We start from the raw sequence: 56302 nt of genomic DNA, 5'->3' as shown, positions 1-56302 counted from the left end.
GGCTCTACCTGTCCGGCGGTACGGTCCGCAACTACCTGTCCGCCGTCATCACCAAGACCGGCGCCCGCAACCGCCTGGACGCCATCCGGATCGCGCGCAAGGACGGCTGGTTGCGCTGAGGCCGCGGCGGCCGGGCCCGTACCGTTGACCGGGATGCCATTCCATCAGCTCGACGTGCCGGCGCTGCCCATCCTGCTGCCACTGGGCGGCGTGCTCATGATCGTCTCCTGGGTGCTGCTGCACCGGCGCGGCCGGCTCAGCGCGCGCCGCCTGACCACGGCCTGGGTCGCCGGCTGGTACGCGGTGGCCGTGGTCGGCGCGACCATGCTGCCGCTGCACCTGGCCTGGGGCCCCGGCGCCGGTCCGCCCGAGCTCTACCGCATCATCCTGGTCCCGCTGACCACCATGCGGGTCGACGACTTCCTGCTCAACATCGTGATGACGCTGCCGCTCGCCGCCCTGCTGTTCCTGGTCACCGGCCTGCGCGAGCGCCGCCGGGTGGTGCTGACCGGTTTCCTGGTCAGCCTGGCCATCGAGATCACCCAGGCGGTCATCTGCCTCGCCTGGCACGGCAACCGCTGGGCCGACGTGAACGACCTGACCTCCAACACCCTGGGGGCCTGGCTCGGCTTTTTGATCTTCTGGCGGGCCATGCGCTCGGCGCGGGTCCGCGAGTTGGTGCGCGGCTGGTCGCTGGTGGAGGCCGAGCCCGCGGTGCCGCCGGTTCACCGTCCCGCGACCCGGTCGTAGAGCCGGGCGACCGAGGCGGCCACGGCGGCGGCGCTGTAGCGGTCACCGGCCGAGCGGGCGGGCAGCCGGGCGCCATGGCGTTCCCGGTGGCAGAGGACTTCGGTGCGCAGCGCCCGGACCAGCGACTGCGGATCGCGCGGGGAGAGCCGGTGGGCGCCGTCGAGGACGGTCCGCGTCGCGGCGAGTTCGTCCAGGGGCGGGCAGGTCGCGTACAGGGCGGGCAGGCCGGCGGCGAGGGCCTCGAGCACCACCAGCCCGGCGGTGTCCGGGCCGGGCGGTGACGCGAAGACGTCCATGGCGCAGAGCATCTCCCGGGCGTGGCCCACGGTGCCGGCGAACCGGACCCGGTCGGCCAGGCCCTCGATGACGGCGAGCCGCTGCAACGCGACCCGGGCCGGGCCGTCGCCGACCAGCAGCAGGGTCACCCCGGGCAGCTCGCCGACCGCCCGGATCAGCCGGTCGAATCCTTCGCCGTGCTCCAGCCGGCCCACTCCGCCGACGACCGGTACGCCGTCCGCGATCTCCAGCCGGGCCCGGGCCGCCGCGCGCAGGGCCGGGTCGAAGCGGAACTCGGCCGCGTCGACCGCCTTGGGGATGACGGTGATCCGGGCGTCCGGCACACCCCAGGCGCGCAGCCGCGCGGCGACCGCCGGCGTCACCGCGATCGTGGCCCGGCCGGCGCGTTCGCCGGCGAGGTAGAGCGCGCGGACACCGCCGGACGCCGGGCGGTCCTCGACGAACCGTTCGCTCAAGTGGTGCGCGGTGGCGACGACGGGCCGGACGCCGGCCAGCCGGGCGGCGAACCGGCCCTGGACGCAGGCGCGGTACAGGTGGGTGTGCACGACGTCGAAGCGGCCGAGCCGGATGAGCCGCCGCAGCCGCACGATCGTGGCCGGGCCGCTGTCGGTGCCGAGCTCGTGCACCGCCGTACCGGTGGCCCGCAGGCCCGTCGCGAGCGGCCCCGGCCGGGCCAGGGTGACCACTTCGCAGTCGTGCGGGAGCCGGGGCACCAGCAGGCGCAGTTGTTGCTCGGCCCCGCCGGCCGCCAAAGTGCTGATGACGTGCAGCACCCTCATTTTCCCCTCTTTCCTCGGTGCGGCGCACTCGCGACGCTGCCAGAGTCGGGGCGGACAATGAAAGTCGCAGATGTCATGCCCAACATGAATGCCACCGAACGCGCAAATCGATTTCCTGGTCCGGCCGAACGGATGTATCAGCGCACCGAAAGTGCCTGCGCAGCAGGCGATCGAGGGCACGCGATCACCTCGGGGGCCAAACATGAACCAGGCTCATGTAGGCCGTGACAATTGCTACTGTGATCGATCTGGCGCGACTGGCACGCTTTATTCGCAAGCGCTGAAAAGCGATCAGCGACGAGCGGCACGCGCAATTGACGTCACCATTTGATGCGGCGCGCGCACGCTCCCTTTCCTTGCCAGTTCTCACCGCGGCCGTCCACCGCCGGTATCCGTCCAGGGAGGAAATCCATGCAGGTACGGCGAGCAGCGCCCGACGCCACCGCGGGCGACCGGCGGGCCGGGAGGCCCGCCGGGGCGCCCTGGTTACGCATGGTGGCACCCGGGCGGGCGGCCCGGGCCGGCGTCGACGCCGCCGCGCTGGGCCTGGCCCTGCTGATCGCCACCCTGCTGCGCCACGACGGCCACCTCAGCCACGTCCACCTGCTCCCGCTGCTGGTGCTGGCCTGCTTCGCCGCGGTCGTGCACACCGTGGCCGGGCTGCGCTTCGGCCTCTACACCGGGCGCTGGTCGTACGGCTGCTTCGAGGAGATCGCCGCGCTGGCCAAGACCGCGGTGGTCGCCACCCCGGTCATCTTCGTGCTGGACACGCTGCTCGGCCGGCTCGTGCCGCGCTCGGCCATCATCGCGGCCGGCCTGATCGCCCTGGTGCTCACCGCCGGCGTGCGCTACGCCGTCCGCCTGCTCAACGACCAGCGGCTGCGCCCCTCGCCGGAGCCGGGCACCCGGGTCGTCGTGATGGGCGCAGGCGAGGGCGCCACCCAGGTCATCCGGGCGATGCTGCGCAGCCCGTTCAGCCCGTACGTGCCGGTCGCGCTGCTCGACGACGACCCCGCCAAGCGCACCCTGCGGGTGATGGGGGTGCCGGTGGCCGGCAACCGGCAGGCGATGGCCGAGGTGGTCCGCCGGTACAGCGCCGACGCGGTGCTTATCGCCATCCCCAGCGCGAGCGCCGACCTGGTGCGCGAGCTGACCGAGCTGGCCGAGCCGCTCAACGTCGACCTGAAGGTGGTCCCGCCGGTCGTGGAGCTGTTCGGCCGTACGGTCAGCGTCGAGGACATCCGGTCGGTCAGCCACGCCGACCTGCTCGGGCGCCGCGAGATCGGCATCGACCTGGCCGCCGTGGCCGGCTACCTGGCCGGCCGCCGGGTGCTGGTCACCGGGGCCGGCGGCTCGATCGGCTCGGAGCTGTGCCGCCAGGTCGCCCGCTTCCACCCCGCCCAGCTGGTGATGCTGGATCGCGACGAGTCCGGCCTGCACGCGGTGCAGCTCTCCCTGGACGGCCGCGGCATGCTCGACGACCGCAACCTGGTCGTCGCCGACATCCGCGACCAGCAGCGCCTCGACGAGGTCTTCGCCGAGCACCGGCCCCAGGTGGTGTTCCACGCGGCCGCTCTCAAACACCTGCCGCTGCTGGAGATGCACCCCTCCGAGGCGCTCAAGACCAACATCATCGGCACCTACCAGATCCTGCAGACGGCCCTGCGCCACGGCGTCGACCGGCTGGTGAACATCTCCACCGACAAGGCCGCCGAACCGGTCAGCGTGCTCGGCTACTCCAAGCGGATCACCGAACGGCTCACCGCGGCGGCCGACGAGGCCGCCCACGGCACCTATTGCAGCGTGCGCTTCGGCAACGTGCTGGGCAGCCGCGGCTCGGTGCTGACCGCCTTCGCCGCGCAGGTCGAGGCGGGCGGGCCGATCACCGTCACCCACCCCGAGATGACGCGCTACTTCATGACCGTGCAGGAGGCCGTCCGCCTGGTCATCCAGGCCGGCGCGCTCGACAGCGCCGGCGAGGTGCTGGTGCTCGACATGGGCGAGCCGGTGCGCATCCATGACGTCGCCCGCCGGATCGCCGACGCGGCGGAACGGCACATCCAGATCGTCTACACCGGTCTGCGTCCCGGCGAGAAGCTCGCCGAGGTCCTGCTCGGCCCGGACGAGCCCGACCACCGCCCGCACCACCCGCTGATCTCGCAGGCGCCGGTGCCCCCGCTGGACGGGGCCGTGCTGTCGCTGCTGGACCCCACGGCGCCGCGCAAGGACCTGATCGCCGTGCTGCGCTGGCTGGCCGAGAGCCCGGCGCTGTCCCCGGCCCGCGAAACCCCGCCGCCGATGCCGGTGACCCGCAACGGGCGCCGGCCCGGCGCCCGCACCAAGACCACCGCGCCGCGGCAGCCCGAATACACCGTACGCCCGGGACGGCAGCCGTGAGCCGCCCCGCGCAGGAAGGGAACACGCCCATGCGGGTCGTCATCGCCGGTCAGGGTTACGTGGGGCTGCCGCTGGCGGTCCGCGCCGCCCAGGTGGGTCATTCGGTCGTCGGCTTCGACGTCGACGAGGAACGCATCAAGCGCCTCGCCGCTGGGGAGTCCTACGTGGACGACGTGTCGTCGGCGGAGCTGCAGGAGATCATCGACGCCGGCACGTTCCACCCGTCGGCCGATCCGCGCTCCTGCGCCGGCTTCGACGTCGCGGTCATCGCGGTGCCGACCCCGCTGCGCGAGGGCACCCCCGACCTGAACTACATCGAGCAGTCGGCCCGGACCCTGGCGCGCTACCTGCGCCCGGGCGCCACCGTGGCGCTGGAGTCGACCACCTATCCGGGCACCACCACCGACCTGGTCGCGCCGCTGCTGGAGGAGGGCTCCGGCCTGATCGCCGGGGTCGACTTCCACCTCGGTTACAGCCCCGAGCGCATCGACCCGGGCAACCGCACCTGGAACCTGGTCACCACCCCCAAGGTCGTCTCCGGCATCAACGCCGAGTCGCTGGAGCGGGTGCGTGCCTTCTACGCCTCGGTTGTCGAGCACACCGTGCCGGTCTCCGATCCCAAGGTCGCCGAGCTGGCCAAGCTCATGGAGAACACGTTCCGGCACGTCAACATCGCGCTGATCAACGAGCTGGCGGTGTTCGCCCACGACCTCGGCATCGACGTCTGGGAGGCGATCGAGGCGGCGTCGAGCAAGCCGTTCGGCTACATGCCGTTCGTGCCCGGTCCCGGGGTCGGCGGGCACTGCCTGCCGATCGACCCGTCGTACCTGTCCTGGCGGGTGCAGCGGACGCTGGGCCAGAGCTTCCGGTTCGTCGAGCTGGCCAACGACATCAACAACCACATGCCCGACTACGTCGTCCGGCGCCTGGTCGGCGCGCTCAACCAGCGGCGCAAGCCGGTCAACGGCTCGACCGTGCTGCTGCTCGGGCTCGCGTACAAGAAGAACAGCGGCGACGCCCGCGAGTCGCCGGCCCGGCGGGTCGCCTCGCTGCTGCTGGACATGGGGGCCGAGGTACGCGCGGCCGACCCGCACGTGGTCGAGGACGCCCACGTGGACCGCCGCGTCGTCCGGGTCGCCGCCACCGCCGAGCAGATCGCCGCGGCCGACGCCGTCATCGTGCTGGCCGACCACGACGCCTTCGACCTGGACCTGGTCGTCGAGCACGCCGCTTACGTCCTGGACACCCGGCACCGCCTCACCGGACCGAATGTGGAGACGCTATGACGTTCTGGGATGGTCTCAACCGGCTGGCCGCCGCCGTCGCACTGCTGCTGTTGTCCCCGGTGATCCTGGTGGTGGCCGCCTGGATCCGGATCGCCGACGGCCCGGGGATCCTGTTCGTGCAGGACCGCGCCGGGCTCGGCGGCGTGCCGTTCCGGATGCTCAAGTTCCGCACGATGGTCCACGACTCGGTCGCGCTGAGCGCGCAGCTGGGTATCAGCGACCCGTTCGGGCTGGTCGAGAACGACCCGCGGATCACCCGGTGCGGCCGGTTCCTGCGCCGCACCAGCCTGGACGAGCTGCCCCAGCTGGTGAACGTGGTCCGCGGGCAGATGCTGCTGGTCGGTCCGCGCCCGGACGTGCTGCCGCAGGTCGCCAACTACTCGGCCGAGGACGCCCGGCGCCTGGAGGTCAAGCCCGGCATCACCGGCTGGGCCCAGGTCAACGGCCGCGACGACATCGACTGGCCGCAGCGCTTCGCCCTGGACCGCTGGTACGTCGACCACCGCTCGGTGCGGCTGGACCTGCGCATCCTCTGGCGCACGGTGGCCACCCTGCACCGCGAGGAGGCCCCGGTGCACGTCGACGAGCTCAACATCCAGCGGGCCCGGGACCTCGGCCGTGCGGCCTGAGGTCGGCTCGGAGTTCCACTGGGACCCGGCCGCCATCGCCACCACACCGCAATCCCTGCTGCCGCAACGGTTCGAGCTGTTCGCCACCGGCTGCGGGGCGCTGAGCACCCTGCTGCGGCAGCTGGCGCCGGCGGGCCGGCTGCACGTGCCGTCGTTCTTCTGCATGGGAGTCGCCGAAACCCTGTCCGCCGACGTGCCGATCACCTGGTACCGGCACCTGCCCGACGGCGACGGACCCCGCCTGGAAACCCTGCGCGCGCTGCCCGGCGACGTCGTCCTGACCCAGAACCTGTTCGGCCGCGACCGCCCGGAGCCGTGGGCCGCGTGGATGCGAGCGCACCCCGGCGTCACCGTGGTGGAGGACCACTCACACGACCCGTTCAGCGACTGGGCCCGCGCCAGCCCGGCCCCGTACGCGATGGCCTCCCTGCGCAAGACCCTGCCGCTGCCGGACGGCGGCCTGCTCTGGTCCCCGCACGGGCTGGCCCTGCCCGGGCCGGTCGGGGCGGAAAGCCCCGGCGCGCAGCTGAAACTGGTGGCGATGCTGCTCAAAGGCGCGTGGCTGGACGGCCGGGAAGTGCCCAAGGACGACTTCCGGGCCCTGCAACAGCGCGGTGAGCACGCCCTGCTCGGCAGCGAAGGACCGGCGAGCGCGCTGACGGCGACGGTGCTGCCGCTGCTGGATCTGGCCGGTCTGCGCGCTGCGAACGCCCGGAACGCGCACGCCCTGATCGACGCTCTGGCGGCTCGTGACGGGGCGTGGCGGGTGCTGAGCGGTGGGCCGGCCGGTGCGGTGCCGTTCCGGGTGCAGCTGCTGTGCGAATCGGAGCCGGTCCGCGACGGCCTGCTGGCGCATCTGGCACGGCACGGGATCTACGCGCCGGTGCACTGGCGGCAGGACCGGGGCGGGGTGTGGAGCGGGGATGAGGAGGCGGCTGATCTGGCGGCCCGGATTTTGACGGTGCCGGTGGATCATCGGTGCGGGCCCGGGGATGTGCGGCGGGTCGCGGAGGTGCTCGGCGCGTTCGCCGCCGCGCCGGCCGCGGCCTGAGCGCCGGCCGCCGAAATCTCGTTGCCCGCCGCCGAGCAGGATTGCAGACTGCCCGCATGCCTCCGCATGTCGCTCTGGTCACCGGCGCCAACCACGGAATCGGCGCCGCCACAGCCCGGGCCCTGGCCGCCGGCGGCGCCGCCGTCGTGTGCGCCTACCGGCAGGTCGACGACCCGGTGGATCCGGCAGTCCCCGAGGCCTACCGGACCAGCCGCGCAGCGACCGCCGACGCGGTGGTGGTGGAGATCCGCGAGCGCGGCGGCGCAGCCATCGCCGCCGACGAGGACCTCACCGATCCACTGGCCCCGCAGCGCCTGTTCGACCTGGCCGAGGCCACCTTCGGTCCGGTCGACATCCTGATCAACAACGCCACCGGCTGGGTGCAGGACACCTTCAGCCCGCGGACCGTCGACCAGCACGGGCGGCAGCTGCAGCCCGTCACCGTCGCCACCTGGTCGCAGCAGTTCGCCGTGGACGCGATGGCGCCGGCGCTGCTCATCGCCGAGTTCGCCCGGCGGCACGCCGCCCGCGGCGCGACCTGGGGCCGGATCGTGGGCCTGACCTCCGGCGCCGAGCTCGGCTTCCCGCAGGAGGTCTCGTACGGCGCCGCGAAAGCCGCCCAGACCAACTACACGATGTCCGCCGCCGCCGAGCTGGCCCCGCTCGGCATCACCGCCAATGTCGTGCACCCGCCGGTGACCGACACCGGATGGGTGACCGACGCCGTCCGCGACTTCGTGGCGCGGAGCACGGCGCTGGTGAACGTGGCCACCCCGGCGCAGGTGGCCGAGGTCATCGCCTACCTCGCCTCGGACGCGTCCGCGCTGGTCACCGGCAATGTGATCACCTTGCGCTGACGGTAGATCCGGTCCCGGCAGGGTATCTGCCCCCGGTGACCGACCATGGCATCGACGTCGACCAGCCGCTCGCCCCGGACGTGCCGGCGGCTCCGCACAGCGCCAGCGGCGAGGCGGTGCGCACATTCGACCTCAGCGCCGTCGCGCCGCCCGCGCGGCCCGCCCGCCGTTGGACGCCGCGGCGGGTGGTGGCCACCCCGGCGGCCTACGACCATCCGCACGGGCGGCGGATCATGGCGCTGGTCGAGGCCCAGGGGATCGAGGTCGAGCGGCTGCGGGCCAACCGGCTGACCGGGGTACGCGGTGAGACCGACCGGGAGACGTACGCCCGCGCCAAAGCCACCATGGCCATCGTGGTGAGCCCGCCCGCCCGGCGCACCCTGCAGCCGATCGCCCCCAGCGCCGACTGGCGGTTCGACCTGGCCGAGGGCTGCCCGGCGCACTGCCAGTACTGCTACCTGGCCGGCTCGCTGTCCGGACCGCCGGTGACCCGGGTGTACGCCGACCTGGACGACATCCTCGCCGGCCTGGCCGCGTACGAGGGGCGCGGGACGATCACCAGCCGCCGGGCCGCCCGCCGCGACGAGGGCACCACCTTCGAGGCCTCCTGCTACACCGACCCGCTGGCCCTGGAACATCTGACCGGCAGCTGGCGCCGGGCGGTCGAGCACTTCGGGGCCTGGGACGCGCCGGTGCAGTTGCGCTGGACGACCAAGTTCGACGACGTCGCCACGTTCGTGGGGCTGCCGCACGCCGGGCGTACCCGCGTCCGGCTCAGCGTCAACTGCGCGCCGGTCAGCGACCGGATGGAGGGCGGCACGAGCCGGGTGGCGGACCGGCTGGCGGCGCTGCGCAGGCTGGCCCTCGACGGCTATCCGGTCGGCCTGACCATCGCGCCGATCATGCCGGTCGAGGACTGGCGCACCCACTACGGCCTGCTGCTGGACCAGGTGGCGGCCGCGGTCGAGGGCGTACCGGGGCTCGATCTGACCGCGGAGCTGATCACCCACCGCTTCACCCCGGGCAGCAAGGAGGTGCTGCTGGGCTGGTATCCCCGCACGAAGCTGGAGATGGACGAGGAATCCCGCAGCCGCAAGCACGGCAAGTTCGGCGCGGTCAAGTACGTCTACCCGGCCGGGACGATGGCCGAGCTGCGCGGCTGGTTCGAGGCAGAGATCGCAGCGCGGCTGCCGTCCTGCCGCATCCTCTACTGGACCTGACCGTCGGCGGGCCCGACTCTCCCCGGCCGGCGACGAGATCCTCGACGAGGGGTGCGCCATCGCGCGGTCCCAGGGGGCGTCCGCCGTTCTGCGGCAGATGGAGCAGGCCAGGGCGGATTTTGCCGACGCGACCTGATTCAATCGACGGTCATGGGGAATCTGTCGTTTTCTCGCCGCCGGCTGCTGTTCACGGCCGGGGCCGGTGCGCTGGGTGTGGCTGTGCTCGGCTCCTGCTCGTCGGAGTCGTCCGGGCCGGCGGCGCCGGCCGCGTCGTCGGAGCAGCCCGTCCCGGCGGTCAGCGGCGCGGTGGCCGGCGACTGGCGGCGGGTGAGCATGTCCTACGTGGCCGCGTACATCCTGGTCCGCAACGGTGAGGCGGCGATCGTCGACCTGGGCACCGCCGGTTCCGAGTCGGCGATCGGGGAGGGACTGAAGGCGGCGGGCGCCGGGTGGGACGCGGTGAAGCACATCGTGCTCACCCACCTGCACGACGACCACGTCGGCGGCCTCGCCGAGATCGCCCCGCTGGTCAAAGCCTCCATCTATGCCGGGTCCGGCGACCTCTCGTCGATCATCTCGGACAAGCCGCTGAAGCCGCTGGCCGAGGGCGACGAGGTCTTCGGGATGCGCGTCGTCGAGACCCCGGGCCACACCCTCGGCCACATCTCCGTCTTCGAGCCGGCCACCGGCATCCTGGTGGCCGGCGACGCACTGCGTACGACCAACGGCCTGGAACGCTCCGATCCCCAGTACACCGCCGACGAGGCCAAGGCCAACGACTCGGTCCGCAAGCTGGCCGCGATGGACGTCAAAGCGATCCTGCCCGGCCACGGCGAGCCGCTGACCGCCGGCGCGGCCCAGGCCCTGCGGAAACTGGCGGCCGGCCTGCCCGCGTGAGCAGGCCGCTCCGGCGCACCGCCTACCATCTCGGCATGCGGCTTCACGTGGGATGCGCGATGTGGTCACTGAAGTCCTGGCAGGGACGCTTCGTGGCGCATCCGCTGCCGTCGCGCGAGCGGCTGCGGGCGTACAGCGGCTGGTGCAACGCGGTCGAGGGCAACACCACCTTCTACGCGACGCCGGCCCGCGAGACCGTGCAGACCTGGGCGCAGCAGACCGATCCGGACTTCCGGTTCGTGCTCAAGCTGCCCAAGGTCATCACCCACGAACGCCGGCTGGTGGCGGCCGAGGACCCGCTGCGGATCTTCCTGGACGCGATCGAGCCGCTGGGCCCACGGGCCCACGCCCTGTGGATCCAGCTGCCGGGATCCTTCGGCCCGGCCGACCTCCCGGCCCTGGAGACCTTCCTGCGGCAGGTGCCGGCCTCTTACCGGTACGCCGTGGAGGTCCGCCACCCGGCCTTCTTCGACGACCCCCACGCGACAGCGGAGCTCGAACGCGCCCTCGCTGCTGTGAACGCCGAATGGGTGCCGTTCGACACGACGGTTTTCTTCGCGAAGCTCCCGACCAGTGCGGCGGAACGCGACGCGTGGACCAAGAAGCCCCGCCTGCCGCGCCGCTCGCAGGCCCTGACCGACCGGCCGATCATCCGCTACCTGGGCCGCGACGCGGTCCGGGAGACAGTAGAGGGCTGGCAGCACTGGGTGGACGTGACCGTGGGCTGGCTGCGCGAGGGCCGCGCACCGACGGTGTTCGTGCACACGCCGGACAACGCCGACGCGCCGCAGCTGGCCCGCCGCTTCCACGACGCGATCCGGGCCCGGGTGCCGGAGCTGGAGCCCCTGCGCGAGCCGGACCCGATCGAGCCGCTCACCCTCTTCTGACCGAGCGGATGGCCGACCCCGGTGGGTGGCAGTCGCCTATGGTGGGGAACGTGGACGTGCGCCTGCTGGTGTTCGAGGTCGGGGACCGTGTCACAGGCTCGGGGGAGCTGGTGGCGGACGCCGATGGTGTCTGGCTCGACCTGGCCCGGTTCTTCCCGTTGGGACCGCCAGGAGGCAGCCGGCCGCGATCCCGCCAATCAGTACGCTTGATCGGTGCGGACGCCGCACTGGCCGCGACTTCGGATATCGACCCGGCGTGGCCGGTCACCGTCAGCGGTGTCTGGCTGGGCGATGCCCTTGAGGTTGAGTCGCTGTCACAAGCAGCGCCGCTGCCGGATCGGGCAGACCGCTGGTCGACACCGCCCTGTCCACCGCCGGCCGGTGGCTGGCCCCGCGGCGAGAATCTCGATTTCGACCGGGATGCCCTGGAGAACAGTGGAGCAGCGGTCGCTGTCGCGACCTTTCGGCCGGGCCTATACCAGGCCGTGCTGGTCGTGGTCGCCGAGGACATCGATGCTGTCGAGGAAATGCTCCGGCCGCAGCTGCCCGATCGGCTGTGCGTCGTGACCAGCAGATGGACCCGGGGCCAACTCGACAACGTACGAGCCCATCTGATGCGGCATTGGCAGGACTGGACCCTGGAGTCTGTCGGCGAGGACATCGACGAGCAAGCGCAGGCCCGCGTCGAGGTGGAACTGCTGCGAGTCACCAGCGATCTCGCGCAGTGGGCGGCGACGCTCCCTGACGACTTGCTGCTCTTGGTGCCGTCCCTGGTTCCACTCACGTCGTCGTGATCTGCCGGGCCGGCTTCGCCTATGAAGGCACTGACCGACAGCTAGGCCGGCAAACCTGACGGCGACTCAGGCGCCGGCGTAATGCTCCGCCACCGGCGGCCGACTTCAGTCCCCACCATGGGGCGAAACTGCTCGCCAGGCGCACGCTCGAGAAGAGTGCATCAGCCAACTGCGAACCACCATCACCCGCCGGCGAATCGTTGATGACGCAATAAGGGTTTCATGCCGGCGGAGCCCGCGCGGCCCGGTGTCCGCCGGACGGCCGGCTGGGGGAACTCCGGAAGGATTAAGCCTCCCGTCCGGAACGGCCGCTCACTGACCACGGTTTCGAACCGCCCGTGCAGGTTGTTGGGGTCGTGCACCTGATACCCGCAAACCTGCGCCCGGTGAATGATTTCTCCAGCACGTCCCGATAAGTGAGGAATCTCCACGGTGCGTTCCGTGAACATGGGGTGCCGCTCATCGGCATCATGCTCGCCTTCTCCGCAGGCGGCCCGGCAATGGCGGATCCACCGGCTTCCCGAACGGGCGCGAGTCCAGCCGGAGTTGTCGTAGCCCGATCCGGCGCGGGGCATGGCCCGCCCGCACGGGGCAGCTCGGTACGTGGACACCGACCATGTCATCACCGTTTCAAGGACGGTTCCTCGTGATACCCGGTTCTTCCCCACCGACCTCCGGCGACGCCACACGCAAGGGCGCGCGCACCGTCGTGTCGACCCTCGCCGCCGGCCTGGTTCCCGTCGTGTCCGGCGTGATCGTGAATGGGCTCTCCGAGGACAAGGGCAGCGGCCCGTTCGCATTGATCATGCGGTTCCCACTGTTTTTCCTGATTCTCTTCATCGGCGGCACGTGCGTTCCCTTGGTCCTTCGCCGCGATGCCCGCCCGGCCGCCAAGGCCGAGCTGCCCCCTACGGGGACCGGTATGCCGGACATGAAAGAACTGGGCCGGATCCGGGATCACCTAATCGGGGCGATGCGCCGCCAGCTGGGCGACCGCGCGCCGGCGGCGCACTCGTCGATTCCCTGGATCGACGTACGACTGAGCTTGCTGACCGATGCCGGCAGACCCAGGACGATCGACGGCTTGCAACGCCTGCTCAGGGATGCCGGGCGGCGGGTCCTGCTGACCGGCGCGCCGGGCGCCGGCAAATCCGAGCAGCTACGGCTGCTGGCAGAGCTGCTGCTGCGCCGGTACGGGACGAAGGGCCTGCGCCGCCGGCGCAAGGTGCCGGCCGACCCGCCGGCCTACCTGCCCCTACTATTGGCCTTGCCCTCCTGGACCGAAGGCGACACGTCGTTCGCCTCGTGGGCCGCCGGTACGGTCGCCCAGCGGTACGACCTGTCCCTGGACGAAGCGCGTTGCTGGCTCGACAACGGCACCTATTGCCTGCTTCTCGACGGCCTGGACGAGGTGACCGCCACCGCGCGACCGGCTCTGATCAGGGCGCTCGCCACATTCAGGCCCGAACGGGCCCGGCTCGGGATCGTCGTCGCGCACCGGGCGGTGCCGCATCAGCGGGAGGAGCTCCACCCGCCGTCGGGATGGCAGACGGTGCGCATCGAACCGCTGACGCCCGAGCAGGTAGGCCGATACGCCGAGGCACACGCTGACCGGCTCGGCGAGCTGTGGCACGCGCTGCGGTCGAACTCGGACCTCGTGCAGTTGGTCGACAGTCCGTTGTTCATGGTCCTGGCAGCCGAGGGGCCCCCGGTCCGTCCCGGCGAGAAAGCCGGGCACCGCGGCCTCATCGACGCGTTCGTCGGCGCAGCTCTGAACGGCCGCAGCGACCCGGCCGAGGCACTGACAGCGCGCCGGAGGCTGGAGGGCCTGCGCAGAATCGCGCTGTTCATGCAGCAGACCAGAGCCGTCGGCTTCTGTCCCGATCGGCTCAACGCGGACGGCGTCCTTCGACGATGGCAACGGCTCCTCTGCCTCTGGGTACTGCCGGTCGTGCTCGCGGCCGTGGTGTGCCTCATCGCCGTCATGCTGGTTCGATCGGCCATCGCCGTCGGGCGTGGCATGTCGTTCGGGCTTGATGTCGGTCAGAGCGCCGCGGCCGCCATCGGCACGGACGTCGGCGTGGTGCTGGCACTCGCGGTGCTGGTCAGGCTCATGGGTGTTACGCCGCCGGCAGGCGACCTGGTCTGGCGGATAGCGATGCTGCGCAAACGGCTCCTTCTGATCGGAAGCTGTGCGGTGCTCGTGTCGGTCGCGGTCGGGGTGGCTGGCGCCGCACTTTCGACGGGGTCGTCCGGCGCTGCTGCGGGATGGCAGGCGGGCCTGGTCCAGGGTGCCGTCACTCTCGGCATCACCATCATCGCGTTCACCCTGCTCGGTGGCCTGGAGACCCAGGCCGGCGAATCGGTCCGTGCCCCGTTCGGCGGTCTGCATCAGTCGATCGCCACGGCCTCGATAGCGAGCGGCGTTCTGGGAATCGCGGCGATGCTGTTCGGTGCACTGGCGTTCGGGCCCGCCAGCGGTGTGCTGATCGGCGTCGCGACGCGGCCCGGGCTGGTCGCGCTGAGCGCGGATGCCTTCGGAATGCCGTACGCGATGAGCATCGGACTCGGCTCGTTCGTCACCGAGATCGTCCTGTTCGGAGTGCTGGCGAGCCTGATCGCCCTGCGTCCGGCCGACCGGACCAGCCTTCTCAAGACCAGCACAGCAGTGCTCCTCTTCGGTACCGGCGGATTGGTGCTGGCGCAGCTGTCCGACGTACGACCCGGGCACCAGTCGTTCGCCCTGCCGCTCGGCCCGGCGGGTGGCCTTTTGGAGCCGATGGCGTTCGGTCCGCCTGGCGGGCTGGTCGGCGCGCTGCTGGGCGCACTCGCGGTCGGCCTCGCGGGGGGAGCGGCGGGCTGGATGACCAACGGGGGTGCCTACCTGCTACAGAACCGGGTGACACTCCTGCTGTTGCAGGTGGAGGGCAAGGTGCCGGTAGGCCTGGCTGCGTTCCTGGACGACGTCGAGCAGACCGGCTTGCTGGTGCGCGCCGGTGACTGCTACCAATTTCGGCACCAGGTCTTCCTGGAGCACTTCGCCGATGGGGCGCGCCGATGAGAAGGATCGGCTACCTGCTCGTCGCATTTGTCAGTACCGCCGTTCTGGTAGCCGCGTCAGCCTTCGGCGCCAACCACGGACACAACACGGCGCAGGGGCAAATCGTGGACGCGCGCTCGTGGCGGTTCGAGCGGAGCTTCCTGGTCGGCAGCTGCCGCAACGGCTACCTGCCACCGCAGCGGTGTGCCGTCGTCGGGCGCATCGACTTCGTCCTTACTGCCACCTTGAGCGGCGACAGGCTGTCGCTCACCCAACGCTTCTCCAGCCGGGACGGCATCCGGTTCAGGATCGAACCGGCGGTGGTATGCCGCATCGAACGCATATTCGACACCGACTGCGCCGGGGCCACCGACCCGGAATACATGGAAGGATTCGGCGCGGAGGCCGATCTGCGGGCATCGTTCCAGGACGCGGAGGCCGGCGTTCGGAAGTTCGTCAACCTCATCTACCAGGTCGAGGTCGAGGATGTCGGCACTCTCAGAGGGAGCGCGAAAACAAACGAAAGTGTATTCCTGGGGACCACGCAACGATGGACGTGCCGCCGGAACAGGTCGGCAACAGCCGAATGCCGGTTCGGATGAGGCTCAAGCTCACTCGCTTGCACCGGCGCGCGACGCGCGATTGGATGGGCCGGCCGCCCGGCTGCCGAATTTCGTCTTGGCAACCCGTTCAGGGGAAGCCGGAAGGCCACTCTGTCACAGCTACCATTCTCTGTGCTCGGGCCGGACGTGGGGCTCCGGAAGCCGCGGAAAGCCGTAGCCTTCAGACAACCTTTTCTCGGGAGGATCTGTGACGCTTTCTCGTTTGTTATCCCGATCTCTCCTCAGTGTTCTGCTGGCCTCGGCTTTCGCCGTTCCACAAACGGCGCACGCGCGCGCGGCTGCAGACGTCACCGAGATGGTGGTCATGGGTGACTCGTTCTCAGCCGGTAACGGCGCCGCAAACTATTACGGCCCGCACGGCTGTTGGCGCAGCCATGCCAACTGGGCAGAGCTATATGCCGGCTGGATGCGCCAGAACGGTTATCCGGTCAATCTCACCAACGTCGCATGCAACGGCGCGACGACCAAAGAGATCACCCAACGCAACCGTCGACCAGACGACGACGTCATCGTCCAGGGGCGGTGCTACTCGACGCCTCGATCGCCCGACGAATACGTCGAGGACAAATGTTTCTCATATCTGCGTCCTCAGGTGGAGGCGTTGAACACGAATACCGATCTGGTGGTGCTGACAATGGGCGGCAACGACGTCGGTTTCAGTAAGGTCGTCCACCAGTGCTTCGTGCCGGCGGAACGCGATCCCGGCGATTGTCGCCGAGCGGTCACGCAGGGCCGCGACAAGATCAAAGATGCCGGCTCGGACGGGCTTCGCGCCCGTGTGGCCGGCGCGCTGATCGCCATTCGAAGCAAGGCGCCCCGCGCCCACATAGTCCTGCTGGGATACCCGCATCTGGTCGGAAGCTACTCGTACGTGTTGAAGTCGCTGCGTGGCACCGACTCCTACGATGCCGGGGCCGACATCCGTGAGATGAACGTGCTTGGCACCGCCGCACAGAAGGCCGCTGTCGACGACGCCGTCCGGTCGGCTGGTGGACTGATCACCTACGTGGACAGCATGGCGCGGCGCTTCGAGGGCCACGAGCCCGAAGCGCGAGCTACCCGCACCAACAGCACGCGGTGGCTGCTCGAGGTGGGTGACGCGCTGGCCGCCCTCGACACCACCTACCACCCCAATCCCAGAGGGCACGCCGCCTACTCACAAGCGCTGCAGGACATCGTCGGCCTGCCGGCATCCGTGCCGACACCGCGCCCGATCCCGAACGCGGCACCGTCGGCGGCATTCAGTCACAGTCGGTTGACCGGCGCCGGCAACCTGATCACCCTCGACGGATCGGCGTCCCGTGACCCGGACGGCAGCGTCGTGAGTTGGCGGTGGTCGATCGGCGGCGAGACTATCGCCACCGGCATCAAGCCCACGGTTGCGCTGGGCAAGCGGACCAACCCAGCAGTCACACTCACGGTCACCGACCAGTTCGGCAAAGCCGGATCGATCACCAAGACGTTGTCGCTACCGAACCGTCCGCCCTCCATTTCCCGGACTGCACCAGCCGACGGCGTCGTCGTCGGCTCGAACACGCCGGTGCTTGCCGCCTCCGGCTCGGATCCGGACGGAGACACGTTGCAGTTCTCCTATCGAGTCGTCGGTCCGTCCACCGACATCGACTCCGGGTGGGTCGGCGACAACTGGACCGTCCCGGCGCATCGGCTCGACCCGGGTGTGGGCTACCGATGGACGGTCACCATCCGCGACGCGGCCGGCATGACGGCCAGCCGCACATCCTCTTTCACGGTCGCGATGCTGCCAACGGCGGCCGACGTGGTACCAACCTCGACCGGCCGGGGATATTGGCAGGTTGACACCTACGGCGGCGTCTTCTCCTACGGCGACGCCTCGTTCCACGGCGCCCTGCCCGGAAAGGTCAAGGTGAACAACATCCTCGGCATGGCCCGTACGCCGGACAACGGTGGCTACTGGCTGGTTGGCCGAGATGGCGGTGTCTTCGCCTTCGGGAACGCGCCGTTCGTCGGCTCGCTGCCGGGCCTCGGCGTCCGAGTGAACAACATCGTCGGCATGGCGCCCACCCGCACCGGCAAGGGCTACTGGCTGGTCGGCAGCGACGGCGGTGTCTTCGCCTTCGGCGACGCGCCGTTTCACGGATCAATGGGCGGAAAGCCGCTCAACAAGCCGGTGACGGCCCTCGCCGCCTCGCCCACCGGCAACGGCTACTGGCTCGCTGCCAAAGACGGGGGAATCTTCGCCTTCGGTGATGCGCCCTTCTTCGGCTCGATGGGCGACAAACCGCTGAATGCACCGGTGACCGACATGGACCCGGCCCCCGACGGAAAGGGCTACTGGATGACGGCTGAGGACGGTGGCGTCTTCGCCTTCGGCTCGGCGCGATTCTTCGGGTCATTGGCCGGAAAGCCGTTGAACGGCCACATCAGTGGGATGGCTGCCACCCCCACCGGAGACGGCTACTGGCTCAACGGCTGCGATGGCGGCGTGTTCGCCTTCGGCAAAGCCGAGTTTCGGGGGTCGAATCCTACCTATCAGTGCCGCGGCAACTGACAGTAGCTGACACCGGCCGCCTCGGCTGGACGGCCCGGCCGCCGGAGCATGCGGTTCGGCCGCCCAGCCGTTGCGCCGACCACGCTGCGTGGGCGAGTCGGTGTGGGATGAGAGCCGGTCACGCTGGAGTTGGCGTCGTTGATCTTTTGCCGCTGGACGATGTCGGACAGGCGCCGTTTGAGTGCCCGCATTCGCGAAATGCCCCCGGTCCGGGGAATCCGGGTGTGGTCCTCGCCGAGTGAGCGGCGCCGGTGGCGTCGGTTCTGCGGCCCTGGCCGGGGGCCTCGAGCCTGACGCTGTGGCAACGCCCGGGAGTGGGCAGGCCTCACCAAGGTGGGCAGCCGATGGGTGGCCGATTCAGCGCTGCCCATCGTTCCCGAGAAGATGGAAGCGTTCGGCCAGGGCCGACATCTCGTCGTACTGTTCGGTCGGGTTTGTCGAGGTCACGTTGACCACTACCCGGGTCACGCCCTCCGCCGCCAGGGCCTCCGCTCGTTGCTCGGTCATCGAGATCGAAGCCCATCTCGTATATTCCAGCGCGCCAGGGTCACGACCGGTCGCCGCGGCCTCGGACCGGGCGAGGTCGAGCTGGGCAGCACGCTCCTGCGGGCTCAACATCCCGCCCGGGAAATAGCCGTCGCCCCGCTGCCCGGCCCGGCGGGCCGCGGCCCGGCTCGAGCCGCCGACGTGAATCGGCAGGGTGCTGACGCCGTAGGGCTTCGGGAAGCTGTACACCTCGTCGAAGGCGAAAAACTCACCGTGGAACCTGACACCCTGCGCACCGCCGGACCACAGCAGGCGCAGCACGTCGATGGCCTCGTCGGCGCGCCGGCCCCGCGAGCGGAAATCGACACCTACCGCCCGCGCCTCCCCGGGCAGGCTGCCCAATCCGACTGTCAGCAACCGCATCCGCCCCCGCGAGAGCACATCGACGGTGGCGAGACGCTTGGCCAGCACGACCGGATGCTGATACGGCAGCAGCAGCACACCGGTACCGAGCAGGATCCGGCTGGTCGAGGCCGCGACGAAACTCAGCGCGTCGAGCGGGTCGACCAGCGGCAGGTCCGGTGGCAACTCCATCGATCCGAGCATTGCGCCCGGTATAGCGCCACGTGCTCGGGCATGTACAGCGCTTCGAAGCCGCATGCCTCCGCGTGGCGCGCGTAGGCCATCATATGGTTGGGATCGACGCCGAGCGACGCAGTGCTGTAACTGATAGCGAACTTCAGGACCGATCTCCGTCCTCAGCAAGTACAGGCCGGTCGGGACGCTACAGTCTGCCATCGGCGTCAAGGCAAACAACAACGCCAGGCGTCAGCCGGCGACCGGCCAGTGCGGCCGCAGCCGCCGCGCGTACCGCCGGGGCCAGCGCCTCGGCGATCACCGCGTAGCCCGCGCTCGACGGATCGAACCGGTCCGCACTGAATAAGCTCGCGTCCACCGCGAACGCGTCCGCGGAACCGACCTCGATGTCCGCGACCCGGGCCCCGGCGTCGGTCGCGGCCCGGGTCTGGGCCTGCCGCATCGCGGCGCTGGCCGCCCGGACCAGCATCCGGGTCTGCGGCGGCACCCACGGCACCTCGCTCAGGTCCGGTGCCGGGGCCACGACCACCTCGGCGCCGGCCGCGCGCAGTGTCCGGCGCCCCGGCCGCCCTCAATTCCAACGGCCGGGCACCTCACCAACGCCGCGCCTGCTGGAGGCCTTCGATCGCTGACGGGGCCGGTCGAGCGCCAGGTTCCGCTCGACCGGGACGCGGCGGACCCAACACTTCGCCCGCTCGTCCGTCGTACTGGGTGAGAGGGGTGAGACGCATGATAGATCCATACCTGCTCGGGGTGGCGCGGATGAAGGAAGCGGAGCTGCGGCGCGAGTCTGAGCTTGCCCGGCGGGGACGGGCGCGCACGCCACAGCACGTCGGGAAGTCGGTGAGCCGGACTCGGATCGTGCTGGCCCAGTGGCTGATCTCGGCGGCGGAGCGGCTATGGCCGGAAGCCGGCCGCACGGTGACAGGATGAGCGCGATGACCGACGAACGTGGCGTGATCGAAGAGCAGGGTGTGCTCGATCTGAGCCACCTGACCAGCCCGGACGAGCTGGCGGCGATCACCCGGATCAGCGGGGTCGGCGCGGTGGTCGTGCCCGAGTCGCTGGCCGGCGCGTACGCGGCGATCCCGGTCTCGGATGTGGGCGCCACCGTCTTCGTGCCGGATCGGTTGAGGTCGAGGGTGCACGTCGGGCCGCTGGTCGTCGGTGGGGACGGGATCGGCGCGCCGGACGAGGCACTCGTCGTGATCGGCGTTCTGGTGATCACCGGTCAGGTGACCGGCGAGCTGCCGAGCCGGATCAGCGTGGTCGGGTCGGTGTTCGCACCGCGTGGCAGTGAGGCGGTGCTCGGCCGGGTGCTCGGTGGCGGCGTCGGGACGGTCACCTACTACCGCCACCAGCAAGGTCAGGACGGCCCGCACGTCACGGTGCTCAGCGGCCAGGTGCGTCTCACCGGCGCCGCGCTGGCCAACCACACCGGCGAGCCGAGCGACATCCTGGTCGTCGCCGGGCAGGTGATCATCACCGGCGAGGTGGGACCGATCGGATACAGCCAGATCTTCGTCGCCGGGCAGGCGCTCGCTCCCGAGGCGGCGCAGAGTGAGCTCGAGACCCGGATGGACACCCAGGGCCAGACGGTCTGGTACCGCTCCGGCGACCCGCGGGTCTTCCTCGAGGACGTCGAACTCGGCCCGGACTACTTCCGCCTGCTCGACCATCCGATCAGCCTCATCGCGCTGGGTGACCTGACGATCGGCGCGGGAGTCACGGCCGACCTGCTGCGCAGGAATGTGACCGACATCGTCCCGCTCGGCGACGTGCTCGCACCGGCCGAGGCCGTGCCGGCCATCCAGGTGCTGACGACGACCGTCATGAGTCAGATCCGGGTCGCTGATGGATCGCGGGGTTGAGTTCCGCAAGGTCTACGACGCCCACCGCGCCGCGATCCACGCCTACTTCACCGGACGCACCGGTGACCGCTGGCTGGCTGCCGACCTGATGCAGGAGACATTCCTGCGGGCATGGCGACGGTTCCCCGAGCTTTCCGGCCTTTCGGCCGACGGGCAGCGGGCCTGGATCTTCACGGTGGCCCGCAACCTGTCGATCGACGAGCACCGGCAGGCCCGTACGCGGGCGGCGACCGGCGCGGCCCTCCGCGCCGAACTCACCGACGTGGCCGCCCCGGCGAGCACCTCGGTGATCGCCGCGGAACGGCTGGCCGTGGTGGCCGACACGATCAAACAGCTGCCGGAGCAGCAGCGGGTGACCCTGACCCTGGCCGCGGCCGGCGGGTTGACCAGCGCGGAGATCGCGACGGCGCTGAGCGTCCCGGCCGGCACGGTCCGTTACCGGCTCTCGCTGGCCCGGCGCACCCTGGCCGAAGCCCTGAGCACCTACGACGACGTGGAGCAGCCATGAACCTCGACGACGCCCTTCAGGCGTGGGCCACCCAGGAGGTCGCCCTACCCGCCCCGGTCGCCGCCGACATTTTCCGGGAGATCGTCGCGCCCTCGGCCGGACTGGACCCGCGCTGGTGGACACGGTTCTCCGCGCAGTTGGCAGCCAACGTGGTGGCGGGCACCCGGCCGCGCGTACCCGTCGTAGGACTTCGCCCCTCGATATGAGCGGCGGAGACCTGTGCGCGTGGCGTTCGCGGCGATCCACAGCAGACCTCGGTAGCAGGTTGTAGCGGTCGGTTAGCATCTCGGCGACTTGACGGCGGAAGGCTGGAGTTCGGATGGGTGCGAAGACGGCGTTGCTGGCTTTTGCCGAAGGTGATCTGCCGACGGCGCTCAGGGCGGCTGGCCGGTCGCAGGGCAGCGGACTGGCGCCGGGCGGGAGCAACCCGGCCGGTGCCGCTGAGGCCGAAGCGGTCGTGCGGCGGCTGTCGCCCGGCTACGAGGTGACCCCGATCCGGAGCGGCACGCTGTTCGAGGACTGCTATCCACCGGACGACGTGGCCTTCGCCGCCGTGATGCCCGGCGCTGTCCTGCTGTGCGACAGACGGCTCGTCGCGGTGACTCCGTCCGAGTTACCTGATCACTTGCTCGCGGAGGCGGCGGGCCGGCGATCCTGCTGCATTCGATGCACTCGGTCGTGGACGCGCTGACGTTCGCCGTATGGGAAGGCGGCCAGCTGATCCGCTCGCTGAGCGTCTCGCCGGACGGGGGGATCGTGGAGAAATGTCGGCGAGCCGTATCCGTTCGAGCGCCCGTACTGGGCAGGCGAGCACCCTGTCACGTCAATTTTTCCCGGTCAGGGGCCGTATCCGTTGCCGTTTCATCCGCTGGATCTCGGCGAGGAGGCGCTGCGTGCCCTGTTCGGCTTCGTCATTGAGGGTCGCCCCCAGCCGGATGATGTCGACACCGACACAGTCGCTCTGCACGGCTTCCGCGTCGCGGATCCGACCGGTCGCGAGCAGACAGATCGTGAGGCTCTCATGCGGGAGGCGATGAGCCGCATGGCGCCGCCGCGCATGTATCGGATGGGTACGGACGGCACCATGCATGAGGTAGGCGTGGACGACGTGTTCTCTTCGTCACCACGCCCGATCGGTCCGGGGGCGCTGAGACGTCGGGCCGCGCTCCATCGCCGTGGTCGCGCCGCCGTCGAGCCACCCGATGGCAGTGGGCGATGGTGCCAGTGGGGGCGGTGAGATCGCCGTCCCCTACCGGTATGAGGCCGAACGAGTTGCTCGGCTGATCCCGGCACTCCTCGCCGCCATTACCCTCCAGAGATGACTGCGGCCGACCACCATGCCGACCCGAAGGGTGGTCCAGTTATCGCGGATAAGGGTGCGGGGGACGCGTGCACGAACCTCGGCATGCTCTCGTTCTCCCGCCTGAAGAGCGTGGTAGGCGCATCAGGTGGCGCCTTGCCGCGTTGGGCATGTATGTCGCTTTGCAAGCCGTAGCTCTGCTGTGCGCGCATCGGTGGAACTGGCCCGAAGGTCTCGTCATCCCGGCTGTCGCAGTTCCGTACTGGTATGTCGCGACGGCACTGTGGTCGCAGTGGGGACCAGAGATGCCAGGCATGCCCTGAGTGTCGAGGCTGCATATCGCGCTTCCGCTCGACAGCTACCCGCCGAGCGCCGAAGGGAATCTGCAGAACTGAGCCAGGCGGCGCAGCGTACGGATGCGACGCCAACCTGAAGAGACACAGGGGCTACTACGCACTGGGATCAGCGGTGTCTAACCGGCGCGACCGGCCAGCGCCGCCGCAGCCGCCGCGCGCACCGCCGGGGCCAGCCCCTCAGCGATCACCGCATAGCCCGCGCTCGACGGATGAAACCGGTCCGCACTGAACAAGCTCGCATCCACCGCGAACGCGTCAGCCGAACCGACCTCGATGTCCGCGACCCGAGCCCCCGCGTCGACCGCAGCCCGGGTCTGGGCCTGCCGCATCGCGGCGCTGGCCGCCCGGACCAGCATCCGCGTCTGCGGCGGCACCCACGGCACCACGCTCAGATCCGGGGCGGGGGCCACGACCACCTCGGCGCCGGCCGCGCGCAGTGTCCGGACAGCGTCGCCGAGGCTCGCTGCGGCCTGCGCAGGCGGCACGAAGTGGGTGAGGTCGTTGGCGCCGATGATGATCAGGGCCAGCGCGGGGCGCCAGGCGGCGGCGTTGCGGGTCTGGGTGGGCAGGGTCTGGCTGCGGGCGCCGGGCACGGCGAACACCCGGACGTCGGTGGCGATGCCGGCGGTGGTCAGGTCGGCGGCCAGCCGGGCGCCGATGGTGTCGGCGGGGCGGGCGGCGCCCTGCCCGTACGCGATGGAGTCGCCGAGCACGGCGAAAGCGAAGGTCACGCTGTTCTTCAACAAGCAGGCGCGGCGATTGCTTCCGGCGGGGGCGTCCACTGGTAGTGCGTCGAGGTGGTGATCTCGTGGAAGCCGCACCGGCGCAGGATCGGCGCGCTGGCCGGGGACGCGTCCACGTGCAGCAGCCGGAAGCCCCGGGCGACCGCCTCCCGGGCCCGGGCGGCGATCATGGCGCGATAGAGACCACGTCCCTGCCACTCCGGCAGCGTCGCGCCGCCGAGCAGCGCGACGAAGTCGGTGCCCGGGTAGTACGTCGCGATGGCGGTGCAGACGACCCGGTCGGCGGCCTCGGCGACCAGGATGGTGATCAGGTCCGGAGCGGCCGACACCCGGGCGCCGAGGTCGGCCGCGACCCAGGAGCAGTCCGTCCCCGTCACCACGGTCTGGTGGTCGGCGAAGCGGCGCAGATCCTCGGCCTCGCTGACCTGCCGCAGCACCACGCCGTCGGGCAGCACCGGCTCGGCGGCGACCTCCTCGGCGTGGCCGAGCAGCACGGTCGACGGCTGCTCCGGCTCGAAGCCGGCCGCGAGCAGGCGTTCGGGCAGCTCCGTGGGCAGGTCGTGGGCCGCCAGCTTCCACTCGACGCCCTGGCCGCGGGCCTGGAAGTAGTCCCGCTGCCGGGCGATCAGCCGGTCGAGCTCGACCCCGCTGACCCCGACGTCGCACGGCGTCCGGATTCGCCCGACGTGCGCGCCGACGATCCGCAGGATCGGACCGTCGTACTCGTACGTCATGCCGGACGGGACGGTGCCGTGCGCCATCCGCATCTGTTCGTCGTAGGCGGCCAGCAGAGCCGCGGTGTCGACCATGGGTCACATGGTGCCGGACCCGACCCGGGTCGGTGGGACCCGGCGGCGCACCGTCGTGCTGGCGGCGGCCAGCGCCGGTCGGCGCCGGGCACGATGCCAGCGCCGCCCGCTCAGCGTCCACCGCAGCAACGCCCGCGGCACCGCGCTCTGCGTCGCCACATGCAGCAGGTACCGCCACATCGGGTATTCGCCGCGCCGGTTCGACAACGCGTACGAGAACTGCTTGGCCGGCAGGTCCCCGTGGTCCGGCATCCGCTCGAACCATTCGCTGCTGGCCTTCGCCGCCCGCTGCAGCGGGGCCAGCGCGGTCTTGCGGCGGTGTTCGTAGCGTTCCAGCGCCACCGCCAGGTCGTCGCCGCCGGCCACCATGTCGGCCAGGGCCATCGCGTCCTGCATCGCCAGTTTGGTGCCCGAGCCGATCGCGAAGTGGGTGGTGTGGGCCGCGTCGCCCATCAGCACCACGTTGCCGTGGTCCCAGCGCCGGTTGGTCAGCCGGCGGTAGTTCAGCCAGCCGGTGCCGCCGGCCTCGGCGCGCTGGTCGATCAGCGGTTGCCCGCCCAGATGGTCGGCGAAGATCTCCCGCAGGCGGGCGCAGCCCCGCACCGCGTCGAGGCGGTCCAGCTCCAGCCCGGCCCAGGTCTCCGGCGTGCATTCCACGATGAACGTGCTGGTGCCGTCGTCGAAGGGGTAGGCGTGGTACCAGATCCAGCCGGCCGCGGTGCGTTCGAAGCCGAACGTGAACGTGTCGAAGACGTGCGGGGTGCCCAGCCAGATGTACTTGTTGCGGCCCGTCTCGATCTCCGCGCCGAAGTGCTCGGCGTGCTGGTCGCGGAGCTTGCTGCCGGCGCCGTCGCAGGCCACCACCAGGTCGGCGTCGGGGATCTCGGTCAGCTCGTCGCGGTAGCTGATCTCGACGCCGAGCTCGACGGCCCGGGCGGCCAGGATGTCCAGCAGCTTGTGTCGGCCGAGGCTGAAGCCGTACCCGGCCAGATGGGTGACCGCCTTGCTGGTGGCGCGGACCTCGTACTCGTCCCAGCGGCAGGCGGCCTCCGCGATCCGTTCGGCGCTGACCGGGTCGTAGCGGAACAGGTCGTCGAGCAGGTCGTCCCAGAAGACCACTCCCCAGCCGTACGTGACGCCGGCCGGGTTGCGTTCCAGCACGGTGACCTCGTGCGCGGGGTCGGCCAGCTTCGCCAGCACCGCGAAGTACAGGCCGGCGGGGCCGCCGCCGATGCAGGTGATGCGCATGCCGGGCTCCTAACGGTAGGGCGGGAAGGTGGCGGACAGGTCGTCCGGGTCGGTGCCGGGCCGGCTGTCGGCCACCAGCCGGCGGTACGCGTCCGGGTCGGCGACGATCCGCCAGGTGTGGAACGGGTGCCGGCCCGGCGAGAAACCGGCCTTGTACGAGAACAGCGAGTCGTTGCTGCCACCCTTGCCCCCGCCGAGGTGGAAGACGGTGTCGCCGCGGCTCTTGCACCACCGCCGTACCTCGTCGTACAGCAGCTCGTCGGCGTAGCGCTTGGGGGCCCGCCGGGTCGACGACACGTAGCCGGTGGCGATGCCGTCGTGTTCGAAGAACGTGTTGCCGCCGACCACCTCGTCGCCCTCCAGCGCCACGGCCAGGTGCATGCGGTCGCCGACGGCGTCGTGCAGCGCGGCCAGGTGCTCGCGGGTGAAGAAGTAGTACGACGACGCGCCGACCCGCCGCATGTTGTCGTGGTAGACGGCGACCCACTCACCGAGCCGGTCCCAGTCGTCGAAGACGATCCGGGTGCCTTCGCGGCGGGCGCGGTTGATGTGGTTGCGGTGGTCGCTGCGGGTCTGGCGCCACATCTCGTCGAGGCTGACGGTCAGGTCCATCGAGACCGTCTCGCCGTGCCGGACCAGCGTGCCGAAGCGCTCCAGCGTGCTCAGCGGCGCGTCCAGCAGCGGGTGCATCCGGACGAACGCCGTCACGATGCCCTCGGCGCGCAGCGTGGAGAGCATCGCGGCGCAGGCCCGGGCCCAGAAGGCGGGGTCGCCGCCGGCGATCGGCGCGGGATAGCCGTACGGCGAGACGGCGTCGCGCAGTCCGGAGCCGGGCACGTCACGCAGGATCAGCGGCAGGAGCAGCCGGCGTCCCTCCTCGGCGTAGTGGAAGGCGGTCGGCGCGCCGCCGTAGAGCTTCGCGTCGAGCTCGACGTACGCGGGCTCGTGGTACATGTCGTGCGGGGTCTGCTGCAGTGCCTCCTTCCATTCCCGGGCAGTCGGGTCCACCAGCGAAGCCTTCATCTCCCATTGCCTCCTTACGACCGCAGGATCCGGGCGTTGAGCGCCATGTTGGCGGCGAACTGGTCGTTGACGACCTGGTGCTGCTCCAGCCGCAGCTGCACGGCTGCGTCGTAGCGGCCCAGTTTCACGAAACCGTCGGAGAACCACCCGTTGTCGGCGCCGGTGCCGTCCACGAAGTTGCGGTAGGTGGTGCCGCCGGGCCAGATCACCTTGGTCAGCAGCGCGCCGAAGGCCGCCATGTCGGCGCCGGTCCAGGGCCGGCCGCGGTCGCGGGCCTCGACCACGTAGGCCATGACGCCGTTGGCGTGGCTGACGTCCTGCCCGGGGCGCCGGGCCGAACCCCAGACGTCGCTCCAGAAGTAGGCGGTGGGCTCGACGGGGTTGCGCCGCAGCTGACCGCGCAGGCTCGCGCCGCTGCCGGGCAGGTGCAGGTCGATGTTGCCGACCACTTCGAGGTACCGCCGGCGGCGCGCGGTGTCGGTGGTGATCCGGGACAGGTTCAGCCCGATCAGCGCCCAGTGCGCGGCCATGTGCGTGCGCTCGCGGTAGATCGAGTCGCCGGCTCCCCGGGCGTACCATTTCTCGAAGATGTTCCTCTCCGCGAAGGCCAGCAGGCGGTCGTAGCGCGAGCGGTACGCCGGATCCCGGTGGATCTCGGGGCTTTCCCGCATGGCGACCAGCAGCGCGGTCCCGTAGCGCCAGAAGTAGCTCTCGTAGAGCGGCACCTCGTTGCCGCCCTGCCCGGAGCTGCTCGACGCCCAGCCGCGGTAGTCGTCGTGGAACCGGCTGTCCGGCAGCGACGACGAGGGCCGGGCCGAGGCGGCCACGTTCTCCACGAACTTCAGGGCCCGGTCGAGGTAGCGCGTCTCACCGGTGGCCCGGAACATCGCGATGCAGGAGTCGACCGAGTAGGACAGGTCGTAGTGGTCCCAGCTGTCCGCCGACATGCTCATCGGCAGGCTGTTCGCCGCCATGTAGTCCCAGCTCTGCAGGAACACCGACGCCCAGTGCGAGACCGGCTTGAGCTTGACCGCGAGATCGGGTCGCGGCGGGGCCGGCGGCGCCGGCAGCGGCTCCATGACGGCCGGTACGTCGGTGCGTGGTGGCGCGCTCGCGGCGGTCAGCGAGGCCACGGCGAGCAGCAGCACCGCCCGGCGGCCGATCCTGGCGTGCGCGGTCATGACGACACCGGCTCTCTGACGGGTACGGCCAGCTCGGAGGTCACCGGGGGCAGCGGGACGACCGCCGCGGCGGCGGCCATGGCCGCGAACAGCCAGGCGAGCCGGGCGTCGTAGTAGTCGCCCGAGAACAAGCTGCTCAGCCCGACGAAGACCGCCGCCGCCACGGCGAGCCCGGTCAGCTGCGGGCGTACGCCGCCGCCGCGCACCGTACGGGTCCACAGCACGATCGCGGCGGTCAGCAGGCCGATGCCGATCAGGCCACCCTCGGCCGCGACGCCCAGCACGTAGTTGTGCGGATATTCGACGCCCTGGTTGACGCCGATGAGGCCGTAGAAGCCGTCCAGCCCCGCGCCGGCGACGGGGTGCTCGACGGCCAGGCGCCAGGCGGCCGCCCAGATGTCCGTACGGTCGGAGAGGTAGTGCTGCTGCACGGTCTGCTCGACGAACCGTTCCTGGAACAGGTTGGTGAAGGCGGGCGGCGCGAACGCCCACACGGTGGCGGTGGCGAGCACCAGCACGACCCCCGCGGCGACGACCGCTCCCGCGCGCAGCCGGCCGCGGATCTTGAAGAGCGCGACGCCGCCGACGGCCACCCCGGCGAGCAGACCGGCCCGCGACCCGGACAGCACCGCGGCCAGCAGGAACAGCGGAATGACCAGCAGCGGCAGGATGCGCCGGGTGATCAGGAACAGGGCCACCGCGCTGATCACGCCGAGGATCTCGATGCGGACGAAGACGTTGGGGCCGCCGCCGAACGCGGAGTAGCGGCCCTGGTCGCCGGGGCCGTTGATGAACAGCGCGGCCAGGGCGAAGATGACCGCCGCCACGAAGAACAGCAGGAACGTGGTGCGGATGACCACCGCCGGGTCGCCGATCGTGTAGACGTAGAACGCCACGGTCAGTACGCCCAGCAGGATCAGGTCGAGCGTCTGCGGACCGACCCGGGAGGCCTGCGGCGCCCACAGCCCCGAGGCGATCTGGAAGAGGAAGAACAGCACGGTCGTCACCAGCCAGCCCTCCCGGCGCTGCCCGCCCAGCACGCGCGGGCGCCGGGCGACGTCGACCGCGAGCACGACCAGGGCGATCCCCAGCCCGATCACCCGCAGGTCGACCCAGGCCAGGTCGAGGAAACCGGCCCGGTCCAGGGTGAACCGCCCGCCGATGGCGACCAGGATCATCACCAGACCGGGCGCGAGGAACACCCGCGGGTTCCGCAGCCACCTCACGCGATCACCTTCGCAATTCGGTCCCGGGTGACCCGGCTGCTGACGAGCGCGAAGAGCAGGCAGGCGCCGTAGCCGATCAGCGAGCCGTACGCGGCGCCGAGGATGCCCAGCGACGGGATCAGCAGCAGGTACGCCGCGAAGCTGACCGCGAAGCCGGTGATCTCGGCGGCCGACACCAGCCCGCTGTAGCCCCGGGCGATGAGCAGGCCCAGGCTGATCCGGGAGACGGCGTAGAGGCCGGCCGCGGCGACCAGCGGCAGCACGACGGCCTTGGCCGGTGCGTACTGCTCGCCGAAGACGGGCACGATGAGCAGGTACAGCCCGCCGGCCGCGATCGGGGCCACGACCAGGCAGTAGACGACCGCGGCCAGGACGATCGGACGGGTCCGTAGCGTGCCCTCGCGGTGGCCGGCCCGCCACTTGCCCAGGCGGGAGTCCGCGTACGCGCGCAGTGGCCAGGCCAGCAGCTCGGTCATCGTCGCGACGCTGGCGTACAGGCCGAGGGCGGAGGTCGACGCCAGCACGGGCAGGGCCAGCCGGTCCGACCGCAGCATCGCCATGTTGGACAGGGCGGCCGGGAACAGCGCGAGGCCCTCCTGGCGGACCGTGCGGTTACGGGTCAGCGGCGCGGCGGCAGGAGCCGGCAGGCGCAGCCACAGCACCAGGTAGGCGACGGTCGGCACCACTCCGGAGAACAGGTAGGCGAGGATCCACACGGCCGGCTGGGCGGTGCCCGCCACGAACAGCGTGACCAGCAGGGCCAGCAGGAGCAGGGATTCGATGATGCGGGCGTACAGGAAGTCACGCACCCGGCCGACGCAGATCGCGATGGCCCGGGTCGCCAGGCTCGAGGCCTCGGCGGCCGCGTAGGCGACGATCAGGGTGATGACCACCGGCCCCGGGTTGAAGCGTTCCGGGGCCAGCACGGCGAACGCCGCCGCAGCCGACAGGGCCAGCCCGCCGGGCACGACCAGCAGCCGGGCATAGGCCCGGACCGCCGCCGCGGGTGTGACGTCGTGGTAGCTCGCGACGAAGCTGCGTTCGGTGCCCAGCAGCAGCACCTGGGTCGCCAGGTAGACGAGCTGCAGGATGAGGGCGACCTCGCCGCGCCCGGACGGGCTCAGAGCGCGGACCATCAGGATGTTGGCCGCCAGCGCGACGCCGCCGGTCAGCAGCTGGGAGGCGACGAGCTTGACGTAGGGCTCGCGCAGCTGGGCGAGCAGCCAGGCAGCCGGGCCACCGCGGCGTGGGGGAGCGAGCCCCGCCTCCGGCGCGGCGCGCTCCGCCTGCAACTCACTCACCGGGCTGCGACTTCTCGTCCGGGGTCCGCTGGGCCGGCAGGTGCGGCGGCTCGGGCTCGACCGCCTCGCCGGCGGGCTGGGCGACCGGCTGGGCGACGACCGGCTGGGCATCGGGCGCGGCCGGGACCGGCTGGGCCACCACGACCCGGGCCTGGCCCCGGGCCGCCGCCGCCCCGGCCGCGTCGCGCGGGTGGGAGGCGGCTTCCTCGGGCGTGCCGACGGTGGCCTTGACCACGGGAGCCTTGACCACGGGAGCCTTGACCACGGGAGCCTTGACCACAGTGGCCTTGACCACCTGGGCCCGGCCCCGGGCGGTGCCGCCGGCCGGCCGGGTGGTCACCGTCTCGTCGTCACCGTCCGCCGGGCCGGCGAACTGGTCGTCCTGGCCCGTCGCGCCGAACAACTGGGTGACCAGCCCCGGGTCGGACGCGGCCGGCACCTCGGCCCCGCGATGCCAGTTGCCGCTGGTGGGCAGCTTCTTGGGCAGGGCGTTGAGGACCGCGCCGGCGAGCCGGGCCCCGACGCGTTCCAGCAGGTCCATCGAGCGCTCGACGTCGACCGTACGGGTGTGGTTGGCCCGCACCACCAGCAGCGCGCTGTCGGTGACCTTGCTCAGCACGGCCGCGTCGGCCACGCCGTGCAGCGGCGGAGCGTCCACGATCACCACGTCGAAGCGTTCGGTCAGGGTGCGTACCGTCGCGCCCAGCCGCGGCGACGCCAGGATCTCGCCCGGATCGGGCGGCTGCTCACCGGAGGGCAGCACCGTCAGCCGGCCGTCCAGCGAATCCTGCAGCACGTCGGGCACATCGGCGCTGCCGGACAACACGTCGGACAGCCCCAGGCTGGTGTCGAGGGCCAGATAGCGGCCCACCCCCGGGCTGCGCAGGTTGGCGTCGACCAGCACCACCGTGGCGCCGGTCTCGGCCATGGCGATGGCCAGGCCGCACGCGACGGCGGTGGTGCCCTCCTTGGGCTGGGCCCCGGTGAGCAGCAGCGACGTGCCGCGTCCGGCGTCGCTGTGCAGGCCGGCGACGTCGGGCAGCAGGCTGCGCAGCCGCCGGAACGCCTCGGCGAGCGCCTCGTCCGGGCCGCCGTTGCGCCCGGAGCGGCCGCCGAGCGAGATGAGGCCGACCGCGCCCAGGCCGAGCCGGCGCAGGTCGTCCTCCTCGGCGACGGTATTGCGGGTGGCTTCCCGGACGGCGACCGCGACCGCGCCGATCAGCAGGCCCAGCACCGCGGAGAAGCCGATGTTGCGGACCAGGTTGCCGGGGACCTCGGTGGTGACCGGGTTCTGCGCGATGGACACCGACGGCGTGGGCCCGTCGGCCGGGGCGGTGGCCGGCGGGTCGAGCTGCTTGGCCAGCGCGACCAGCGACGTGGTGGCGGTGGTGACGATCTGCCGGCTGCGCTCGGCGGACGCGTCGGTGGCCGAGACCACCAGCAGGTCGGTGCCCTCCTGCACCTGCGCCGACAGGCTGGCCTGCACCTGCGCGGTGGTCATCGGCAACTTCAGCTTGGTGATCACGCTCTCGGCCACCCGGGGGCCGGTGAGCAGCACGATGTAGGAGTTGAGCCGGCTCGCCTTGGCGTCCGGGTCCCCGGTGCCGGTCGTCACGAACAGCACCATCGACGAGCGGTAGGCCGGCTGGGCGGTCAGGCTCAGGCCGGCCGCGGCGCCGGCGGCGAGCAGCACCGGTACGACGATCCACAGCCATCGCCGCCGGCAGGCCCGCACGTACTCACGCAGTTCCACTCTGGTTCTCCATCGTCACGCCTGCTCCGACAGGGCCGCGGCGACCCTGCTTCCGGCCGGCCGCCGACCGGTTCAGTACGGCCTCGAACTGCGCGAACAGCAGATCGCGGGAGAACCGCTCGACGGCGAGCCGGTGGGCCGCCTCGCGCGCCTGCTTGAGCCACAGCTCGTCGCGGAGGTGCGCGGCCAGCACCGTGCCCGCCTGCTCGGCGTCGTACGGGTCCAGCACCAGCCCGGCCCCGGTCTCCCGCAGCAGGTCGGCCTGCCAGCCGCCGTAGTTGACGGCGATCGGCCGGGACGCGGCGAGCGCGTCGAAGAACTTGTTGGCCGAGTTGTCCCACAGGGCGCGTACCGGCCGGACGAAGCTGCTCGACATGGTCGCCGCACCCAGGATCACCGGCAGGTCGGCCTTGGGGACCTTCTCCCACATGTGCACGGTGCGGTCGAGCAGGCCGTACTCGGCGGCGAGGCGCTTGGTGGCGTCCCATTCTTTGCCATGCCCGACGATGAGCACCTGCGCGTCGGGGTCGGTCTCAGCCATCCGGCGGGCCGCCCGCACCAGGTACTCCACGCCGTTCACCGCGCCCAGGGCGCCGGTGTAGACGATCAGCGGCCGGTCGCCCAGCCAGCGGTGCTCGTCGCGGAACCGCTGGACGGCGTCCGGGGCCACGTCGAACAGCGCCAGGTCGGCGGCGTTGGGGATGACGGTGGTGCGGGTGCCCGGCCGGCGGGCGGTGACCCCGGCGGCCATCCCCGGCGAGAGCGCGACGACCTCTTCGGCGTTGCGGTACGCGAAGTTCGCCAGGGCCCCGGCCAGCCGGCGGGCCAGCGGGTTGCGCAGCACGCCCATCTCGATCGGCACCTCGGGCCACAGGTCGCGGACCTCGAAGACGAACGGCACCCGGCGCAGCTTGGCGGCGACCACGCCGGGCACGGCGACGGTCAGCGGGGTGCTGGTGGCGAAGACCAGATCGGCCTTGAGCGCGGTGGCCCTGGCCGCGGCCAGGACCATGAACTCGGCGAAGGCGCGCAGCCGCCGGGCGAAGGACATGTTGTTCGAGTACGGCACGGAGAACCAGTGCACCTGGATGCCGTCGTCGTCGGTGCGCCGCCAGCCCAGCGACCGCCTGCCCGGCGTGATGTCGGTGGTGATCACGTGCACGGTGTGTCCCTGGGCGACCAGCCGCCGGGCCTGCTCGTAGGAGCGGATGCCGCCGGTCATCGTGGGGTTGCAGTAGTACTGGTGGATGTAGACGATGCGCATCCCGCCGGCGTCCCTTCGCTGCGTGGTCATCGGGCCACCGCCCGCACGGCCGCGACGACGCGTTCCCGGTCGTGGTCGGTGAGGGCGGAGCCGCTGGGCAGGCACAGCCCGCGGCGGAACAGGTCGGCGCTGACCGCGCCGCCGCGCATGACGCAGTCGCGGAACACCGGTTGCAGGTGCATCGGCTTCCAGGCCGGCCGGGCCTCGATGTTCTGCCGGCCCAGGTGCTCGATGATCCGGTCGCGGTCCGCGCCGAACGTGCCGGCGTCGACCAGCAGGCAGGTGAGCCACCAGTTGGGCACGCCGTAGTCGGCCACCGGCATGAAGGTCAGGCCGGGCAGGTCGCCCAGCGCGGTGCGGTAGAACCGGGCGGTGCGGCGCCGGGCCGCGATGAGCTCGTCGAGGCGCTGCACCTGGCCGCGGCCCACGGCGGCCAGCAGGTTGCTCAGCCGGTAGTTGTGGCCGACGGCGCGGTGCTCGTAGTGCGCGACCGGCTCGCGGGCCTGGGTGGCCAGATACCGGGCCTGCGTGGCGATCCGGCCGTCGTCGGTGACCAGCATGCCGCCGCCCCCGGTGGTGATGATCTTGTTGCCGTTGAACGACAGCACCCCGGCCAGCCCGAACGACCCGGCGGCGCGACCCCGGTACGACGCGCCGAGGGCCTCCGCCGCGTCCTCGATCAGGGCGACGCCGTAGCGGTCGCACGCCACCAGCAGGGGCTCGTAGTCGGCGCACTGGCCGTACATGTCGACGGCGATCACGGCCCGGGGCAGCTGGCCGCGGGCGGCGCGCACCCGCAGCTCCTCGGCGACCAGCCGGGGGTCGACGTTCCAGGTGTCGGCGGTGCTGTCCACGAAGACCGGCCGGGCGCCGAGGTACATCACCGCGTTGGCGCTCGCCGCGAAGGTGAACGAGGGCACCAGCACGGTGTCGCCGCGCCGGACACCGGCCGCCATCAGCGCCAGGTGCAGCGCAGCGGTGCCGCTGCTGAGCGCGACCGCGTGCCGTACCCCGACCAGCTCGGCCACCTGCGCCTCGAAGGCGTCCAGGTCGGGGCCGACCGGGGCCACCCAGTTGGAGTCGAAGGCGTCCAGCAGCAGCTTGCGCTCGACGTCACCGACGTCGGGCGGGGACAGGTAGATCCGGGCGTCAGTCATGGACCCGGGTCCGGACGGCCCAGCCCGGCCAGGCCGGGTGCAGGCCCTGGCGCTGGATCCACATCGGTGAGTCGCCCGCGTGCATCGGGTCGCGCAACGTGGTGGCGAAGCTGCGGTAGCCCGCCTCGCGCACGATGCGCAGCTCACGCTCGCCGAAATCGACGGCGGGATTGCCGTACGGGGCGGCGAAGTCGCGGATCTCGACGCCGAGCTCGTCCTCGATCTCCCACTTCGACCCGGCGATCTCCCGGCGCACGGCGTCGTCACCGGTGTCGGCCAGCCGCGGGTGGGTGACGGTGTGCGAGCCGAAGTGGTGCCCGGCCGCGGCCAGCTCCCGGCAGTCCGGCCAGGTGAGGTTGCCGGGCTGCCCGACCAGCCCGGAGGTGAGGAAGAAGGTGGCCGGCACGTCCAGCTCGGCCAGGATCGGGGCGACCACGTCGCGCCAGCTCAGGTGCCCGTCGTCGAAGGACAGGCAGAACATCGGCCCGGTCAGTGGGCGGCGCCCGGCCAGGACGTCCAGCGCGTCGTCCCAGGAGACCAGCGGGCCCAGGCGGCCGAACGTGCGCAGGTGCCGGCGCAGGTCGCCGGCGTACTCGGCCGGGACGTCGTGGTAGAAGGGGAAGTAGAGCCCGGCGGTGGTCGGCAGCCGCTTGAACATCCCGGCCGGCGCCAGCACCCGGCCCTGGACGCGGGGGCGGGCCCGCAGCTTGCTGCGCAGCCCGAGCTCGTTCAGCCGTCGCTTGACGGTGGTCGGCGATCCCATGTTTCTCCCACCTGCGCTCGTCGACTTCTCCTCGTCCCGTTCACCCTGACAAATGCGGGGCGGGCAGCGTCAGTAGCAATTGTCATAACGAACGTGAGAAGTGTTCACGTCAATTTGAGAAGGGCCCGGACGGTCCTTGCGAAATGGCCGGGCGGCGAGGCATCCTCCGTCCCAGGGCCTTTTATCGAGCCGCCCGGGGAGAGTCATGCTGCGACTGCGACGGGTGGCGCCGACGGCCGAGCTCTGGGCCGACCGGGCGACGTACGACGACCGCCTGATCTTCCACACCGAGCAGTGGCTGCGCTTCGTCGCCGAGACCCAGCGCGCCGAGCCGGTCCTGGCCACGATCACCGACGGCCCGCGTACCGTCGGGCACTTCACCGGTCTGGTCACCAAGCGTTACGGCCTGCGGATACTCGGCAGCCCGATGGCCGGCTGGACCACGTCTTACGTGGGCTTCAACCTGGACCCGGCGGTCCCGCGCCGGGCCGCGCTGGAAGCGCTGATGCCGTTCGCCTTCGGCGAGCTGGGCTGCGCCCACCTGGAGATCCGCGACCGCGGCCTGACCGGGCCCGACCTCGAGGGCCTGGGCCTGCGCTGGGCCGCGGCCCCGACCGCGGTGATCGACCTGAGCCCGCCCGAGGACACCCTGTTCGCCGCGATGGCCAGCGCCTGCCGCCGCAATATCCGCAAGGCGGCCAAGTCCGGAGTCGTCATCGAAGAAGCACAGCTCGACGACGAAGCATTCGCCGACGATTTCTACCATCAGCTACGCGACGTATTCGCCAAACAAAATCTGGTCCCGACGTATTCGATCGACCGGGTCCGCGCCCTGATCCGTAATCTCGCCCCGGCCGGCCGGATCCTGCTGCTGCGCGCCCGCGACCCCGAAGGCCGCTGCATAGCCACCGCGGTCCTGCCCTGGTACCACCGCACGATGTACTTCTGGGGCGGCGCCAGCTGGCGCGACGACCAGCACCTGCGCCCGAACGAGGCCTTGATCTGGCACGCGCTGCGGTGGGCCAAGGAGCGCGGGGTCACGGAGTTCGACTTCGTCGGCGGCAACTCCTACAAGGCCAAGTACGGCACCACCGAGGTGCCGGTGCCGTGGGCCCGCCGGTCCCGGTCGCCGTTGGTGGCCGGCCTGCGCGACGCGGCCAAGGAGGGCTTCGCGCTCAAGCAGCGAGCGGTGGCCCGCCTGACCCGGGTGAGTCACTGACCCGTCAGCCGCCCATTGTCGCCGCCAACCAATCTCCTCGGCCTGGTGAAGCATGTGGCGATCGGTGAGGCCTGGTGTTTCGGCGAGGTCTTCGGGCTGAGGGCCGAGTTCGCGGAGGAGATCGACACGGCGGCCCGCGCGACACACCGCGCAGCGATCGAGCGGGCCGCGCAGGCAGCAGCCAGCTAAATTCCTCCCGGGGCCGTGTCGATCCGTCCGCCGCCCGTTCGACATGGGGGTGCGAGGGTCGGAAGCGACCCGCCACACGAGGAGAGCGCCATGCAGAAGTACATGCTGATCATGCGGGGCACCGACGAGACGAACGCCGCCATGATGGCCCGGATCGACGAGATGATGGCCACGACCCGGCAGTTCATCGAGGAGATGGTCAAGGCCGGCGTCTACGTCGCCGCCGAGGGGCTGGACGATCCTTCTCAGGGCGCCGTGGTGCACTTCGGTGACGGCGCCCCGGTGGTCACCGACGGCCCGTACGGCGAGACCAGGGAGCTGTTCGGCGGCTACTTCACCGTCGAGGTCGCCTCGCGGCAGGAGGCGGTCGAGTGGGCCAAGCGGGTCCCGGCCGTTCCCGGTTCCAAGATCGAGGTGCGGCGGGTGCCCGGGGAGGACGAGGTCCCGGAGGCCGGCGGGGAGTTCGTCAAGCAGAGCGAGAGCAGCGGCCGGGTCTGATGGGCGACGCCGACGCCGACATCGAGGCCGTCTGGCGGAGCGAGTCGGCGCGGATCGTTGCCACGCTGACCCGGTTCACCGGTGATCTCGGGCTGGCCGAGGACGCGGCCCAGGAGGCGGTGACCGAGGCGCTCGTGTCGTGGCCGCGGGCCGCTCCGGCCAATCCGGCCGGCTGGCTGATGGCCACGGCCCGGCGGCGGGCGATCGACGCGATCCGCCGCCGGACCGCCCTGCAGGACCGGTACGCCCTGCTGGCGGCCGATCCGGCCGCCGGTCCGGTGGTCGACGACGAGATCGACCCGGACCGGATCGACGACGACGTCCTGGCGTTGATGTTCATCAGCTGCCACCCGGTGCTCTCACCCGAGTCCCGGGTGGCGCTGACCCTGCGGGTGGTCGGCGGCCTGTCCAGCGAGGAGATCGCCCGTGCGTTCCTGGTGCCCGTGCCGACCGTGCAGGCCCGCATCACCCGGGGCAAGAAGGCGATCGCGGCGGCCGGGGTGCCGTTCGAGCTGCCCGCGCCCGCGGAACGGCGGCAGCGGCTGGGCGGTGTGCTCAGCGTCCTCTACGTGATCTTCACCGAGGGGTCGACGGCCACCTCGGGGGATCGGCTGCTGCGCCCGGATCTCGCGTACGAGGCGATCAGGCTGGCCCGCACGCTGGCCGCGCTGGTGCCCGAGGAGCCGGAGGTGCACGGGTTGCTCGCGTTGTGCGAGCTGACGGCCGCGCGCTTCCCGGCGCGGACCGGGCCGGACGGTGCGCCGGTCCTGCTGGAGGACCAGGACCGGACGCTGTGGGACCTTCCGGCGATCCGGCGCGGGCTGGCCGCGCTGGCCCGGGCCGCGGCCGGCGGCCTCGGGCCCTACGGCCTGCAGGCCGCGATCGCGGCCTCGCACGCGTCGGCGCCGTCGGTCGAGGAGACCGACTGGGCGCAGATCGTGGTGCTCTACGAGGCGCTCGGCCGGGTGGCACCCTCGCCGCTGGTCGAGCTCAACCGGGCGGTCGCCGTGGCCATGGCTGCCGGCCCGGCGCCGGCCCTGCTCATCGTGGACGAGCTGGTCGCCCTGGACCGGCTGCCCGGGTCGCATCTGGTCCCGACCGTACGCGGGGAGCTGCTGGCCCGCCTCGGCCGGCTGCCGGAGGCCCGCGCCGAGCTGGAACGGGCGGCCCGGTTGTGCGCGAACCAGCGCGAACGCTCGGTGCTGCTGCGCAAAGCGGCCGCGCTGGGGGCGTGAGCGGGTTCTCACCCCGTGCGGTTGGGCGTTCCCCCTACTGTTGCCGGCGTGAGAGCTGACAGGCCGGCGGAGGGATGCCCGTGGTCGACGGCATTCTGATCCTGCTCATGCTGGTCTTCGCCATCGGCGGCTACCGGCAGGGTTTTGTCATCGGGGCGCTGTCCTTCGGCGGTTTCTTCAGCGGTCTGCTCATCGGGCTGCAGCTCGGCCCGCTGATCGCCGACCAGTTCGCCGACGGTGCCGTGCGGCTGGCCGTCGCGCTCGTCACGATGCTCGCTTTCGCGGTGCTCGGGCAGACCCTTGCGAGCTGGCTCGGCACCCGGGTCCGCGCGGCGATCGTGCACCCGTCGGCGCAGCGCCTCGACGACGCCGGTGGGGCGGCTGTCTCGCTGGTCGCGGTGCTCGTCGTCGCGTGGCTGCTCGCCGTACCCCTGGGGTCGACGCCTTTCCCGGAGCTCAACAAGCAGGTCCGCGGCAGCGCGGTGCTGCAGGGGATGGACACCCTGCTGCCGCGGCAGCCGCAGGCGCTGTCCGCCGCGTTGCGCCAGTCGCTGGACCGCGACGGTTTCCCGGACGTCTTCGCCGGCCTGGCCGGCACGGCCGCCCGGCAGGTGCCGCCGCCGGATCCGCGGCTGGCCCAGGCCCGGGTCGTCGGCGACGCCCGCCGGTCGGTGCTCAAGGTGGTGGGATCGGCCTGCGAGCAGCGCATCGAGGGCTCGGGTTTCGTGTACGCGGCCGAGCGCGTCATGACCAACGCGCACGTGGTGGCCGGCACCAGCACGGTGCAGGTGGAGACGGCGGGCGGCCCCCGCGACGGCACGGTGGTGGTGTTCGACCCGGAACGTGACCTGGCGGTGATCCACGTGCCGGGCCTGCGCGCGCCGGTGCTGCCGTTCGGCCGCGAGCCGGCGCCGACCGGGGCGGACGCGATCGTGCTGGGCTATCCGCTGAACGGGCCGTACAACGCGCAGGCCGCCCGGGTGCGCGAGTCCGGCGACATCACCGGCCCGGCGATCGACGACTCGGCCGACGTGACCCGGCAGATCTACACGATCCGATCCCTGGTGCGCCGCGGCAACTCCGGCGGCCCGCTGCTGGCCCCGAACGGCGACGTGCTCGGCGTGATCTTCGCGGTGGCCCGGGAGGACCGCAACGTCGGCTTCGCACTGACCGCGGCGGAGGCGGCCGCCCCGGCGAAGCTCGGCGCGGAGAGCACCCGCGGCGTGGGGACCGGCGCCTGCGGCTGAGCCGGCGCGGTGGCATCATCGGCCGATGACGAGCGTGCACGTCCGGGTGGCCGGGCCGGGGGAACATCTCGACGAGGCGGCCTTGATCTGGGCCGAGGCCACGGCCGCCTCACCGCACCCGCGCAGCGGCCGTCTCGAACAGCGCTACCGGCTCGACCTCTGAGCCCTGGTCACCGCCCGTGCGTACGCCAGGGTGTTGACCGGTTCCACGGGGGCCGGCCGGGCGCGATCGTGGAGGCAGTCCCGTTGTGAGAGGAGCTGCCATGTCGCGAGGTGCGGGGATGAAGGGGCTCACGGCGCTCGACGGCGCCACCACGTGGTTCAACACGCCACCGCTGACGGCCGAGGGACTGCTCGGCAACGTCGTGGTGGTCAACTTCTGGACGTACACGTGCATCAACTGGATCCGTACGCTGCCGTATGTGCGGGCGTGGGCGGACCGCTACCGCGACCACGGACTCGTCATGCTCGGCGTGCACTCGCCGGAGTTCGGCTTCGAGCACGACCTCGGCAACGTCCGGCGGGCCGTGGCCGGGATGCGGATCGGCCACCCGGTCGCCGTCGACAACGACTTCCGCATCTGGCAGGCCTTCGACAACCACTACTGGCCGGCGTTGTACTTCATCGACGCCCGGGGCGAACTGCGCCACACCCACTTCGGTGAGAACGACTACCGGCAGTCGGAGATGGTCATCCAGGACCTGCTGACCGGGTCGGGACGGCAGATCCCGCCCCGCGGACCGGGCGCGGTGCGGGCCGCCGGGCTGGAACTGCCGGCCGACTGGGATCACCTGGCCTCTCCGGAGACGTACCTGGGCTACGAACGCGCCGAGAACTTCGCCTCACCCGGCGGTGCCGTCGCCGACGTCCCGCACGGCTACGCGGCGCCGGCCCGGTGGGCCGTGAACGACTGGGCGCTGACCGGAAACTGGACCGTCGGCCCGCGCGAGGCCCGGCTGAACGCGCCCGGCGGCTCGATCGTGTTCCGTTTCCATGCGCGCGACGTGCACCTGGTGCTGAGCTCGCAGCCACAGGGCGGGCCGGTGCGGTTCCGCGTCTCGCTCGACGGTCAGCCTCCGGGCGCGGCGGCGGGCCTCGACGTGGACGCCGAGGGAAACGGGATCCTCACCGAGCCGCGGCTGTACCAGCTCGTGCGGCGGCCGGGCCCGGTCACGGACGGCACCTTCGAGATCACCTTCCTCGACCCCGGTGCCCTCGCCCACGTCTTCACCTTCGGATGACCGATGGGGACAACAAGTCCCGCGCCGCATGGCATCGATACCATTCGACGATGGGTCGTCCGGAGATGTCATGAAGTTCCTTCTCACGTCGTCGGGCATCAGCAACCCGAGCATCGCCGAGGCGCTCGTCGACCTGCTGGGCAAACCGATTGCCGAGTCCACGGCCCTGTTCATCCCCACCGGTGTGCACTCTTTCCCCGGCGGGGCTGAGCGGGCATGGAAGGCTGTTCACGGCCACCCTTCGATCCCGCTGGGCCAGCTGGGTTGGAAATCCCTCGGGATGCTGGAGCTCACCGCACTGCCGACCATTCGCGAGGAGAACTGGGTGCCGGCGGTCCGGCAGGCCGACGCCCTTCTCGTCTGGGGCGGCGACGTGCTGTACCTGACGTACTGGCTACGCCGGTCGGGCCTGGCCGACCTTCTGCCGTCGCTGAGTGAGACGGTCTATGTGGGGGTCAGCGCGGGGAGCATCGCGGTCACGCCGTACAACTGCGACGCCGCATTCGACCTTCAGTTCGTTCCTGACGGCAGCGACAGGGCGCAGGACGCTGACCGGGCGCTGGGACTGGTGGATTTCACGCTGTACCCCCACCTCCATCATCCGGACATGGCGGACACCGACCTGTCCACCATCCAGAAGTGGGCGTCCGGAATCCCGGTCCCGACCTACGCCATCGACGACAACACCGCCATCAAGGTGGTCGACGGCACCGTCGGGGTCATCTCCGAAGGAGACTGGAAACTGTTCAACCCCTGACCTTCGCTCGGCGGAGGTGAGCCGATCACGTAGGTGTTCCGTCCTTGGACAGTGCGCGCATACTCGGGACCATGAATGGCAGCGATCGCGTACCAGCAGCGCAGCTCTACCGAGGACTTCCGCAGACCGTGCACAGTGCGTTGACGCCTCTGGGTGAGATCGAACAAGCGACCAAGATCGCCGAAGGGTGGCGGCAACCGCGCCGCGGATGGCGCCGTGCCGTCTTCCTGGTCGGTGCCGTCATGCTGGCCGTGAGCGTCGCACTCATGGTCGTCGCAGGTGTCTACGGCGCTGCGCACCATTAGGGGACGGGCCGGAATGACGTGCTCAGCGGGGTGGCGGGGCGTCCGCCAGCTCCGGCTCCAGGCCCTCCTCGACGACTCGTTCCGGCCGTAGCCGGGGGAACGCCGCCGCGGTCACCGCCACCACCGCGATCCCGAGCAGCCAGCCCGCCACCACGTCGCTGGTCCAGTGCACGCCCAGCACGATCCGGCTCAGCCCGGTCAGCACCGTCACCGCGAGCGCCGCGCCCCACAGCACCCAGCGTTTCGCGCCGTGGGCGACCGGCAGCAGCACCAGCACGAACACCCCGGCGGTCAGGGCCGCGTTGAGCGCGTGCCCCGACGGGAACGAATAGCCGGTGGCCCGGGCGACTGGGTCGAGCAGGTCGGGCCGATGCCGGCCGACCAGCAGCTTGAGCAGCGCGCCGAGCACGCCGCCGACCGCCATCGTCGTGGCCGCCCACAGCGCCAGCCTTTTCGCCCGGCGCCGGAGCAGCCAGATCACGAGGATCAGCGCCGCCGCCCGCAGCGGCATCGGGTCGAAGATGTTGGTCCACCACTTGTTCGCCAAGGTCCAGTGCGGATGGCCCAGCGCCCAGGTGTGCAGGGCGTCGGTGACCGACTGGTCGAGGTCGTGCAGGGGAGGCCAGCCGCCGGCGACGAGCGCGGCGATCAGCACGAACGGCACCAGCCCCAGCAGAGCCAGGACCGACGCTGTCGTGAGCCGCATGCCGAGCTTCATCGTCCTTCTCTACCCCAGAACCGTTTTCTGAATCCATACACATATGTGGACGCGTTTCCTGTACGTAGACACGGTGTTATGCTCCGCCTCCCATAGGCATCGAGCCACGACGATTGCCCGAGGAGTACCCCGTGCTGTTCTCATCCGTCGCCTGGCTGACCACCGCCGTCCTGGCGCTGTCACCCACGCCCACCACCGTCACCCCCGATCCGGTCACCATCACGATCGACACCCGTCATCCGGCCGGCCGGCTGCCCGCCGACTTCGTCGGGCTCTCCTTCGAGATGCGCGAGCTCGGCATCGGCAACCTCGACCCTGCTAAGGGCAACACCGCCGCGCTGCTGCGCACGCTCGGGCCCAGCAACCTGCGGATCGCCGGCAACACGCTCGACCGCGACACGCTCTGGGTGCCCGAGGGGCAGCCGGCCCCCGATCCGCTGCCCGGCTGGGTGCAGGACGTCGTGCGGCCGGCCGACATCCGGCGACTGGACGCGCTGCTGCGCACCACCGGCTGGCGGACCGAGGTCGGCATCAACGTCGGCCGCTGGGACGCCGGGCTCGGCGCCGACCAGGCTGCCACGATGACCGCGATCCTCGGCCGCCGGCTGGTCGCCGTCGAGTGCGGCAACGAGCCGGACCAGTGGGCGGGCAAGGCGCTGCGTCCGGCCGGGTACGCGTACCCGGACTATCACGCCGACTGGCTGGCCTGCGCCGACGCCGTCGGGCACCACCGCATCGCCGGTCCCGACACCGCGGGCACCTCGTCGGACTGGGCGGCCTCGCTGGCCCGCGACGAGCACGAGCGGATGGCCATGCTGACCGTGCACCAGTACAGCTCCGGCCCGGACGCCACCATCGCGACGCTGCTGGCCCCGCAGACGGTCACCAACCAGCTCAGGTCGGTGGCCAAGAACCTCGCCGCCGCGCAGGCCGCCGGGCTGCCGATGCGCGTCGACGAGGCGAACTCCGCCTACAGCGGTGGCGTCGACGGCGTGAGCAACAAGTACGCCTCGGCGCTGTGGGGACTGGACTACAGCATGCAGATGGCCCAGGCCGGGCTGGCCGGGGTCAACATCCACGGCGGGCTCGGCGTCTGCAACGAGCCCATCTGGAACGGCAAGTGGCAGCGCTACACCCCGATCTGCGCGGCGGACAAGGCCGACGAGGCAGCCCAGATCTACCGGGCCATGCCGGTCTACTACGGGCTGTGGATGGCCCGGCGGATGGGTCCCGGCCGATTCCTGCCCGTCACGGTCTCGTCGGGGCGCAACATCACCGCGTACGCCGTCCGCGGCGACGACTGCCGGCTGCGGATCGCGGTGGTGCAGAAGGACGACACGTCGGCGGCGCCGGTCACGGTGACCCTCGAAGTGGGCGGGCGCGACCGGCGCGGCCAGGTGCTGCGGATGACCGGGGAGAGCCTCGGCGCCGAACCGACGGCGGTGCAGGGCGCCACCGTCGACCGGTCCGGGCACCTGCGGCCGGGGCGTCCCGATGTCACCCGGGTCCGCGGCGGCTCCGTGTCCCTCGACGTTGCCGCCGGCAGCGCCGCTGTCATCACCCTCGACCGCTGAACGGGGCTGTCATGCGTACCGTCATCGCTTTTGTCTCCGTGCTGGCCGTGACCACGCCCGCGCAGGCGGTCCCGCCGCGGCCGCACCTGATGACCCCGGCCACGGCGGTCGCTGCCCGCAGCGACCGCCGGCCGGTCGCCGGCGGCGTCCACGACGCCGCCGTGGGCCGCACGTTCATCTCCTGGGCCGGCCGGTACGAGGACAACTACGTGCAGTCCTACGAGCACCGCACCGGCACCTGGAGCGACCCGGTACGGGTGGCCGCCGGCGACAACGACTCGCACAACTACCCGACCCTGATCCAGGCCGCCGACGGTCACCTGCTGGTCTTCCGCGGTCTGCACAACCGGGAGCTGTGGGTGGCCCGCTCGCCGCGACCGCACTCGATCGAGGGCACCTGGACCGACGTGAACATCGCGGAAGGTCTCGGGGCGACGTACCCGATGCCCTTCCGCACGGCCGACGGCACCATCTTCGTCTTCTTCCGCGAGACCGCCGGGGACTTCGACCCGGCCTTCCCGACCGACACCCGGCCGATGAAGTACGTCCGGTCGACCGACGACGGGCGCACCTGGCAGAGCTCGACCACCCTGACCGGGGACCGCTGGGCGATCGCGCCGCTGAACCGGCCGGACAACATGAACGAGATCTACCTCGGCCAGTTGCGCTACGAGCCCGCGACGCTGCTGCACCGCGAGCGGGTCGGCATCGTCTACACGCTGGCCGGCGGTGGTCCCGAGGGTCACCTGCACGACCGCTACCACCGCAACGTCTACTACACGGCGTTCGATCCGGGCTCGCTGACGTTCCGCTCGGCCGCCGGGCGGTCGCTGGGCACCTCGATCGACGACGCCGACCAGGAGGCGCGCCTGTTGGTGGCGGAGACACCGCTGCAGACGGTGAACCCGCGCTCGCCGGACTACATCAACCTGGTCGGCACGACGCTCGGGGTCGCGCCGTTCGTGGTGTGGATGCAGCTCGACGCGGCCGGCGTGGTGCACACCCACACCGGGACGTGGGCCGGGCCGGGCGGCTGGCGCACCCGGGAGGTCGCCACCGGCGTGCGGGTGCGCGACATGGAACCGGCCGGACCGGCGAGCTGGCGGATCTACGCGACCCCGGCGGACGGCACGCCCGGCATCGGCGCCTACCGGCTGACCGCCGGCAGCTTCTGGCGGTACGAGGCCACGATCGCGACTCCGAAGGCCGTGCAGCGCATCGAGGTGATCGACGGGCACCGTGATCCGGCCTGGATCCTGGCCACCGGGGCGAGCAGCGCGCGCGACGTGGCGGTGGCCGATGGCGATATTTACGTCGCCGGCCGTCCGTAATCGTGATAATCCTGGCAACCATGCTGGGTGATCTGGTGCGACTGCGAGCCATGGAACCGTCCGACGCCGAGGCGCTGTGGCGGTGGAACCACGACCCGGAGGTCATGCGCTGGATGCAGGACAGCCACCCGCAGTCGCTGGCGCAGGTGACCCGGTGGCTGGGCGAGGAGCGGGGCCGCAACGAGTACGGCGACCTGCTGCTGGGCGTCGAGGTCCAGGCCGATGACAAGCTCATCGGCCTGGTCCGGCTGCACGGCGCCGAGCCGGAGCTCGGTATCGCCGAGCTCGACATCTACCTGGGCGAGAAGAACTACTGGGGCAAGGGGTACGCGACGGACACGGTCCGCACGGTGTGCCGGTACGGCTTCGACAAGATGCGCCTGCACAAGATCACCCTGACGGTCGTGACGGAGAACGAGGCGGCCTGGCGCGCGTACCGCAAGGTCGGCTTCGTGCAGGAGGGCCGCCTCCGCGAGGTCTTCCGCCGCGACGGCCGGTGGTACGACCAGTACACGATGGGCCTGCTGGCCGGTGAATTGATCGACGCCTGAGCCCACCCGGCCGGAAGTCTCAGCTTCCGGCCGGGTGGGCCGATGACCTACAGCCGTGCCTCACACGACACCCCGCGCTTCGCGCGCCCGCCTCGCCGCGTCCCTGGTCACCACCGTGCTCGCGGCGACCGCCCTCAGCTCCTGGCCGGCCACGCCGGCCCTGGCCGCCGGCGTGGCCACCGCCACCCCGCTGCGGTACGCCCTGCCGGGCACCGACCGGGCCACGGACGTCCTCGCCGTCGGCTCCGACGTCTGGATCTCGGCCGGTAACAGTGTTCTGATCACGTCCCGGACCGGGCAGGTCAAGAAGACGGTGACCGGCGTCCTCGGTGCGGAAGGCCTCACACCGAGCCCGGACGGGCAGAGCGTGTACGTCTCGGCCGGCTCCGCCGCCTCGATCGTCCAGGTCTCCACCGCCGGCACGATCCTGGGTTCGTGGACCTCGCAGGCGTGTCCCGGCAAGTCGGCCATCACCGCCGGCGCGCTCTACTACGCCTACGGCTGCTCCTCCAGCGCCCTCGGCGTCGGCCGCCTCGACCTGGGCGCGCACACCGACGCGAGCGTGCTCACCAGCCACTCCGCGCAGGCGCTGACCGCGGCCGGATCCCTGCTGGTGACCTACGCCTCCAGCGGCAGCGGTTACGACATGACTTCGTACACCATCGGTGACGACGGCTCGCTGACCCAGAACGCGAGTGTGCAGACCGGCACCATGTACGACGCCGAGATGTCCCCGGACGGCACCCAGCTGGTCATGACCGACTACGACCACGGGTACGGCGTGGCCCGCTACGACGCCGCCACCCTGGCGCTCAACGGCACCTTCACCACGGGCGCCTACCCGACGGCCGTGGCCTGGTCACCGGACGGCAGCAAGTTCGCCGGGATCCTCGACGCGCACTACGACACCCGGCCCGTGCACGTCTTCTCGGCGTCGACCGGCGCGGCGGTCACCACGTCGACCAGTGCCGGCTCCGCGTCGTACTCCACGCAGGCCCACGAGGCCACCTGGTCGGCCGACGGCAAGTACATCTTCTCGCTCGTGCAGGACTACACCGGGTCCGCCTCGCTGGTGGTCACCCCGGCCGCGGGTCAGGTCGCGGGCGCGATCACGGTCAGTGCCACGCCGGCCAAGGCGTACGCCAAGAACGCCACCGTCACCGTCCGCGCGCCGAAGCGCCCGAACACCTCGGTACGGGTGACCGTCACCCAGAACGGTGCCCAGACCAGCAAGACGGTGCGCACCAACGCCTCGGGCGTGGCGACGTGGTCGTTCCCGGCCCGGTACTCCGGCACCGTGTCCGCCACCGCCGGAGCCGACCTGTCCTACCTCGCGGCCACCGCCACCGCCCGCTTCGCCACGCCGTCGGCCGTCAGTGTCGGGCTCTCTGGCGCCACCCGGGTCAGCAAGGGCGTCGCCCACTACAAGTCCATCGGCGCGGTCCGGGCCACCGTGCAGCTCCTGCCGAAGCGGTACGGCAAGGTCGCGGTCACCCTGCAGCACCGCAGCGGGGGCAAGTGGAAGACCGATCAGCAGGTGACCTTCTCCACGGCGTCCGACGGCACCGTCCCGGTCGTGCTGAGCCGGGCGGCCCGGAAGGTGACGTTCCGCCTGGTCGCCAAGGCGGTCGCCGACCCGGCCGCCGGTGCCTCGCCCACCGTGGTGTCGCGCTCGTTCGTCGTGGACTGAGCCGCCGATGCGGCCCGCGGTCGTCGTCAGGGAGTCCGCGCCCGCTCGGGATCGGGTGCATCAGCACCGGGGCTGAGGTTGCGGGCGCAGGCGGCCAGCGTCTCGAGGAGCTCCTGCTGACGGGCGGGGCTCAGGCCCGTACACATCCTCTTCTCGACGGCCCGGACCGCCGTGCTGGCCGCGAGCAGCTGGTCGCGGCCGGCCGGGGTCAGCTCGGCCGGCAGTTCGCGGCCCCGGGCGGCGGTGGCGGGCCGGGTGACCAGCCCGCGTTCCTCGAGGCCGTGCAGCACCACGTTCATCGACTGGCGGGTGACGAAGGTCCCGCGGGCCAGTTCGGCGTTGGACAGGCCGGGCCGCTGGCCGAGCAGTTCCAGACAGGAGTACTGCGGGACGGTGAGCTGCAGCGGTCGCAGCACCGCGTCCATCGCGGTGCGCAGGGCCACCGCGGCCTCCTTGAGGACGTAGCCCACGGCGTTCTCCACCGGACCGACCGTTTCCTGTTGCGCCATGTCAACATCCTGACATACGCTGGTGGATGTCAGGACATTGACATAGCGAAACGCGAGAACGAGGAGCCAGTCATGACGGTCACCGGACCGGACTTCATCGCCCTGCAGGTGCGTGACCTGCAACGTTCCGCCGCCTTCTACGAGCAGCACCTCGGCCTGCGCCGGATCCCGGCGAGCCCGCCGGGTGCGGTCGTCTTCGCCACCCAGCCCGTGGCTTTCGCGGTGCGCGAGCCGCTGCCCGGCGTTGATCTCGACGCCGGCCGGCCCGGGCTGGGCGTCGCCCTGTGGCTGCACAGCACCGACGCCCAGGCGTTGCACGACGCGCTCGACGCCGCGCAGGTGCCGATCGTGACGCCGCCCTTCGACGGGCCCTTCGGCCGCACCTTCACCTTCAGCGACCCCGACGGTTACGCCGTCACGATCCACGACAAGGCATGACCACCTTCCGGATGCGGGCGCGCGGCCCGTTCTCGCTGCGCAGCGCGGCCCGCTTCGTCGCGGGGTTCTCGGCCGGGCAGGGCGGCGGCGACGAGGCGCGGCTCGACCTCGCGTTCCCCGCCGAGCACGGCTGGACCCCGGTCGGCGTCCGCGTCACCGGGGACGGCGCCGAGCCGGTCGCCGAGGTCGTGGCCAACCCGGGCGCAGTGCCGGGCGAGCAGATCCGCGGCCAGGTCGAGCGCATCCTGTCGCTGGACGTGGACGGCACCGGCTTCCCGGCGGTGGGGGAGCGGGACCCGGTCGTCGGCGAGTTGCAGGCGCGCTACCCGGGGCTGCGGCCGGTGCAGTTCCACAGCCCGTACGAGGCCGCGGTGTGGACGATCATCGGCCAGCGCATCCGCCGCAGCCAGGCCGCGGGCATCCGTACCCGGCTCGCCACCGAGCTGGGGCAGCAGATCGACTTCGGCGACGCGCAGCTCCCGTCGTTCCCGGCACCCGACCGGCTGGCCGGCCTGCGCGAGTTCCCCGGCCTCACCAGCCGCAAGATCGAGCAGCTGCAGTCCCTCGGCCGGGCCGCCGACGACGGACAGCTCGACGCCGCCACCTTGCGGGCCCGGCCGCCCGAGGAGGCGCTGACCCGGCTGCAGACCCTGCCCGGCATCGGGCCGTTCTCCGCCGAGCTGATCCTGCTGCGCGGCGCCGGCGATCCCGACGCGTTCCCCCGCAACGAGAAGCGGCTGCACCAGGCCATGGCCGGCGCCTACCGGCTCGGCGACGACCCCGGCCTCGCGCAGCTCGAGGCCATCGCCGAGCGCTGGCGTCCGTACCGGACATGGGTGGCGCTGTTGCTGCGGGCCGCGCTGGCCGAGCAGGGCCAGGGCGATCGGGTACGGCTCAGCCGATGATCACCGTCTGCAGCTCGGTGAAGGCCTCCATCGGATGGGCCCCACCGACCCGCCCGAGGCCGCTGTCGGAGCCGGAGCGCCCACCGAACGGCAGGTGGCTCTCCCAGTAGTTGGTGGACTCGTTGATGTTCACCCAGCCGGTACGCACCGCGTCGGCGAACGCGAGCCCGGTGCTGAGGTCGGCGGTGTAGACGGCGGCCAGCAGTCCGTACCGGGAGGCGTTGGTGAGCTCGATCGCCTCCTCGAGGCCCGACACCGCGACGATCGGGGCGATCGGGCCGAAGGTCTCCTCGGTGGCCGCCGCGGCGTCGGCCGGGACGTCGGTCAGGACGGTGGCCGGCCAGTACAGATCGGTGGCGAAGCCGGTGGCGCGGGCACCGCCGGTCAGCGCCGAGGCCCCGCGGCGCAGGGCGTCGGCGACGTGTTCGTCCATCTTGGCCGCGACACCGGCGTTGTTGAGCGGGCCCATCGTGGTGGCGTCGTCGAGCGGATCGCCCAGCCGGACGCGCTCGGAGACCGCGCGGGCGAGCCGTTCGGCGAAGTTGTCGCGCACCGCGTGGTGCACCAGCAGCCGCTCGCCGGCGGTGCAGCTCTGCCCAGCGCACAGGAAGCAGGCCTGCAGGGCCCCCTCGACGGCCCGGTCCAGGTCGGCGTCGGCCAGCACCACGAGCGGGCCGTTGCCGCCCATCTCCAGCAGCGTCGCCTTGCCCGCCGCCGCGCTGGCCACCGACCGGCCGGTGGCCGTGGAGCCGATGAAGGCGACTGCGTCCGTGCCCGGGTGGCGGGCGATCTCGTCACCCACCACCGGCCCGGGACCGGTCACCAGGTTGAGCACGCCCGGGGGCAGGTCGGCCTCGGCGACACATCCGGTCAGCGCGACGGCCGAGATCGCCGTCGACGGCGCGGGCGTCCAGACCACGGTGTTGCCGCTGGCCAGCGCGGGCGCGATCAGCTCGGCGGGCATCGTGTACGGCCAGTTCCACGGCGTGATCACCCCGACCACCCCGCGCGGGCGCCGGACCAGCAGCGCCCGCTTGCCGGTGCTCGCCGAGTTCGGCAGCAGCCCACCCAGCCGCTTGCCGTCCTCCGCGGCCATCCGCCAGTACGTGACCAGCTCGTCGACCTCGTCGTAGGCCTCGGCGCGCAACGGCTTGCCCTGGTCCAGGGTCAGCGTGCGGGCCAGGTCGTCGCGCCGGGACTCGATGACGTCCGCGACCCGATGCAGCAGGGCGGCGCGCTCGAAGGCGGACAGCCGGGCCCAGCCACCGGCGGCCCGGCGGGCGGCGGCGATGGCGGCGCGCGCGTCCTGGCGGTCGCCGTCGGGCACGGTGCCGAGCTGCTCACCGGTCGCCGGGCTGGTCGCGACGGTGGTGGCGCCGGACAGCGCGGAGATCCACGCGCCGTCCACGAACATCTGATGCTGCATGACTCTCCCAGCCGGCCGGACGATGAGGCGAGCCCACCTTAGTCGGCGGGCACGGTGCCGGCGGAGGTCGTGTTGACGACATCACGGTGCGTGAACTCGCGGTACGGTCGCCGGACCCCACCCACGCGCGCCTCGGGAGTCGCCATGACCGCCACCAGCACCCCGGCCGATGTCGCCGGCGCCGTCCGCGTCCTGCGCCCGCTGCTCGGTGCTCGTCTGCTGCTGCCCGGGGACGCCGACTTCCCGGCCGCCCGCCAGGTCTGGAACGCTGCCGTGACCCATCAGCCCGCCGCGATCGCCCGCTGCACCACGGTGGCCGAGATCAGCGCGGCCGTGCGTATCGCCCGCGACGCCGGCATGCCGCTGTCGGTGCGAGCCGGCGGACACGACTGGGCCGGGCGGGCCCTGCGCGACGGCGGCCTGGTCATCGACCTCACCGCCATGCGCGAGGTCACCGTCGACGCTCCGGCCCGCACCGCCACGGTCCAGGGCGGCGCGATCACCGCTGACCTGGTGGCCGCGACCGACCCGTACGGGCTGGCCACCGCGACCGGCGTGGTGCGCGCGGTGGGCCTGGCCGGCCTGACCACCGTCGGCGGCTACGGCCCCCTGATCGGCCGGTACGGCCTGGCCCTGGACAACCTGCTGGGCGCGACGGTGGTGCTGGCCGACGGCACGACGCTGGAAGCGGGCCCGGACGACGACACCGAACTGTGGTGGGCCCTGCGCGGCGGAGGCGGCAACTTCGGCGTCGTGACGGAGTTGCGCTACCGGCTGCACGAGGTGCCGTCGATCCTCACCGGCATGCTGATGTTCCCGTTCGAGCAGGCGGCCGCGGTGCTGTCCGGCCACGCCGAGATCATGGCCGCCGCCCCGGACGAGCTGAGCGTCATGACCGGCTTCCTGCCCGGCCCCGAGGGCCGTCCGGTGGTGTTCCTGTGCCCGTTCTGGTGCGGCGACCTCGCGGCGGGCGACCAGGCGGTCGCCCGGCTGCGCTCCCTGGGCCGGCCGATCGTCGACCAGATCAGCCCGATGCCGTACGCGGCGGCGCTGAGCATGTTCGACCGCAGCATGGTCGACGGCAACCACTACCTGCTGCGCACCCGCTGGCTGCCCGACGTGCCGGCCCCGGCCGTGGACGCCCTCATCACCGCCGCGGACGCAATCAGCTCCCCGTTCTCGGCCCTGATCCTGAACCGCTTCCACGGCGCCGCCTCGAGAGTGGACCCGACGGCAACGGCCTTCGCCCAGCGGACGCCGCACACCGTGCTGGAGGTGATCGCCGCCTGGCAACCGGGCCAACCGGTCGAGCCGCACCGCGCCTGGGCCGACTCGGCGGCGACGTCGCTGGACGAGCTGTCCCTGCCGGGCGGCTACCCGAACCTGCTGGGCCCGGACGACGAGGACCGCTCCCGCGACTCGTACGGCGCCAACCTGAGCCGGCTGCTGGCCGCGAAACACCACTACGACCCGGACAACACCTTCGCCTCGGCGATCCCATCCCTGCTCAGTCGAGGGTGAGCAATCCGTTGTCCAGCGCCGCCGGGGTCAGGTGCCGGTAGCCCACCGAGTCGAACACCACCGTCAGCTCGTGCTCGTCGCGCGTCAACAGCGTCCCGGCACCCCACAGCCGATGGTGCACGCCCACCCCACCCGGCGCGGCGGCCCGCGCCGGCGCTGGCCCCGACTCCGCAGCCCCCACCGCGTCGTTGTCGCACGACCCGCACGGCGCCTCGTAATGCTCCCCGAAATAGCCCAGCAGCTCAGCCCGCCGGCACCGCACCGTCTCCGCATAGTGCCGGGCCGCGTCGATCCGGCTCGTCAGCACCGCCTGCCGCCGATCACCCGCCGCCGCGACCGCCGAGAACGTCGTCCTCGGCAACGCGCCCGGGACCCGTACCGCGTCGTTGCCCTCCGGGACCAGCGCCCCCAGCTCCAGCAGCTCGTCGACCACCCGCTCGACGACGTGCCTGCTCATCCCGCTGCCCTCGGCCAGCTCCCGCAGGCTCACCCGTCCCGCCGCCGCCTCCAGCGTGTCGACCACCGCGTGCACCGCGTGCGGCGCGAGCCGGGACCGGGCCGCCAGCAGCCGGGGGATCCGCACCGTACGCGGGTCGTACACCAGCACCGCACTGGCCGGCGCGCCGTCGCGCCCGGCCCGGCCGATCTCCTGGTAGTACTCGTCGAGGCTGCCCGGCACGCCCGCGTGGACCACCGTGCGGACGTCCGGTTTGTCGATGCCCATGCCGAAGGCGCTGGTCGCCACCACGATGTCGAGGGCGCCGGAGAAGAACCCGTCCTGGACCCGGCCGCGTTCCGCCGCCGGCATTCCCGCGTGGTACGCCGCCACCCGGTACGAGTCCAGCCGCAACCGTCCCGCCAGGCTCTCGCAACGGGCGTGGGTGAGCGCGTACACCAGGGCCGGGGTTTCGTGGGCGAGCACCACCTCGACGGTCCGGTCGTCGACGGCCCGGTCCTCGGGCAGTCCGTGCCGGGTGCGCCGCACCGCCAGGCTGATGCCGGGCCGGTCGAAGTCGGCCACGATCACCTGGGGTGCGCGCATCCGCAGCTGCCGGGTGATGTCGGCCTGAACCGGCGGGGCGGCGGTCGCGGTCAGGGCCAGCACCGGCGGACGGTCGAAGGCGTCGATGACGTCGGCGAGCCGAAGGTATTCCGGGCGGAAGTCGTGGCCCCATTCGCTGACCAGGTGGGCTTCGTCGACGGCGACCAGGGTGATCGGGCGGGCGCCGGCGGTCAGCTCGCGCAGCGTCTCGTCGTTGGCCAGCTGTTCGGGGCCGAGCATCACGAAGTCGGTCCCGCCCGCGCGCAGGGCCGTGATGACGTCGGCGCGTTGTCCGGTGTGCAGGCTGGAGTTGAGCAGCGCGGCCCGTAGACCCAGCGCGGTCAGGGACCGGACCTGGTCGCGCTGCAGCGCGATCAGCGGGGAGACGACGACGGTCACGCCCGTACGGGCCAGCCCGGCGACCTGGTAGATGGCGCTCTTGCCGCTGCCGGTGGGCAGCACGGCCAGGGTGTCGCGACCGGCGGCGACCGTCTCGGCGGCGCGGCGCTGGGCGGGCCGCAGGTCGAAGCCGAACACGGACCGGGCCAGCTCAGCGACGTCGGGCATGGGCCCGACTCTAGCCAGAGTGGCGCCCGGCTACGACGGACCGCGTGGCTGACCGCGCTCTCGACCCGGCAGGGGTGCCCCGCGGAGTCGAGCTCAGGTCGAATGGTGCTGTAGCGAGTGTCGTCCTGGTTACGGTGCGGTCCGGAGAGCCAGTACTCCTCGTGAGACTCCACGTCGTAGAAGTTGGCGTCGAACATGCCGGGCCGGCGTCGGAGGATCTTTCCGCGCCAGTACGCCGTCTGCCAACTCTTGTTGAAGCGCACGCGGCTGATCCAAGCGGTTCCTTTGTCGGTGTCGTGACCGGTTTTCAGCTGTACGACCATGACTCGCTCAGCCATGAAGAACATCGTCCCGCGGATCTCGGCGACCCGCATGGCCATTACCCATGCGGCTGCATCGGCGGCTCCGGTTGGCGGGGTGCTGCGCGTGGACAGCGGCAGAAGAAAGCGCCTGGTCTCGGATCGCTCAGGGGCGCGAATAGTGTCATTACGCTAACGACCTATCGCGCGGTGAGCGGATGATTTCATGATCGGTGGCGACGCTGTGGATCGCGTTCAGCGCGTCACGGATGACTGCCGTGAGGTCGGTGCTCGGACCAAGCCGGTGTGACCTACGATCGCCGGCATGCCGGTGAACGTGAAAACTATCGTCCGCGCTCATCCGTTGATGACCGCGATCGTGCTGACGCTGCTGTGGCACGGCGTGCTGTACGCGGCTGCGGAAATCATCCCTGCAAGCCTTTCACGGCTACTGCCCGACCTGGGCCCTAGCCTGGTGAACCTCGTAGCTGCGGTGGTGCCCGTGGTTGCGGCGGCATGGTTGGGCTGGTGGCGCGAAGCCGGCATGGGCTGGCGGATACCGCGGCAATCATGGCTGTTGCTACTACCGGTCTTCCTGCTTAACTTCAGCTACGTCGTCTCCGGGCTTACCGGCACTGCGGAGCAGTATGCCGGTACCGCGCTGCTGTGTCTGTGCGTCGGTGTGAGTGAAGAGATGCTCAGCCGCGGTGTGGTGCAAAGAGCGTTGCAGCCCCTTGGCCCCATACGCGCCGCGGTATGGGTGGGTGTGCTGTTCGGGCTCGGCCACGCGCTGAGCGCACTGTGGTTCAACCGGCCCTGGGACGACTCTCTGGCCCAAGTCATCAGCACCACCGCATTCGGATTCGGCTACGCCGCCCTACGCTGGCACATCACCAGCATCTGGCCGCTGGCGTTCCTGCACGCCATGGACGACTTCCTGCAGCTGCGCAGCCCCGACGCGGCCCCACTGTGGTGGCAGGCCACCATCGCCATGTTCTTCCTCGCCTACGGCTGGTGGCTGCTACACCGCCTCGACCACACTGTCACGCTCGCCAATGCCGTCGATCACGACTAAAAGCCGCCATGTGACCTCGACTTGGAACGCCCGCCGTTAGAGGGAAAATTTGCGGGTCGTCCCTTACCGGGGGTCGCCCGGGCACGTCGACATTACTTCGTAAAGGGTGCCCGCTGCTTGACATCACCAAATTCAGGCCGCTTTGCCGATGTTCGCGCATAAGCGAATCAGAGCCCGGTCCGGTGACTGGAGAAGGGAGAGGATCGCAGTTCGTCGGCAGAGTCTCAATCTCGATTGCGCACTGATCTCGGCTACTTGTTTCATTGCCCTAGGACCGCGGCCCGGCCAGGCTTCGGTCTAGACGTCCGGGCTGTCGCTCTCATTTCGGCTGCCCACCTCGGT

At 71.4% G+C, this 56302-nt stretch carries 52 protein-coding genes and 2 pseudogenes (1 of these 54 cut by a window edge); 36 read left to right on the top strand and 18 right to left on the bottom strand.

Going from position 1 to position 56302, the window contains the following annotated elements; translation table 11 throughout:
* Both ACWEOZ_RS36170 and ACWEOZ_RS36165 read left to right on the top strand, forming a co-directional pair.
* Nucleotides 1-119, top strand: the 3' end of a protein-coding gene (locus ACWEOZ_RS36170) for a response regulator transcription factor (protein WP_451915168.1). The gene continues 487 nt to the left of window position 1, outside the view; the window shows 119 of its 606 coding nt (coding positions 488-606); its start codon lies off the left edge, out of view; it ends in the stop codon at nucleotides 117-119.
* 34 nt (nucleotides 120-153) lie between these two features.
* Nucleotides 154-750 (top strand): VanZ family protein, encoded by a 597-nt coding sequence (locus ACWEOZ_RS36165; RefSeq protein ID WP_451915167.1) that lies wholly within the window; start codon nucleotides 154-156, stop codon nucleotides 748-750.
* On the opposite strand, the gene ACWEOZ_RS36160 is transcribed toward ACWEOZ_RS36165, so the two are convergent.
* Nucleotides 726-1826 carry a glycosyltransferase gene (locus ACWEOZ_RS36160; RefSeq protein WP_451915166.1) on the bottom strand — a complete coding sequence of 367 codons (1101 nt, stop codon included), beginning with the start codon at nucleotides 1824-1826 and terminating at the stop codon, nucleotides 726-728. The genes ACWEOZ_RS36165 and ACWEOZ_RS36160 overlap by 25 nt on opposite strands.
* Nucleotides 1827-2237: 411 nt before the next feature.
* Here ACWEOZ_RS36160 and ACWEOZ_RS36155 point away from each other — a divergent pair, with 411 nt between their 5' ends.
* The 12 genes from ACWEOZ_RS36155 (at nucleotide 2238) to ACWEOZ_RS36100 (ending at nucleotide 18037) form a co-directional block, all read left to right on the top strand.
* Nucleotides 2238-4223: a polysaccharide biosynthesis protein gene (locus ACWEOZ_RS36155; RefSeq protein ID WP_451915165.1), complete on the top strand. Its 1986-nt coding sequence runs from the start codon at nucleotides 2238-2240 to the stop codon at nucleotides 4221-4223.
* Nucleotides 4224-4252: 29 nt separating this feature from the next.
* Nucleotides 4253-5509 (top strand): nucleotide sugar dehydrogenase, encoded by a 1257-nt coding sequence (locus ACWEOZ_RS36150; protein ID WP_451915164.1) that lies wholly within the window; start codon nucleotides 4253-4255, stop codon nucleotides 5507-5509.
* A complete protein-coding gene (locus tag ACWEOZ_RS36145) occupies nucleotides 5506-6138 on the top strand; it encodes a sugar transferase (RefSeq protein ID WP_451915163.1) in 633 nt (210 codons plus the stop codon). The genes ACWEOZ_RS36150 and ACWEOZ_RS36145 overlap by 4 nt, the downstream gene beginning before the upstream one ends.
* Nucleotides 6128-7189: a hypothetical protein gene (locus ACWEOZ_RS36140; protein ID WP_451915162.1), complete on the top strand. Its 1062-nt coding sequence runs from the start codon at nucleotides 6128-6130 to the stop codon at nucleotides 7187-7189. Before ACWEOZ_RS36145 ends, ACWEOZ_RS36140 begins: the two co-directional genes overlap by 11 nt.
* A 56-nt stretch (nucleotides 7190-7245) precedes the next feature.
* On the top strand, nucleotides 7246-8046 hold the full coding sequence (locus ACWEOZ_RS36135) for an SDR family NAD(P)-dependent oxidoreductase (RefSeq protein ID WP_451915161.1): 801 nt from the start codon (nucleotides 7246-7248) through the stop codon (nucleotides 8044-8046).
* A gap of 35 nt (nucleotides 8047-8081) precedes the next feature.
* Complete coding sequence (locus ACWEOZ_RS36130; protein WP_451915160.1) at nucleotides 8082-9266, top strand: spore photoproduct lyase family protein; 1185 nt, start codon at nucleotides 8082-8084, stop codon at nucleotides 9264-9266.
* A 150-nt stretch (nucleotides 9267-9416) separates the two neighbouring features.
* Nucleotides 9417-10163: an MBL fold metallo-hydrolase gene (locus tag ACWEOZ_RS36125; protein ID WP_451915159.1), complete on the top strand. Its 747-nt coding sequence runs from the start codon at nucleotides 9417-9419 to the stop codon at nucleotides 10161-10163.
* 59 nt (nucleotides 10164-10222) lie between these two features.
* Nucleotides 10223-11050 (top strand): DUF72 domain-containing protein, encoded by an 828-nt coding sequence (locus ACWEOZ_RS36120; RefSeq protein ID WP_451915175.1) that lies wholly within the window; start codon nucleotides 10223-10225, stop codon nucleotides 11048-11050.
* A 50-nt stretch (nucleotides 11051-11100) separates the two neighbouring features.
* A complete protein-coding gene (locus ACWEOZ_RS36115; protein ID WP_451915158.1) occupies nucleotides 11101-11844 on the top strand; it encodes a hypothetical protein in 744 nt (247 codons plus the stop codon).
* A gap of 646 nt (nucleotides 11845-12490) precedes the next feature.
* The gene (locus tag ACWEOZ_RS36110; RefSeq protein WP_451915157.1) at nucleotides 12491-14905 is read left to right on the top strand and encodes an NACHT domain-containing protein; all 2415 of its coding nucleotides are present in this window, start codon (nucleotides 12491-12493) and stop codon (nucleotides 14903-14905) included.
* Entirely contained in the window at nucleotides 14902-15486 is a 585-nt protein-coding gene (locus ACWEOZ_RS36105; RefSeq protein WP_451915156.1) for a hypothetical protein, read from the top strand. The genes ACWEOZ_RS36110 and ACWEOZ_RS36105 overlap by 4 nt, the downstream gene beginning before the upstream one ends.
* A 208-nt stretch (nucleotides 15487-15694) precedes the next feature.
* Nucleotides 15695-18037, top strand: a complete 2343-nt coding sequence (locus tag ACWEOZ_RS36100) for a PKD domain-containing protein (RefSeq protein WP_451915155.1) — start codon at nucleotides 15695-15697, stop codon at nucleotides 18035-18037.
* A 357-nt stretch (nucleotides 18038-18394) separates the two neighbouring features.
* Here the strand turns inward: ACWEOZ_RS36100 and ACWEOZ_RS36095 are convergent, their stop codons facing one another.
* Together ACWEOZ_RS36095 and ACWEOZ_RS36090 are read right to left on the bottom strand one after the other, a co-directional pair.
* Complete coding sequence (locus tag ACWEOZ_RS36095; RefSeq protein WP_451915154.1) at nucleotides 18395-19129, bottom strand: TIGR03619 family F420-dependent LLM class oxidoreductase; 735 nt, start codon at nucleotides 19127-19129, stop codon at nucleotides 18395-18397.
* Nucleotides 19130-19307: 178 nt separating this feature from the next.
* Entirely contained in the window at nucleotides 19308-19643 is a 336-nt protein-coding gene (locus tag ACWEOZ_RS36090) for a hypothetical protein (RefSeq protein ID WP_451915153.1), read from the bottom strand.
* A gap of 415 nt (nucleotides 19644-20058) precedes the next feature.
* On the opposite strand from ACWEOZ_RS36090, the gene ACWEOZ_RS36085 reads away from it, so the two are divergent.
* The 5 genes and pseudogenes from ACWEOZ_RS36085 to ACWEOZ_RS36065 all read left to right on the top strand — a co-directional run.
* Entirely contained in the window at nucleotides 20059-20991 is a 933-nt protein-coding gene (locus tag ACWEOZ_RS36085) for a hypothetical protein (protein WP_451915152.1), read from the top strand.
* Nucleotides 20975-21499: an RNA polymerase sigma factor gene (locus ACWEOZ_RS36080; RefSeq protein ID WP_451915151.1), complete on the top strand. Its 525-nt coding sequence runs from the start codon at nucleotides 20975-20977 to the stop codon at nucleotides 21497-21499. The genes ACWEOZ_RS36085 and ACWEOZ_RS36080 overlap by 17 nt, the downstream gene beginning before the upstream one ends.
* Nucleotides 21496-21705: a hypothetical protein gene (locus tag ACWEOZ_RS36075; protein WP_451915150.1), complete on the top strand. Its 210-nt coding sequence runs from the start codon at nucleotides 21496-21498 to the stop codon at nucleotides 21703-21705. The genes ACWEOZ_RS36080 and ACWEOZ_RS36075 overlap by 4 nt, the downstream gene beginning before the upstream one ends.
* Nucleotides 21706-21818: 113 nt before the next feature.
* Nucleotides 21819-22417 (top strand): annotated as a pseudogene (locus ACWEOZ_RS36070) (DUF6928 family protein).
* Nucleotides 22323-22736: pseudogene (locus tag ACWEOZ_RS36065) on the top strand (DUF6928 family protein); the annotation flags it as partial. The pseudogenes ACWEOZ_RS36070 and ACWEOZ_RS36065, both read left to right, overlap by 95 nt.
* 535 nt (nucleotides 22737-23271) lie before the next feature.
* Here the strand turns inward: ACWEOZ_RS36065 and ACWEOZ_RS36060 are convergent.
* The 11 genes from ACWEOZ_RS36060 to ACWEOZ_RS36010 are packed head-to-tail and all read right to left on the bottom strand — an operon-like array spanning nucleotide 23272 to nucleotide 35623.
* On the bottom strand, nucleotides 23272-23886 hold the full coding sequence (locus tag ACWEOZ_RS36060; RefSeq protein ID WP_451915149.1) for an SGNH/GDSL hydrolase family protein: 615 nt from the start codon (nucleotides 23884-23886) through the stop codon (nucleotides 23272-23274).
* Between the two features lie 8 nt (nucleotides 23887-23894).
* Nucleotides 23895-24707 (bottom strand): GNAT family N-acetyltransferase, encoded by an 813-nt coding sequence (locus ACWEOZ_RS36055; protein WP_451915148.1) that lies wholly within the window; start codon nucleotides 24705-24707, stop codon nucleotides 23895-23897.
* A 3-nt stretch (nucleotides 24708-24710) separates the two neighbouring features.
* Nucleotides 24711-25955: an FAD-dependent monooxygenase gene (locus ACWEOZ_RS36050; protein WP_451915147.1), complete on the bottom strand. Its 1245-nt coding sequence runs from the start codon at nucleotides 25953-25955 to the stop codon at nucleotides 24711-24713.
* A 9-nt stretch (nucleotides 25956-25964) separates the two neighbouring features.
* Complete coding sequence (locus tag ACWEOZ_RS36045) at nucleotides 25965-26978, bottom strand: GNAT family N-acetyltransferase (protein WP_451915146.1); 1014 nt, start codon at nucleotides 26976-26978, stop codon at nucleotides 25965-25967.
* 14 nt (nucleotides 26979-26992) lie between these two features.
* A complete protein-coding gene (locus ACWEOZ_RS36040; RefSeq protein ID WP_451915145.1) occupies nucleotides 26993-28159 on the bottom strand; it encodes a hypothetical protein in 1167 nt (388 codons plus the stop codon).
* Nucleotides 28156-29385, bottom strand: a complete 1230-nt coding sequence (locus ACWEOZ_RS36035) for an O-antigen ligase family protein (RefSeq protein WP_451915144.1) — start codon at nucleotides 29383-29385, stop codon at nucleotides 28156-28158. The genes ACWEOZ_RS36040 and ACWEOZ_RS36035 overlap by 4 nt, the downstream gene beginning before the upstream one ends.
* Nucleotides 29382-30686, bottom strand: a complete 1305-nt coding sequence (locus tag ACWEOZ_RS36030; protein WP_451915143.1) for a lipopolysaccharide biosynthesis protein — start codon at nucleotides 30684-30686, stop codon at nucleotides 29382-29384. The genes ACWEOZ_RS36035 and ACWEOZ_RS36030 overlap by 4 nt, the downstream gene beginning before the upstream one ends.
* Nucleotides 30679-32439 (bottom strand): polysaccharide biosynthesis tyrosine autokinase, encoded by a 1761-nt coding sequence (locus ACWEOZ_RS36025; protein WP_451915142.1) that lies wholly within the window; start codon nucleotides 32437-32439, stop codon nucleotides 30679-30681. The genes ACWEOZ_RS36030 and ACWEOZ_RS36025 overlap by 8 nt, the downstream gene beginning before the upstream one ends.
* Nucleotides 32426-33733: a glycosyltransferase family 4 protein gene (locus tag ACWEOZ_RS36020; protein ID WP_451915141.1), complete on the bottom strand. Its 1308-nt coding sequence runs from the start codon at nucleotides 33731-33733 to the stop codon at nucleotides 32426-32428. Before ACWEOZ_RS36020 ends, ACWEOZ_RS36025 begins: the two co-directional genes overlap by 14 nt.
* On the bottom strand, nucleotides 33730-34860 hold the full coding sequence (locus ACWEOZ_RS36015; protein ID WP_451915140.1) for a DegT/DnrJ/EryC1/StrS family aminotransferase: 1131 nt from the start codon (nucleotides 34858-34860) through the stop codon (nucleotides 33730-33732). The genes ACWEOZ_RS36020 and ACWEOZ_RS36015 overlap by 4 nt, the downstream gene beginning before the upstream one ends.
* Complete coding sequence (locus ACWEOZ_RS36010; RefSeq protein WP_451915139.1) at nucleotides 34853-35623, bottom strand: polysaccharide deacetylase family protein; 771 nt, start codon at nucleotides 35621-35623, stop codon at nucleotides 34853-34855. Before ACWEOZ_RS36010 ends, ACWEOZ_RS36015 begins: the two co-directional genes overlap by 8 nt.
* Before the next feature lie 205 nt (nucleotides 35624-35828).
* On the opposite strand from ACWEOZ_RS36010, the gene ACWEOZ_RS36005 reads away from it, so the two are divergent.
* The 9 genes from ACWEOZ_RS36005 to ACWEOZ_RS35965 all read left to right on the top strand — a co-directional run bounded on the left by ACWEOZ_RS36005 (nucleotide 35829) and on the right by ACWEOZ_RS35965 (nucleotide 42314).
* Nucleotides 35829-36842 carry a lipid II:glycine glycyltransferase FemX gene (locus ACWEOZ_RS36005; protein ID WP_451915138.1) on the top strand — a complete coding sequence of 338 codons (1014 nt, stop codon included), beginning with the start codon at nucleotides 35829-35831 and terminating at the stop codon, nucleotides 36840-36842.
* 45 nt (nucleotides 36843-36887) lie between these two features.
* Complete coding sequence (locus tag ACWEOZ_RS36000) at nucleotides 36888-37031, top strand: hypothetical protein (protein ID WP_451915137.1); 144 nt, start codon at nucleotides 36888-36890, stop codon at nucleotides 37029-37031.
* A 90-nt stretch (nucleotides 37032-37121) separates the two neighbouring features.
* A complete protein-coding gene (locus ACWEOZ_RS35995; protein WP_451915136.1) occupies nucleotides 37122-37529 on the top strand; it encodes a YciI family protein in 408 nt (135 codons plus the stop codon).
* Complete coding sequence (locus ACWEOZ_RS35990) at nucleotides 37529-38764, top strand: RNA polymerase sigma factor (RefSeq protein ID WP_451915135.1); 1236 nt, start codon at nucleotides 37529-37531, stop codon at nucleotides 38762-38764. The genes ACWEOZ_RS35995 and ACWEOZ_RS35990 overlap by 1 nt, the downstream gene beginning before the upstream one ends.
* Before the next feature lie 74 nt (nucleotides 38765-38838).
* On the top strand, nucleotides 38839-40011 hold the full coding sequence (locus tag ACWEOZ_RS35985) for a MarP family serine protease (protein ID WP_451915134.1): 1173 nt from the start codon (nucleotides 38839-38841) through the stop codon (nucleotides 40009-40011).
* Between the two features lie 25 nt (nucleotides 40012-40036).
* Entirely contained in the window at nucleotides 40037-40174 is a 138-nt protein-coding gene (locus ACWEOZ_RS35980; RefSeq protein WP_451915133.1) for a hypothetical protein, read from the top strand.
* Between the two features lie 118 nt (nucleotides 40175-40292).
* Nucleotides 40293-41252: a thioredoxin gene (locus ACWEOZ_RS35975; protein WP_451915132.1), complete on the top strand. Its 960-nt coding sequence runs from the start codon at nucleotides 40293-40295 to the stop codon at nucleotides 41250-41252.
* 70 nt (nucleotides 41253-41322) lie between these two features.
* A complete protein-coding gene (locus ACWEOZ_RS35970; RefSeq protein WP_451915131.1) occupies nucleotides 41323-42009 on the top strand; it encodes a Type 1 glutamine amidotransferase-like domain-containing protein in 687 nt (228 codons plus the stop codon).
* A gap of 71 nt (nucleotides 42010-42080) precedes the next feature.
* On the top strand, nucleotides 42081-42314 hold the full coding sequence (locus ACWEOZ_RS35965) for a hypothetical protein (protein WP_451915130.1): 234 nt from the start codon (nucleotides 42081-42083) through the stop codon (nucleotides 42312-42314).
* A 22-nt stretch (nucleotides 42315-42336) separates the two neighbouring features.
* Here the strand turns inward: ACWEOZ_RS35965 and ACWEOZ_RS35960 are convergent, their stop codons facing one another.
* Nucleotides 42337-43032 carry a phosphatase PAP2 family protein gene (locus ACWEOZ_RS35960; protein WP_451915129.1) on the bottom strand — a complete coding sequence of 232 codons (696 nt, stop codon included), beginning with the start codon at nucleotides 43030-43032 and terminating at the stop codon, nucleotides 42337-42339.
* Between the two features lie 131 nt (nucleotides 43033-43163).
* On the opposite strand from ACWEOZ_RS35960, the gene ACWEOZ_RS35955 reads away from it, so the two are divergent.
* From ACWEOZ_RS35955 to ACWEOZ_RS35940, 4 genes are read left to right on the top strand one after another with little or no spacing between them, the layout of a single operon-like run.
* A complete protein-coding gene (locus ACWEOZ_RS35955; RefSeq protein WP_451915128.1) occupies nucleotides 43164-44606 on the top strand; it encodes a glycosyl hydrolase family 79 C-terminal domain-containing protein in 1443 nt (480 codons plus the stop codon).
* An 11-nt stretch (nucleotides 44607-44617) separates the two neighbouring features.
* The gene (locus ACWEOZ_RS35950) at nucleotides 44618-45937 is read left to right on the top strand and encodes a BNR-4 repeat-containing protein (RefSeq protein WP_451915127.1); all 1320 of its coding nucleotides are present in this window, start codon (nucleotides 44618-44620) and stop codon (nucleotides 45935-45937) included.
* A 20-nt stretch (nucleotides 45938-45957) separates the two neighbouring features.
* Nucleotides 45958-46488, top strand: coding sequence for a GNAT family N-acetyltransferase (locus ACWEOZ_RS35945; protein WP_451915126.1), 531 nt, complete (start codon nucleotides 45958-45960; stop codon nucleotides 46486-46488).
* Nucleotides 46489-46543: 55 nt separating this feature from the next.
* Nucleotides 46544-48178, top strand: coding sequence for a TolB family protein (locus ACWEOZ_RS35940; RefSeq protein ID WP_451915125.1), 1635 nt, complete (start codon nucleotides 46544-46546; stop codon nucleotides 48176-48178).
* Nucleotides 48179-48204: 26 nt separating this feature from the next.
* Here ACWEOZ_RS35940 and ACWEOZ_RS35935 read toward each other — a convergent pair whose 3' ends face one another.
* Nucleotides 48205-48687: a MarR family winged helix-turn-helix transcriptional regulator gene (locus ACWEOZ_RS35935; RefSeq protein ID WP_451915124.1), complete on the bottom strand. Its 483-nt coding sequence runs from the start codon at nucleotides 48685-48687 to the stop codon at nucleotides 48205-48207.
* Nucleotides 48688-48759: 72 nt separating this feature from the next.
* Here ACWEOZ_RS35935 and ACWEOZ_RS35930 point away from each other — a divergent pair, with 72 nt between their 5' ends.
* Both ACWEOZ_RS35930 and ACWEOZ_RS35925 read left to right on the top strand, forming a co-directional pair.
* On the top strand, nucleotides 48760-49125 hold the full coding sequence (locus ACWEOZ_RS35930) for a VOC family protein (protein ID WP_451915123.1): 366 nt from the start codon (nucleotides 48760-48762) through the stop codon (nucleotides 49123-49125).
* Nucleotides 49122-50030, top strand: coding sequence for a DNA-3-methyladenine glycosylase family protein (locus tag ACWEOZ_RS35925; protein ID WP_451915122.1), 909 nt, complete (start codon nucleotides 49122-49124; stop codon nucleotides 50028-50030). Before ACWEOZ_RS35930 ends, ACWEOZ_RS35925 begins: the two co-directional genes overlap by 4 nt.
* Here the strand turns inward: ACWEOZ_RS35925 and ACWEOZ_RS35920 are convergent.
* Entirely contained in the window at nucleotides 50020-51456 is a 1437-nt protein-coding gene (locus tag ACWEOZ_RS35920; protein WP_451915121.1) for an aldehyde dehydrogenase family protein, read from the bottom strand. The two genes, ACWEOZ_RS35925 and ACWEOZ_RS35920, sit on opposite strands and share 11 nt — an antisense overlap.
* A gap of 144 nt (nucleotides 51457-51600) precedes the next feature.
* Between ACWEOZ_RS35920 and ACWEOZ_RS35915 the strand changes: the two genes are divergently transcribed.
* Entirely contained in the window at nucleotides 51601-52977 is a 1377-nt protein-coding gene (locus ACWEOZ_RS35915; protein WP_451915120.1) for an FAD-binding oxidoreductase, read from the top strand.
* Here ACWEOZ_RS35915 and ACWEOZ_RS35910 read toward each other — a convergent pair.
* Complete coding sequence (locus ACWEOZ_RS35910; protein WP_451915119.1) at nucleotides 52964-54586, bottom strand: RecQ family ATP-dependent DNA helicase; 1623 nt, start codon at nucleotides 54584-54586, stop codon at nucleotides 52964-52966. The two genes, ACWEOZ_RS35915 and ACWEOZ_RS35910, sit on opposite strands and share 14 nt — an antisense overlap.
* A gap of 624 nt (nucleotides 54587-55210) precedes the next feature.
* Here ACWEOZ_RS35910 and ACWEOZ_RS35905 point away from each other — a divergent pair.
* Nucleotides 55211-55960 carry a CPBP family intramembrane glutamic endopeptidase gene (locus tag ACWEOZ_RS35905; RefSeq protein ID WP_451915118.1) on the top strand — a complete coding sequence of 250 codons (750 nt, stop codon included), beginning with the start codon at nucleotides 55211-55213 and terminating at the stop codon, nucleotides 55958-55960.
* Nucleotides 55961-56302: the final 342 nt, after the last annotated feature.

This window comes from Actinoplanes sp. NPDC004185, from assembly GCF_053603475.1.
This window is presented reverse-complemented; position numbering and strand designations above follow the sequence as displayed.

Coding starts and splice junctions, on each gene's coding strand:
- ACWEOZ_RS36120 (WP_451915175.1), top strand. CDS start 10,223: ATGTGGTCACTGAAGTCCTGGCAGGGACGCTTCGTGGCGCATCCGCTG.
- ACWEOZ_RS35945 (WP_451915126.1), top strand. CDS start 45,958: ATGCTGGGTGATCTGGTGCGACTGCGAGCCATGGAACCGTCCGACGCC.
- ACWEOZ_RS36160 (WP_451915166.1), bottom strand. CDS start 1,826: ATGAGGGTGCTGCACGTCATCAGCACTTTGGCGGCCGGCGGGGCCGAG.
- ACWEOZ_RS36125 (WP_451915159.1), top strand. CDS start 9,417: ATGGGGAATCTGTCGTTTTCTCGCCGCCGGCTGCTGTTCACGGCCGGG.
- ACWEOZ_RS36015 (WP_451915140.1), bottom strand. CDS start 34,860: ATGACTGACGCCCGGATCTACCTGTCCCCGCCCGACGTCGGTGACGTC.
- ACWEOZ_RS35980 (WP_451915133.1), top strand. CDS start 40,037: ATGACGAGCGTGCACGTCCGGGTGGCCGGGCCGGGGGAACATCTCGAC.
- ACWEOZ_RS36085 (WP_451915152.1), top strand. CDS start 20,059: ATGACCGACGAACGTGGCGTGATCGAAGAGCAGGGTGTGCTCGATCTG.
- ACWEOZ_RS35920 (WP_451915121.1), bottom strand. CDS start 51,456: ATGCAGCATCAGATGTTCGTGGACGGCGCGTGGATCTCCGCGCTGTCC.
- ACWEOZ_RS35965 (WP_451915130.1), top strand. CDS start 42,081: ATGAATGGCAGCGATCGCGTACCAGCAGCGCAGCTCTACCGAGGACTT.
- ACWEOZ_RS35935 (WP_451915124.1), bottom strand. CDS start 48,687: ATGGCGCAACAGGAAACGGTCGGTCCGGTGGAGAACGCCGTGGGCTAC.
- ACWEOZ_RS35950 (WP_451915127.1), top strand. CDS start 44,618: ATGCGTACCGTCATCGCTTTTGTCTCCGTGCTGGCCGTGACCACGCCC.
- ACWEOZ_RS36155 (WP_451915165.1), top strand. CDS start 2,238: ATGCAGGTACGGCGAGCAGCGCCCGACGCCACCGCGGGCGACCGGCGG.
- ACWEOZ_RS36045 (WP_451915146.1), bottom strand. CDS start 26,978: ATGAAGGCTTCGCTGGTGGACCCGACTGCCCGGGAATGGAAGGAGGCA.
- ACWEOZ_RS36105 (WP_451915156.1), top strand. CDS start 14,902: ATGAGAAGGATCGGCTACCTGCTCGTCGCATTTGTCAGTACCGCCGTT.
- ACWEOZ_RS35960 (WP_451915129.1), bottom strand. CDS start 43,032: ATGAAGCTCGGCATGCGGCTCACGACAGCGTCGGTCCTGGCTCTGCTG.
- ACWEOZ_RS35995 (WP_451915136.1), top strand. CDS start 37,122: ATGCAGAAGTACATGCTGATCATGCGGGGCACCGACGAGACGAACGCC.
- ACWEOZ_RS36095 (WP_451915154.1), bottom strand. CDS start 19,129: ATGCTCGGATCGATGGAGTTGCCACCGGACCTGCCGCTGGTCGACCCG.
- ACWEOZ_RS36050 (WP_451915147.1), bottom strand. CDS start 25,955: ATGCGCATCACCTGCATCGGCGGCGGCCCCGCCGGCCTGTACTTCGCG.
- ACWEOZ_RS35905 (WP_451915118.1), top strand. CDS start 55,211: ATGCCGGTGAACGTGAAAACTATCGTCCGCGCTCATCCGTTGATGACC.
- ACWEOZ_RS35990 (WP_451915135.1), top strand. CDS start 37,529: ATGGGCGACGCCGACGCCGACATCGAGGCCGTCTGGCGGAGCGAGTCG.
- ACWEOZ_RS36080 (WP_451915151.1), top strand. CDS start 20,975: ATGGATCGCGGGGTTGAGTTCCGCAAGGTCTACGACGCCCACCGCGCC.
- ACWEOZ_RS35925 (WP_451915122.1), top strand. CDS start 49,122: ATGACCACCTTCCGGATGCGGGCGCGCGGCCCGTTCTCGCTGCGCAGC.
- ACWEOZ_RS36020 (WP_451915141.1), bottom strand. CDS start 33,733: ATGACCACGCAGCGAAGGGACGCCGGCGGGATGCGCATCGTCTACATC.
- ACWEOZ_RS35975 (WP_451915132.1), top strand. CDS start 40,293: ATGAAGGGGCTCACGGCGCTCGACGGCGCCACCACGTGGTTCAACACG.
- ACWEOZ_RS35985 (WP_451915134.1), top strand. CDS start 38,839: ATGCCCGTGGTCGACGGCATTCTGATCCTGCTCATGCTGGTCTTCGCC.
- ACWEOZ_RS36075 (WP_451915150.1), top strand. CDS start 21,496: ATGAACCTCGACGACGCCCTTCAGGCGTGGGCCACCCAGGAGGTCGCC.
- ACWEOZ_RS36145 (WP_451915163.1), top strand. CDS start 5,506: ATGACGTTCTGGGATGGTCTCAACCGGCTGGCCGCCGCCGTCGCACTG.
- ACWEOZ_RS36165 (WP_451915167.1), top strand. CDS start 154: ATGCCATTCCATCAGCTCGACGTGCCGGCGCTGCCCATCCTGCTGCCA.
- ACWEOZ_RS36055 (WP_451915148.1), bottom strand. CDS start 24,707: ATGGTCGACACCGCGGCTCTGCTGGCCGCCTACGACGAACAGATGCGG.
- ACWEOZ_RS35915 (WP_451915120.1), top strand. CDS start 51,601: ATGACCGCCACCAGCACCCCGGCCGATGTCGCCGGCGCCGTCCGCGTC.
- ACWEOZ_RS36135 (WP_451915161.1), top strand. CDS start 7,246: ATGCCTCCGCATGTCGCTCTGGTCACCGGCGCCAACCACGGAATCGGC.
- ACWEOZ_RS35970 (WP_451915131.1), top strand. CDS start 41,323: ATGAAGTTCCTTCTCACGTCGTCGGGCATCAGCAACCCGAGCATCGCC.
- ACWEOZ_RS36150 (WP_451915164.1), top strand. CDS start 4,253: ATGCGGGTCGTCATCGCCGGTCAGGGTTACGTGGGGCTGCCGCTGGCG.
- ACWEOZ_RS35930 (WP_451915123.1), top strand. CDS start 48,760: ATGACGGTCACCGGACCGGACTTCATCGCCCTGCAGGTGCGTGACCTG.
- ACWEOZ_RS36010 (WP_451915139.1), bottom strand. CDS start 35,623: ATGGGATCGCCGACCACCGTCAAGCGACGGCTGAACGAGCTCGGGCTG.
- ACWEOZ_RS36005 (WP_451915138.1), top strand. CDS start 35,829: ATGCTGCGACTGCGACGGGTGGCGCCGACGGCCGAGCTCTGGGCCGAC.
- ACWEOZ_RS36040 (WP_451915145.1), bottom strand. CDS start 28,159: ATGACCGCGCACGCCAGGATCGGCCGCCGGGCGGTGCTGCTGCTCGCC.
- ACWEOZ_RS35910 (WP_451915119.1), bottom strand. CDS start 54,586: ATGCCCGACGTCGCTGAGCTGGCCCGGTCCGTGTTCGGCTTCGACCTG.